At 70.7% G+C, this 57,671-nt stretch carries 47 protein-coding genes and 2 pseudogenes (2 of these 49 cut by a window edge); 20 read left to right on the top strand and 29 right to left on the bottom strand.

What is annotated here, in order from left to right; genetic code table 11:
- On the top strand, positions 1-353 hold the 3' end of the coding sequence (locus NMN56_RS16930) for an ATP-binding protein (protein WP_274045374.1). Its footprint begins 2,518 nt before the window's first position; the window shows 353 of its 2,871 coding nt (coding positions 2,519-2,871); the start codon falls outside the window, past its left edge; the stop codon is at positions 351-353.
- A 440-nt stretch (positions 354-793) separates the two neighbouring features.
- Complete coding sequence (locus NMN56_RS16935) at positions 794-1,354, top strand: hypothetical protein (protein WP_280842854.1); 561 nt, start codon at positions 794-796, stop codon at positions 1,352-1,354.
- Positions 1,355-1,518: 164 nt separating this feature from the next.
- On the opposite strand, the gene NMN56_RS16940 is transcribed toward NMN56_RS16935, so the two are convergent.
- From NMN56_RS16940 to ngcE, 7 genes are all read right to left on the bottom strand, one after another.
- Positions 1,519-2,931, bottom strand: coding sequence for an MFS transporter (locus NMN56_RS16940; RefSeq protein ID WP_274045371.1), 1,413 nt, complete (start codon positions 2,929-2,931; stop codon positions 1,519-1,521).
- The gene (locus tag NMN56_RS16945; RefSeq protein ID WP_274045370.1) at positions 2,921-3,676 is read right to left on the bottom strand and encodes an HAD family hydrolase; all 756 of its coding nucleotides are present in this window, start codon (positions 3,674-3,676) and stop codon (positions 2,921-2,923) included. Before NMN56_RS16945 ends, NMN56_RS16940 begins: the two co-directional genes overlap by 11 nt.
- The gene (locus NMN56_RS16950) at positions 3,673-4,230 is read right to left on the bottom strand and encodes an NUDIX domain-containing protein (protein WP_274045369.1); all 558 of its coding nucleotides are present in this window, start codon (positions 4,228-4,230) and stop codon (positions 3,673-3,675) included. The genes NMN56_RS16945 and NMN56_RS16950 overlap by 4 nt, the downstream gene beginning before the upstream one ends.
- Positions 4,223-4,999, bottom strand: coding sequence for a class II aldolase/adducin family protein (locus NMN56_RS16955; protein WP_274045368.1), 777 nt, complete (start codon positions 4,997-4,999; stop codon positions 4,223-4,225). The genes NMN56_RS16950 and NMN56_RS16955 overlap by 8 nt, the downstream gene beginning before the upstream one ends.
- Positions 5,000-5,121: 122 nt before the next feature.
- On the bottom strand, positions 5,122-6,054 hold the full coding sequence (locus NMN56_RS16960; RefSeq protein WP_274045367.1) for a carbohydrate ABC transporter permease: 933 nt from the start codon (positions 6,052-6,054) through the stop codon (positions 5,122-5,124).
- 19 nt (positions 6,055-6,073) lie between these two features.
- On the bottom strand, positions 6,074-7,021 hold the full coding sequence (locus NMN56_RS16965; protein WP_274045467.1) for a carbohydrate ABC transporter permease: 948 nt from the start codon (positions 7,019-7,021) through the stop codon (positions 6,074-6,076).
- 198 nt (positions 7,022-7,219) lie between these two features.
- A complete protein-coding gene (ngcE, locus tag NMN56_RS16970) occupies positions 7,220-8,647 on the bottom strand; it encodes an N-acetylglucosamine/diacetylchitobiose ABC transporter substrate-binding protein (RefSeq protein WP_274045366.1) in 1,428 nt (475 codons plus the stop codon).
- 461 nt (positions 8,648-9,108) lie between these two features.
- Here ngcE and NMN56_RS16975 point away from each other — a divergent pair, with 461 nt between their 5' ends.
- Positions 9,109-12,552, top strand: a complete 3,444-nt coding sequence (locus NMN56_RS16975; protein WP_274045466.1) for a GH92 family glycosyl hydrolase — start codon at positions 9,109-9,111, stop codon at positions 12,550-12,552.
- 145 nt (positions 12,553-12,697) lie between these two features.
- On the opposite strand, the gene NMN56_RS16980 is transcribed toward NMN56_RS16975, so the two are convergent.
- Together NMN56_RS16980 and NMN56_RS16985 are read right to left on the bottom strand one after the other, a co-directional pair.
- The gene (locus NMN56_RS16980) at positions 12,698-13,258 is read right to left on the bottom strand and encodes a GNAT family N-acetyltransferase (protein ID WP_274045365.1); all 561 of its coding nucleotides are present in this window, start codon (positions 13,256-13,258) and stop codon (positions 12,698-12,700) included.
- On the bottom strand, positions 13,255-13,587 hold the full coding sequence (locus NMN56_RS16985) for a hypothetical protein (protein ID WP_274045364.1): 333 nt from the start codon (positions 13,585-13,587) through the stop codon (positions 13,255-13,257). Before NMN56_RS16985 ends, NMN56_RS16980 begins: the two co-directional genes overlap by 4 nt.
- 355 nt (positions 13,588-13,942) lie before the next feature.
- Here NMN56_RS16985 and NMN56_RS16990 point away from each other — a divergent pair, with 355 nt between their 5' ends.
- The 7 genes and pseudogenes from NMN56_RS16990 to NMN56_RS17020 all read left to right on the top strand — a co-directional run bounded on the left by NMN56_RS16990 (position 13,943) and on the right by NMN56_RS17020 (position 23,065).
- Complete coding sequence (locus tag NMN56_RS16990) at positions 13,943-14,377, top strand: hypothetical protein (protein WP_280842853.1); 435 nt, start codon at positions 13,943-13,945, stop codon at positions 14,375-14,377.
- A gap of 255 nt (positions 14,378-14,632) precedes the next feature.
- Positions 14,633-17,428, top strand: coding sequence for a sensor histidine kinase (locus tag NMN56_RS16995; RefSeq protein WP_274045362.1), 2,796 nt, complete (start codon positions 14,633-14,635; stop codon positions 17,426-17,428).
- Complete coding sequence (locus NMN56_RS17000; RefSeq protein ID WP_274045361.1) at positions 17,425-17,835, top strand: roadblock/LC7 domain-containing protein; 411 nt, start codon at positions 17,425-17,427, stop codon at positions 17,833-17,835. Before NMN56_RS16995 ends, NMN56_RS17000 begins: the two co-directional genes overlap by 4 nt.
- 167 nt (positions 17,836-18,002) lie before the next feature.
- Positions 18,003-19,148 (top strand): ABC transporter substrate-binding protein, encoded by a 1,146-nt coding sequence (locus tag NMN56_RS17005; RefSeq protein ID WP_274045464.1) that lies wholly within the window; start codon positions 18,003-18,005, stop codon positions 19,146-19,148.
- A gap of 1 nt (position 19,149) precedes the next feature.
- Complete coding sequence (locus tag NMN56_RS17010; RefSeq protein WP_274045360.1) at positions 19,150-21,312, top strand: branched-chain amino acid ABC transporter permease; 2,163 nt, start codon at positions 19,150-19,152, stop codon at positions 21,310-21,312.
- A pseudogene (locus NMN56_RS17015) lies at positions 21,309-22,112 on the top strand (ABC transporter ATP-binding protein); the annotation flags it as partial. The gene NMN56_RS17010 and the pseudogene NMN56_RS17015, both read left to right, overlap by 4 nt.
- Before the next feature lie 233 nt (positions 22,113-22,345).
- Entirely contained in the window at positions 22,346-23,065 is a 720-nt protein-coding gene (locus NMN56_RS17020; protein ID WP_274045359.1) for an ABC transporter ATP-binding protein, read from the top strand.
- A 230-nt stretch (positions 23,066-23,295) separates the two neighbouring features.
- Here the strand turns inward: NMN56_RS17020 and NMN56_RS17025 are convergent, their stop codons facing one another.
- On the bottom strand, positions 23,296-24,630 hold the full coding sequence (locus NMN56_RS17025; RefSeq protein ID WP_274045358.1) for an FAD-dependent monooxygenase: 1,335 nt from the start codon (positions 24,628-24,630) through the stop codon (positions 23,296-23,298).
- 98 nt (positions 24,631-24,728) lie between these two features.
- The gene (locus tag NMN56_RS17030) at positions 24,729-25,352 is read right to left on the bottom strand and encodes a TetR/AcrR family transcriptional regulator (protein ID WP_274045357.1); all 624 of its coding nucleotides are present in this window, start codon (positions 25,350-25,352) and stop codon (positions 24,729-24,731) included.
- A 94-nt stretch (positions 25,353-25,446) separates the two neighbouring features.
- On the opposite strand from NMN56_RS17030, the gene NMN56_RS17035 reads away from it, so the two are divergent.
- Positions 25,447-27,105, top strand: a complete 1,659-nt coding sequence (locus NMN56_RS17035; protein WP_274045356.1) for an FAD-dependent oxidoreductase — start codon at positions 25,447-25,449, stop codon at positions 27,103-27,105.
- A gap of 200 nt (positions 27,106-27,305) precedes the next feature.
- Here the strand turns inward: NMN56_RS17035 and acnA are convergent, their stop codons facing one another.
- The 3 genes from acnA to NMN56_RS17050 all read right to left on the bottom strand — a co-directional run bounded on the left by acnA (position 27,306) and on the right by NMN56_RS17050 (position 31,831).
- The gene (gene acnA, locus NMN56_RS17040; RefSeq protein ID WP_274045355.1) at positions 27,306-30,026 is read right to left on the bottom strand and encodes an aconitate hydratase AcnA; all 2,721 of its coding nucleotides are present in this window, start codon (positions 30,024-30,026) and stop codon (positions 27,306-27,308) included.
- A gap of 370 nt (positions 30,027-30,396) precedes the next feature.
- Positions 30,397-31,065 carry a class I SAM-dependent methyltransferase gene (locus NMN56_RS17045; RefSeq protein ID WP_430542609.1) on the bottom strand — a complete coding sequence of 223 codons (669 nt, stop codon included), beginning with the start codon at positions 31,063-31,065 and terminating at the stop codon, positions 30,397-30,399.
- A gap of 310 nt (positions 31,066-31,375) precedes the next feature.
- Complete coding sequence (locus NMN56_RS17050; protein ID WP_274045353.1) at positions 31,376-31,831, bottom strand: carboxymuconolactone decarboxylase family protein; 456 nt, start codon at positions 31,829-31,831, stop codon at positions 31,376-31,378.
- Between the two features lie 82 nt (positions 31,832-31,913).
- Here NMN56_RS17050 and NMN56_RS17055 point away from each other — a divergent pair.
- A pseudogene (locus NMN56_RS17055) lies at positions 31,914-32,806 on the top strand (sigma-70 family RNA polymerase sigma factor).
- Between the two features lie 31 nt (positions 32,807-32,837).
- On the opposite strand, the gene NMN56_RS17060 reads toward NMN56_RS17055, so the two are convergent.
- Genes NMN56_RS17060 through NMN56_RS17070 form a run of 3 tightly spaced genes read right to left on the bottom strand, consistent with a single transcriptional unit; the run spans position 32,838 to position 34,292 of the window.
- Positions 32,838-33,305: a hypothetical protein gene (locus NMN56_RS17060; RefSeq protein WP_274045352.1), complete on the bottom strand. Its 468-nt coding sequence runs from the start codon at positions 33,303-33,305 to the stop codon at positions 32,838-32,840.
- Positions 33,302-33,811: an RNA polymerase sigma factor gene (locus NMN56_RS17065; RefSeq protein ID WP_274045351.1), complete on the bottom strand. Its 510-nt coding sequence runs from the start codon at positions 33,809-33,811 to the stop codon at positions 33,302-33,304. The genes NMN56_RS17060 and NMN56_RS17065 overlap by 4 nt, the downstream gene beginning before the upstream one ends.
- Positions 33,801-34,292, bottom strand: coding sequence for a DUF3995 domain-containing protein (locus NMN56_RS17070; protein ID WP_274045350.1), 492 nt, complete (start codon positions 34,290-34,292; stop codon positions 33,801-33,803). The genes NMN56_RS17065 and NMN56_RS17070 overlap by 11 nt, the downstream gene beginning before the upstream one ends.
- Before the next feature lie 359 nt (positions 34,293-34,651).
- On the opposite strand from NMN56_RS17070, the gene NMN56_RS17075 reads away from it, so the two are divergent.
- Positions 34,652-35,941 (top strand): APC family permease, encoded by a 1,290-nt coding sequence (locus NMN56_RS17075; RefSeq protein WP_274045462.1) that lies wholly within the window; start codon positions 34,652-34,654, stop codon positions 35,939-35,941.
- 168 nt (positions 35,942-36,109) lie between these two features.
- Here NMN56_RS17075 and NMN56_RS17080 read toward each other — a convergent pair whose 3' ends face one another.
- Complete coding sequence (locus NMN56_RS17080) at positions 36,110-36,589, bottom strand: DNA-binding protein (protein WP_274045349.1); 480 nt, start codon at positions 36,587-36,589, stop codon at positions 36,110-36,112.
- 254 nt (positions 36,590-36,843) lie between these two features.
- Between NMN56_RS17080 and NMN56_RS17085 the strand changes: the two genes are divergently transcribed.
- The 3 genes from NMN56_RS17085 to NMN56_RS17095 all read left to right on the top strand — a co-directional run bounded on the left by NMN56_RS17085 (position 36,844) and on the right by NMN56_RS17095 (position 40,461).
- Positions 36,844-38,373 (top strand): helix-turn-helix domain-containing protein, encoded by a 1,530-nt coding sequence (locus NMN56_RS17085; RefSeq protein ID WP_274045348.1) that lies wholly within the window; start codon positions 36,844-36,846, stop codon positions 38,371-38,373.
- A 213-nt stretch (positions 38,374-38,586) separates the two neighbouring features.
- Complete coding sequence (locus NMN56_RS17090) at positions 38,587-39,030, top strand: Rrf2 family transcriptional regulator (protein WP_280842852.1); 444 nt, start codon at positions 38,587-38,589, stop codon at positions 39,028-39,030.
- Between the two features lie 189 nt (positions 39,031-39,219).
- Positions 39,220-40,461, top strand: coding sequence for an amidohydrolase family protein (locus NMN56_RS17095; protein ID WP_274045345.1), 1,242 nt, complete (start codon positions 39,220-39,222; stop codon positions 40,459-40,461).
- A gap of 134 nt (positions 40,462-40,595) precedes the next feature.
- On the opposite strand, the gene NMN56_RS17100 is transcribed toward NMN56_RS17095, so the two are convergent.
- From NMN56_RS17100 to NMN56_RS17110, 3 genes are all read right to left on the bottom strand, one after another.
- On the bottom strand, positions 40,596-40,865 hold the full coding sequence (locus tag NMN56_RS17100; RefSeq protein WP_283742491.1) for an SDR family oxidoreductase: 270 nt from the start codon (positions 40,863-40,865) through the stop codon (positions 40,596-40,598).
- Positions 40,866-40,893: 28 nt separating this feature from the next.
- A complete protein-coding gene (locus tag NMN56_RS17105; RefSeq protein WP_347178604.1) occupies positions 40,894-41,268 on the bottom strand; it encodes a 2-oxo acid dehydrogenase subunit E2 in 375 nt (124 codons plus the stop codon).
- 300 nt (positions 41,269-41,568) lie between these two features.
- Positions 41,569-41,907: an ArsR/SmtB family transcription factor gene (locus tag NMN56_RS17110; protein WP_274045344.1), complete on the bottom strand. Its 339-nt coding sequence runs from the start codon at positions 41,905-41,907 to the stop codon at positions 41,569-41,571.
- Between the two features lie 87 nt (positions 41,908-41,994).
- Here NMN56_RS17110 and NMN56_RS17115 point away from each other — a divergent pair, with 87 nt between their 5' ends.
- Positions 41,995-43,359, top strand: coding sequence for an MFS transporter (locus NMN56_RS17115; RefSeq protein WP_274045343.1), 1,365 nt, complete (start codon positions 41,995-41,997; stop codon positions 43,357-43,359).
- An 11-nt stretch (positions 43,360-43,370) separates the two neighbouring features.
- Entirely contained in the window at positions 43,371-44,390 is a 1,020-nt protein-coding gene (locus NMN56_RS17120; RefSeq protein WP_274045341.1) for an LLM class flavin-dependent oxidoreductase, read from the top strand.
- Position 44,391: 1 nt separating this feature from the next.
- Here the strand turns inward: NMN56_RS17120 and NMN56_RS17125 are convergent, their stop codons facing one another.
- A complete protein-coding gene (locus tag NMN56_RS17125; RefSeq protein WP_280842851.1) occupies positions 44,392-45,114 on the bottom strand; it encodes a transposase family protein in 723 nt (240 codons plus the stop codon).
- Between the two features lie 275 nt (positions 45,115-45,389).
- On the opposite strand from NMN56_RS17125, the gene NMN56_RS17130 reads away from it, so the two are divergent.
- Positions 45,390-46,055 carry a nitroreductase gene (locus NMN56_RS17130; protein ID WP_274045339.1) on the top strand — a complete coding sequence of 222 codons (666 nt, stop codon included), beginning with the start codon at positions 45,390-45,392 and terminating at the stop codon, positions 46,053-46,055.
- 551 nt (positions 46,056-46,606) lie between these two features.
- On the opposite strand, the gene fabF is transcribed toward NMN56_RS17130, so the two are convergent.
- From fabF to NMN56_RS17150, 4 genes are read right to left on the bottom strand one after another with little or no spacing between them, the layout of a single operon-like run.
- The gene (gene fabF, locus NMN56_RS17135; RefSeq protein WP_274045338.1) at positions 46,607-47,848 is read right to left on the bottom strand and encodes a beta-ketoacyl-ACP synthase II; all 1,242 of its coding nucleotides are present in this window, start codon (positions 47,846-47,848) and stop codon (positions 46,607-46,609) included.
- The gene (acpP, locus tag NMN56_RS17140; protein WP_274045336.1) at positions 47,845-48,114 is read right to left on the bottom strand and encodes an acyl carrier protein; all 270 of its coding nucleotides are present in this window, start codon (positions 48,112-48,114) and stop codon (positions 47,845-47,847) included. Before acpP ends, fabF begins: the two co-directional genes overlap by 4 nt.
- 34 nt (positions 48,115-48,148) lie before the next feature.
- Entirely contained in the window at positions 48,149-50,647 is a 2,499-nt protein-coding gene (pigE, locus tag NMN56_RS17145; RefSeq protein WP_274045335.1) for a prodigiosin MAP biosynthesis aminotransferase PigE, read from the bottom strand.
- Complete coding sequence (locus NMN56_RS17150; RefSeq protein WP_274045334.1) at positions 50,644-53,223, bottom strand: hypothetical protein; 2,580 nt, start codon at positions 53,221-53,223, stop codon at positions 50,644-50,646. Before NMN56_RS17150 ends, pigE begins: the two co-directional genes overlap by 4 nt.
- A gap of 253 nt (positions 53,224-53,476) precedes the next feature.
- Between NMN56_RS17150 and NMN56_RS17155 the strand changes: the two genes are divergently transcribed.
- Positions 53,477-54,673, top strand: coding sequence for an MFS transporter (locus NMN56_RS17155; RefSeq protein ID WP_274045333.1), 1,197 nt, complete (start codon positions 53,477-53,479; stop codon positions 54,671-54,673).
- Between the two features lie 50 nt (positions 54,674-54,723).
- Here NMN56_RS17155 and NMN56_RS17160 read toward each other — a convergent pair whose 3' ends face one another.
- The 3 genes in view from NMN56_RS17160 to NMN56_RS17170 are tightly spaced (at most 21 nt apart) and all read right to left on the bottom strand, a layout consistent with a single transcriptional unit that may run on beyond the window.
- Positions 54,724-55,254 carry a flavin reductase family protein gene (locus NMN56_RS17160; RefSeq protein ID WP_274045332.1) on the bottom strand — a complete coding sequence of 177 codons (531 nt, stop codon included), beginning with the start codon at positions 55,252-55,254 and terminating at the stop codon, positions 54,724-54,726.
- A 21-nt stretch (positions 55,255-55,275) separates the two neighbouring features.
- The gene (locus NMN56_RS17165) at positions 55,276-56,076 is read right to left on the bottom strand and encodes a thioesterase II family protein (RefSeq protein ID WP_274045331.1); all 801 of its coding nucleotides are present in this window, start codon (positions 56,074-56,076) and stop codon (positions 55,276-55,278) included.
- Positions 56,073-57,671 carry the 3' portion of a beta-ketoacyl synthase N-terminal-like domain-containing protein gene (locus NMN56_RS17170; RefSeq protein ID WP_274045330.1) on the bottom strand. 840 nt of this gene lie beyond the right edge of the window, so 1,599 of the gene's 2,439 nt are visible here — the last part of the coding sequence; the start codon falls outside the window, past its right edge; the stop codon is at positions 56,073-56,075. Before NMN56_RS17170 ends, NMN56_RS17165 begins: the two co-directional genes overlap by 4 nt.

The raw sequence follows: 57,671 nt of genomic DNA on the forward strand, positions 1-57,671 counted from the left end.
CGGACGAGGCGGCTGCGCGCTGCCGCCTCACGGTGGGTGACAGCGGCGCCGCGGCCCAACTCGCCGCGGCGGCCGAGCGGTTCGCCGAGTTGGGCGCCACCCGCGACGCCGCCCGCTGCCGCCGCGTGCTGCGCGGCAACAACGCCCCGCTGCCGTCCCGGCGCGGTCGCCGGGGCTACGGCGACCAGCTCTCGCCCCGGGAGCGCGAGGTCGCCCGGCTGGTCGCGCTCGGGCGCACCAACCGGGAGATCGCCGGCGTGCTGTTCCTCTCGCCGCGTACCGTCGAACACCATGTCGCCAGGGTGCTGCGCAAGCTCAAGGCCGGTGCACGGGCCGAGGTCGCCCGGCTGTGACCGCAGTTCCCGCCCGGCGACGCGCCCGCCCGACGGCGCTCCCGCGCGCGTCCCCAGAACACCGCCGCGCCGCTCGTGAGGGCCAGTTCGTGAAGGCCAGTTCGTGCGGACGAACACGTGCGGACGAACGCGTGCGGACAGCCCCGTGCGAACGAACCCGTGGGCACAAAGGGGGCGGTGGTCGGCCGGTGAAGCCAGGGCGACAGGTCCGCGTCGGGCAACGGGAGCCCGCGCCTCCGGTGCGCGGCCCCTCCGGAATTTTATGCGTACCCCTACCTAACGAATCCCGGATTGTTTTCCCCTCGCACCTCTGCGAACTGTGAGACGGGAGAGCGCCGTTGGCCCGTACCAGCGACGCACCTGCCGGCGAATCCTCGCCGGAACACCCGCACCACAGGAGGAGAAGTATGCGAGGCAAGTTACTCCTGAGATCTGTTCTCGTGGCAGTGGTGACGGTGGCCGCCGGGCTGCTGGGAACCGGAGCCCAAGCCGCGCCCCTCCCCTCGGACGGGCCTGTCGCGGCGACCAGTGTCGAGGCCCAGGGCGAGGGCATCACGGCGGAAGAGCTCGAAGCAGCGGCGGCGAATCCGCGGGCCATGGAGCCTCCTCCGGGCGGCTGGAGCGTCCCCAGCGACCGCGCCTACCACCTCTTGTCCTCCTGCCAGCCGTACGCAGGGCAGATCGCCCAGGGCGCGGCTGCCTGGGCCGGCCTCAACCAGACCACGAACAGCGACACCCCCGTCGAGTGCCGGAACACCTACATCAGCGACTGCGGCGGAGGCGGCAGGATCGTCGGCTGCAACTGGGGCCGGGGCCAGCGCATCGCCCTGTTCATGGGCGGCGTCAGCGACCAAAGGCTGCTGGCGGCCCACGAGTTCGGCCATGACTGGTACGGCCACTCCAGCTATCAGTGCGCCGGCTGGACCAGCCCCTCGCACGTGATGGCGCCGTCACTGTGCGGCTTGCGAGCCGGTATCGACGGCCCCGTGCGCATCGACTGACCACACCATCGGCCGGGCGGACTCCTCTTTCCGCGAGGGCGTACGGCCCGTCTCTCCGCGAGGGCGTACGGCCCGTCTCTCCGCGAGGGCGTACGGCCCGCGCGCCTCACAGCGGCCACTGAAGGGGCCGGTGGTGCATGCCGCCGCCGGCCCCTTCACCAGGGTCAGGGCGCGGTGCGCGGGCGGTCGGCGGGTGGCGGGGGTGTACGGGGCGCCGCCTCCTTCGCCGCGCCGGCCGCGCGTTCGGCGGCCACCGGGATGAGGAAGGCGGCCAGCAGCGGTCCGACCGCGATGAGCGCGAAGCCCGTGGCGTAGCCGCCGACTCCGATGGCGCCGCCGAGCACGGCGGGTGCGACCACGCCCGTACCGTTCTGAAGGGTGTTCTGGACGCCCAGCGCCCTGCCTCTGCGCTCGCCCTTGGCGAACTCGGCGACGGTGGTGGCGATGAGCCCCGAGCCCGTGATCAGCGAGGTCACGGCGAGCAGCACCACGGCGGAGCCGAGGCGCGTTCCCACGGCGGCGCAGACGATCAGTGCCGCCATCACTGCCACGTTGACGACGGCGATGCCCCGCATCAGGCCCAGCCTGCGGCCGATACGGTCCGACCTGTGTCCGACGATCGGCCGTGTCACGACGGTGAGGAGCAGGGCGACGCTCATCGCCTGGCCCGCGCTGGAGGTCGACCAGCCCTGCGCGTCGACGAGATAGCTGACGGTGAACGTCATGAGGGTGATCTGCGGCAGGAACAGCAGCACGCTCACCCCGTACATCCGGCGCAGCGCTGACCGTTGGCGCGTTTCCGCCGACAGCTTCGCGGTCCTGTCGGTCCCGTCCGACCCGTCGGTAGCGGCCGTCTCGGTGGCCTCCTCGTCGCGCGGCGGAGCGCCGCGGACGAACAGCGCGACCAGTAGGGCGACGACCAGACAGCAGCCCCCCATGATCACGAACGCGGCGCGGAAGCCGTGCGTGTCGGCGAAGCCCGGCAGCAGCGCGGCGGCGAGAGCGGCGCTGAGCGGCGTGGACGTCTGCGTGATGCTCATGGCGAGCCCGCGCTGGCGTGCGGGGAACCAGCCCATCACCAGCCGTGCGCTGGGCGCGTACACCGATCCTGCGGTGAGCCCTACGAGGGCGAGGAAGAAGCCCAGCAGTATCAGGTTCCCGGCGAGCGAGGCGCCGACGACGGAGAGCCCGCACAGCAGCAGCCCCCAGGCCATGACGGCCCGCTCCCCGAAGCGGTCGGCCGCGATGCCCCAGCCCAACAGGCCGACGGCGAGGCCGCAGTTGGAGAGCCCGACCAGGAGGCCGCCGGTGCTGAGCGCGAGGTCCCGCTCGGACCGCAGGGCCGGCAGGAGCAGGGAGAGCTGGTAGATGGCGGTCGCCCCGACCGCCCAGGCAGAGAGCCCGAGCGCCATCATCACCCAGCGCGCCGGGCTCTCCCGCGCCGCGTCGCCGGGCCCGTCCCCGTGCTGTACGCCGTCCGGGCCTTCGCCCTGCCGCACGCCGCCGGGCCCGTCCCCGTGCCGCCCTTCGTCCGGGTTTTCGCGCTGCCGCCCGTCGTCCGGTGCTTCACCGCTCATGGTCGTGACGCACCCAGGCGACGAGGGCTTCCAGGCTGTCGAGGTGCCCGTGCCGGCCCGGCGGGTCGGGGCAGTCCCCGTACGGGTCGAGGTGCAGGGGCCGTACGCCGGCGGCGTGTGCGCCGTCGACATCGATACGGGCCGTGTCCCCGACGTAGACGGCCTGTTCGGCCGCGATGCCCAGCCGGTCGAGGGCCAGCGCGAAGATGCCGGGGTCCGGTTTGGCGACGCCGACCAGCGCCGAGTCGATGATGAACGCGACCGGCAGCCCTGGCCCGGGCCCCTTCTGGCACACCTTCGCCTCCCGCAACTGCTCGGCGACCAGGCCGATCGAGTTGGAGACGACCGCGTGGGTCACCGGCAGCGCGCCCATGGCGCCCAGTACGGCGGGGGTCGCCAGCGGTGAGGGTATGGCGAAGTTGTGGCCGTCGAAGACCTCACCCAGTTCGGCCGCAGCCGCCTCGACCCGCGCCCCCGGGACGCCGCATGCCCGTACGTACGTCCGCATGTACCGCATACGGTCGCGCTCCGGAAAGGCATCCGTCGCGGCCGTCGCGAGGAAGTGCGCACGGTGCAGGAGGCCGGCTGCGGGATCGGCGCCGTACCGGTTCAGCACCGGCAGGGAGCGCGCCGGAGCGGGCATGATCAGCACTCCCCCGGCGTCCAGCAGCACGGCCTCGACGGGGCGCACGCGCGCGGCCGGTGACCCGGCGGCCGGTGATCCAGCGGTCCGTCCAGCAGTCATCTGGTCTCCACACGCGTGGGGGCGGCATCGGGTGTGCCGTACCACCCGGGCTTCTCGTGTTCCTCGTAGTACACCGTCTCGCCGTTCCTGAGCCCGGCCGCACAGGTGGTGACCTTGCGGACGGTGAGCCGTTCCATCGGCGGCAGCTGGTCGTCGGGGCCGAAGAAGCCGTAGTCGGCGATCTCTTCGGGACGCATCCGGATTCCCGCGGCCTCCTCGGCCGAGATCCGGCCGCCGAAGACAAATACGTTCGACGGAGCGCGCGGTGGCCACGGCGGGATCCAGATCACCCCGATGAGCCGGTCGAGTACGGGTGTGAGGGCCAGCTCTTCCGCCACCTCGCGCAGACAGGTCTCCCGGGGCGACTCACCCGCGTCGATCACCCCGCCCGGCAGGTCCCACACCGGCTTGTAGCTGGGCTTGGCCAGCAGCACCCGGTCGTGCGCGTCCAGGAGGAGCGCGCCCGCCGAGCCGCGGCTGCGGGCGAGGCTCGCGTAATAGGCCGACTCCGCCGGTGGCGCTCCTGACGACTTTCCTGACGGAGCGTCAGGCATCGGCCGCCAGCTTACGGTTGGCGCTCCACTCCTGGCCCTCGGGCTCGAAGAGAAGGTTCTCGGCGATACCGGCGGCGCCGCCCCGCAGGATGCCCTGGAAGATCGCCGTACGGGCGCTCATCTCGATCCGCGCGAGGTTCTCCACCGCCTCGTGCAACCCGCGCGCGACGGTGAAGGCGCCGTGGCGGTACAGCAGGAAGCCGATGCCGTGCTGCTTGATCTCCTCGGCGCGGGGGACCAGCTTCTCCTCCAGCTGCGGGATCAGCTGCATGTCCTTGGCGGCGATGTCGGGGCGCTGCGAGAGCCCTTCGGGGACCGTGACCTGCGGCGCGTCCTCGGAACCCGCCAGGACCTTGCGCTTGATCGCGGTGTCGTCCGCGATGAGGCACGGCACCTCGCCGAGCGTGTCGAGCTGGTTGACACAGGAGGGGACGCCGATGCCCAGCGAGGCGAACGCCAGGGAGTAGGTGGCGTGCGCGTGCACGATGGCCCCGGCGTCGGGGAACCTGTCGTAGATCTCCATGTGCAGCAGGGCGCTGGTCGGCCCGGGCCTGCTGGTCTGCTCGACGACCTCGCCCGTCGAGGAGATCACCATCATGTCGCGCGCGGTGACCTTCCACCGGCTGAACGCCGAGCCGGTGGCCGTGATGATGATGTCGCCGCTGTCGGCCCGGACGCTCAGGGCGCCGCCCGTGGGGTCGAGCAGCCCCAGCCGCATCATGTCGTTGATGGTGTCGACCAGGAGTTCGCGTTCTGCTGCATAACGCATGGGATCACCTCTGCTGGGATACGGCCGAGTGGTGATCGCCACGTTACGAGGACGGCCTACACGCCCCCCATAAAGCCTCCACAACGGCCGGAGCCCGCACCCCAACCCCCTTCATCCGGGCCCTACTTGAGCGCACCCGCCGTCAGGCCCGCCTGCACCTGCCGCTGGAAGACCGCGTAGACGACCAGTACCGGCAGCATGGCGATCGTCAGGCCAGCGAACAGGGCGCCCCAGTCGCCCCGGTACCCCTGGGAGACGGCGAGGGAGGCGAGGCCCTGCGGGAGCACGTAGTTGTTCTCGTTCTCGTTGTTCAGCAGCAGCGGCAGCAGGTACTGGTTCCACTGGCCCAGGAAGTTGAAGATCCCGATGCTCACCAGCCCCGGCTTGGCCATGGGCATCATGATCTGGAAGAACGTGCGGGTGTGCGAGGCGCCGTCGACCATCGCCGCCTCCTGCACGCCGGAGGGGAGCGTACGGAAGAACGAGGTCAGGAAGAACGTGGTGAACGGCAGCGAGTAGGCGATGTACGCGACCATCAGCCCCGGTCTGGTGTCCAGCAGGCTCAGGTTGTCCATGATCGTGAACAGCGGTACCAGCGCCAGGATCACGGGGAACATCATTCCCCCGGCGAAGAGCAGGAAGACGAACCTGTTGCCGGGGAAGGTGAAGCGGGCGATCACGTAGGCGGCCATCGAGCCGAGCAGCATGGTGCCGGTGAGCGAACCCGCCAGGATCACCAGGGAGTTGAGCGCGTAACGGCCGATCTTCGCCTCGGTCCAGGCCGTGGTGAAGTTCTCCCAGTGCGCCGCGATCGGCAGGCCCATCGGGTCGTTGAGGATCTCGCCCGAGGAGCGGAAGGCCGTCATGGCCACCCAGATCAGCGGCCCCGCCGCCATCACCACCCACAGCACGAGGAACGCGTGGGAGAAGACGTTCAGCGTGACGCCCTCGACGCTCTGACTGCCCTGCTTCCGTGGCCTGCGCTGCCTTCGCCGTCCCGGGTACGCGCCGGCGGGTGTGTCCTCGGCGGGTGCCGGGGTCGGAACTGTGGTCATGATGCTGTGGCTCCCGCTCTCAGTATTCGATCCGGTCGCGGTTCCCGATCCTCATGATGAGCAGCGAGAACACCACGCTGAGGACGAGAAGGACGACACCGATGGACGTGGCATAGCCGAACTGGCCCTCCCTGAAGCGCTCGTAGAGGAAGACGGGGGTCACCTTCAGCGCGTGCTTGGGGACCATGACCAGCACGATCGCGAAGGAGTCCAGCGCCTGGATGCCCATGTAGATCCAGCCGGTGCGCACGGTGTCCCAGATCAGCGGCAGGGTCACCTTGAAGAAGGTCTTGCCGCGGCCGGCGCCGTCCAGCAGCGCCGCCTCGTAGATGTCCTTGGGAATGGCGCCCATCGCGGCGGAGAACAGCACCACGTAGAAGCCGACGAAGCTCCAGCAGAGCACGGTGAGCGTGGCGATCAGCGCGAGGCTGTACTCGCCGCCCAGCCACGCCTGTTCGAAGTCGCCGAGCCCCACGGCTTCGAGCCCGCCGTTGAGCAGGCCGCTGCGGGTGCTGAAGACGCGCTGCCAGACCACCGCGATGATCGCGATGGAGAGCACCTGCGGGAAGAAGTAGACGACCTTGTAGACCGAGGAGCCGGCCACACCGGAGATGGCCTGCCCCTTACGGTGCCGCCCGCCCGAGGTGATCATGAAGGCGAAGAAGATGCCCAGGACGAGGGTGATGAGCGGCGCGACGAACAGCAGCAGGAGGCTGGTCGTCGTGGAGTCCCAGAACCTCTCGTCGTTCCACATCTTCTCGTAGTTGCCGAACCCGATGAAGTTCGCCGTCGCGCCGCCCGACCAGTCCGTGAAGGAGTACCAGATCGCCTGGAAGAAGGGCGAGATGACGAATATGGCGTAGAAGAGCAGCGGGAGGGCCAGGAATCCCAGAATGAAACGGTATTTGTCCAGCGTGCGATACCTGCGGTCATAACGCACCCGCGCCGGAGTGAACCGGGGCGGCATGAAGACCGCCGCGATGAACAACAGCTTGCTGCCCAGGCCGAGTTCACGCCAGGGTACAAAGCTCTTCGTGATGGGCGCAGGGGTACGCGCCTGTTCCTCGGTCTTCACGCCGCTCCGTGCTCCGCTCTCGGTTCCGCCGCGCTCAGGACGCCGCTGCCGACTCCGCCGCTTTCGGCTTCGCTTACGGTTCAGCCGCGCTCAGGACTTCTTGATCTTGTCGATGTCGGGGTCCTTGGCGATCCGGTCGCATGCCTTCTGCATGGTGTCCATCGCCTGCTTCACCGTCATGTCGCCGAGCATGAACTTGCCCATGACGCCGTTGAAGTCCTGCTCGAACAGCTCCGTGTACCACTCCTTGAAGAAGGGGATCACGATGTTGTCACCGGCCGCCTTGATGGCCTTCTGCGAACTGTCGACGCCCGGCGGCAGATCCATTCCGTCGATCGCGCCCTTGACCGCGGGGATCGAGGAGACCTCCTTGAAGAAGTTACGGGCGGCCTCCTTGCTGTACATCATGCGCAGCCATTCCATGCCGCCCCTGAGATTCTGCGCGTCGGCGGGGAGCATGAAGGGTTCGCCGGGCGGCGCGTAGAGCGTGCCGAACGGCATGACGTCGCTCTTGTCGAGCGAGGGCGTGGCGCCCACGGTCATCCGGAAGTCCTTCGGCGTGGTGTCCTTCGCCTCGTTCTCCACCCATGAACCGTCGGGGATGAAGACGGCGCTGCCCTTGGTCCAGGCGGTCTGGGCCTCGATATGGGCCTCCTTGCCGTCGAATCCGCCGAGGACGTACTTCTTCGCCACCAGCTCTTCGAACGCCTCGAAGACGGACTTGATCGCATCGTGTTTCCAGGCGTTGGGCTCCAGATAGTCCATGGCCTCCAGCACCTTGCGCCCGCCGACCTGGGCGAACATCGCGTACATGCTGAAGAGCATGTAGCGGGGGTGGCCACCTGGATAGGTCCAGCCGTGAATTCCCTTGGACTTCGCCTTCTTGCAGACGGCGATCATGTCGTCCCAGGTCTTCGGGTACTCGACCTCCAGCGTCTCGTCGAGCATCTTCTGCGAGTACCAGTTCCCGTACACGGTCATCGCGATGTTGAGCTGATAGCAGCCCTTGGTGCCGAAGGTACCCATTTCCACCGTGCCGGGCACCAGAACGTCGCGTACCTTCACCTTCGGGTCGTCCCACGACGGTGCGTCGAGAAGCGCTTCGTAGTCGGCGGCCTGCTTGTTCTTGACCAGCTTCCCGATATTCATGACGTCTTCGCCCGAGTTGTTGACCATGTCGGGCGGGTCGCCCTTCACCAGACGCGGCTGCACCTGGGTGGCGATCTTCTCCGTTGCTTTCTGGTCGACCTTCGCATCGGGGTAGCGCTTCTTGTACATGTCGGTGACGAACTGCGCGTACTTGTCGTCATATCCGCCGTTGAAGATATAGACCTGAAGCGCCGCGTCCTCCTTCACACCGAGGGGGTTCTTGGCCGACTTCTTGCCCTCTTCGGACTTCTTGTCGTCGCCACCCCCGGTCGCACAGGAGGAGAGCGCGCCCACGGCGGGTACCGCGAGAAGGCCGGCCGCTGTGGCCCGCTTCATCACATCACGACGGTTGACGCTGGTTGATCCCATGCTCAAGTCCTCGCCTTCTCCAGGACTCAGGCGGTGTACCGGTCTCCCGTCAACTCGCCACAGGCGAAGGGCCCGACACCGCGGGTCAGTTGAAGCTGGGGTCGTACAGGTCGTACGGATGGTGCACCAGAGAAACGGAGCCCGCGCGCGGTTACCGTTCGAGGTGGGATAGGTATAGTCCACTCTTCGCCAACTGGGCAAGATCGAGAGCGTTTCCACCCGCCATCTTTCCCGAGTTGAGACCTGTGCGTGTTCCCCGACTTCCCCGGTCTCTTCCGCCCCCTTGACACCAAAGAGCGCAGGTACATTACTTGGCTCTGAAATTCACAACCTGACAACGTTGTCGGCCCCGTTGAGAGGTCCGCGTGCGACAGAGACAGCTGCCCCGACTTCTGACCGGACAGCGGGCGGAGCACCCCACCGCCCCGCGCAGGCGGGGCGTACGGCGCCCTGCCGTCCTGGTGGTACTCGCCCTGCTCGCCACCACGACCGCACAGGCCACGGCCACCGCGGCACCCGACCCGGGCTCCGCGCCACGCGGCACCGGATTCGCCTCCTCCTTCGAGGCCGACGATCCGCCGCCCACCTGGCTCGACACCGTCGAGACCGGCCCCGACGGCAGGCCGCGCGCCGACGGCGTCTCGCCCGAGGGCGCCCCCGGCACCGACGGTCTGACCACGGCTCCGGGCCAGGGCCCGGAGTCCTCGCCGACGGCCAAGCCCAAGGCCGGCTTCACCGGAAAGCGCGCACTGCGCTACGCCGGCACCCACCAGGCGCAGGGCCGCGGATACGCGTACAACAAGGTCTTCGACACGGACGTGACCGTCACCCGCGACACCGTGCTCTCCTACCGGCTCTTCCCCGAGATGACCGGCGAGGACCGCTCCTACTCCGCCACCAATGTCGCCGTCGACCTCGCCTTCACCGACGGTACGTACCTGAGCGACCTGCGCGCCGACGACCAGCACGGCGTGCGCCTCAGCCCGCGCGCCCAGGGCGCCTCCAAGACGCTGCTCGTCAACCAGTGGAACAGCAAGGAGGCCCGGATCGGCCGCGCGGCCGAGGGCAAGACCGTCGACCGCGTCCTGGTCGGCTACGACGCGCCCAAGGGCGGCGGCCCCTTCGCCGGCTGGATCGACGACGTACGCCTCGCACCGGAGGCGCCGGCCAAGCCCAAGGCGCACCCGTCCGACCATGTGGCCACCAACCGGGGCACCAACGCCAGCGGCGACTTCTCGCGCGGCAACAACTTCCCCGCCACCGCCGTGCCCCACGGTTTCAACTTCTGGACCCCGGTGACCAACGCCGGTGCCAAGGACTGGCTGTACGAGTACGCGCGCAAGAACAACGAGGACAACCTCCCCACCCTCCAGGCGTTCAGCGCCAGCCATGAGCCGAGCCCCTGGATGGGCGACCGGCAGACCTTCCAGGTCATGCCGTCCACGGCACAGGGCACCCCCGACGCCTCACGCAAGGCGCGCGCGCTGCCCTTCCGGCACGCCAAGGAGACGGCCAAGCCGCACCACTACGGCGTCACCTTCGAGAACGGGCTGCGCACCGACATCGCACCCACCGACCACGCCGCGATGATGCGCTTCGCCTTCCCGGAGCCGTCGGACGCCAAGGCGTCGAACGGCAAGGCGTCGAACGGCAAGGCGTCGAACGGCAAGGCACAGGGCGGCAAGGCACAGGGCGGCAAGGCACAGGGCGGCGCGAACCTGATCTTCGACAACATCGACGACAACGCCGGCCTCACCCTGGACCGCGAGAAGGGCACCGTCAGCGGGTACTCCGACGTCAAGAGCGGCTCCTCGACCGGCGCTACCCGGATGTTCGTCCACGCCGAGTTCGACGCACCCGTCACCGGCGGGGGCAAGCTGCAGGGCGGCGGAAGCAAGGACGCCACCGGCTACCTGCGCTTCGACCCGGGCGCCGACCGTACGGTCTCGATGCGCATCGCCACGTCCCTCATCAGCGTCGACCAGGCCAAGGACAATCTGCGCCAGGAAATACCGGCCTCCGCGACCTTCGAGAGCGTCAAGGACAGGGCGCAGAAGCAGTGGGACAAGCTGCTGGGCGTCATCGAGGTCGAGGGCGCCACGCCGGACCAGCTCACCACGCTCTACTCCAACCTCTACCGGCTGTACCTCTACCCCAACTCCGGCCATGAGAGGGCCGGTTCACGGACGCGCTACGCCAGCCCCTTCTCGCCGGCCGAGAAGCCCGACACCCCCACCGAGACCGGCTCGAAGATCGTTGACGGCGAGGTCTACGTCAACAACGGCTTCTGGGACACCTATCGCACCACCTGGCCCGCCTACTCCTTCCTCAGCCCCAAGCGGGCGGGGAAGCTGGTCGACGGCTTCGTGCAGCACTACAAGGACGGCGGCTGGACGTCCCGTTGGTCCTCACCCGGCTACGCCGACCTGATGACCGGCACCTCCTCCGACGTGGCCTTCGCCGACGCGTACGCCAAGGGAGTCGACTTCGACACAAAGGCCGCCTACGAGGCCGCGCTCAAGAACGCCACCGTCGCGCCGCCCGACCCCGGGGTCGGCCGCAAGGGCATGAACACCTCGCCCTTCCTCGGCTACACGAGCACGGACACCAAGGAGGGCATGTCCTGGGCCCTTGAGGGCTACCTCAACGACGCCGGCATCGCCCGGATGGGCAAGGACCTCTACAAGAAGACCGGCGAGAAGCGCTACAAGGAGGAGTCCGCGTACTTCCTCCAGCGGGCCCAGAACTACGTCCACCTCTTCGACAAGAAGGTCGGCTTCTTCCAGGGCCGCAACCCCAACGGGAGCTGGCGCCTCTCGCCCGAGTCCTACGACCCGCGCGTGTGGGGCCACGACTACACCGAGACCAACGGCTGGAACTTCGCCTTCACCGCGCCCCAGGACACCCGCGGTCTCGCCAACCTGTACGGCGGCAGGTCCGGCCTCGCCAAGAAGCTGGACACCTACTTCGCCACCCCGGAGACGGGGGAGGAGAAGTACGCGGGCAGCTACGGCCGCGTCATCCACGAGATGACCGAGGCCCGCGACGTGCGCATGGGCATGTACGGCCACAGCAACCAGCCCGCGCACCACATCGCCTACACCTACGACGCGGCGGGCCAGCCGTGGAAGACGCAGGAGAAGGTCCGCGAGGTGCTCTCGCGGCTCTACACCGGCAGCGAGATCGGCCAGGGCTACCCCGGTGACGAGGACAACGGCGAGATGTCCGCCTGGTACGTCTTCAGCGCCCTCGGCTTCTATCCCCTCGTGATGGGCTCGCCCGAATACGCCGTCGGCTCCCCCCTGTTCACCAAGGCGACCGTCCACCTGGAGGGCGGCAAGGACCTCGTGATCAAGGCGCCCAGGAACAGCGCCAAGAACGTCTACGTCCAGGGCCTCAAGGTCAACGGCAAGAAGTGGACCTCGACAGCCCTCCCCCACAAGCTCCTCGCCAAGGGCGGCACCCTGGAGTTCGACATGGGCCCGAAGCCGTCCAAGTGGGGCACGGGCAAGAAGGCCGGCCCCACCTCGATCACCAAGGGCGACAAGGTGCCCTCGCCGCAGCGCGATGTGACGGTACCCGACGCCGGCAACGCCCTGACCGACAACACCTCGGACACCGGCGCCACCGTCACCGACACCCCGGTGAAGGTGGAGAAGGGCCCGCGCGTCACCTCGTACACCCTCACCTCTGACGCCAAGGAAAAGGCTCCGGACGGGTGGGTACTGGAGGGCTCACGGGACGGCAAGAAGTGGAAGGCGGTCGACCGGCGTAAGGGCGAGACGTTCCGCTGGGACAAGCAGACCCGGGTCTTCGACGTGGCGAAACCCGGCCACTACGACCGCTACCGCCTCGTACCACGGCGGGACGGCTCGCGCCTGGCCGAGTGGGAGTTGCTGGGCTAGCCCTTCCGGCACCTCCCGGCGCTTCGACGGCAGCACGCGGGGCACGGCCACACGGCCGTGCCCCGCGTGCTGTTGTGCGGGCCGCCGCGTTCCTGCGCATCATGTCCGGCCCGGTTGAGGCGGGGCCCGGCTCTTCTCTCGCAGGTCAAGCAGGAGGACGGTCCAGCAGGAGGACATCGTGCAGGTCCGCACCGTGCCACGGGCGGGCCTCACCGATTCTGCGGTAGCCCCACGATCGGTAGGCCGCCTGTGCGGCCTCGCTCGACGGGTGGACGTTGAGCAGTGACCGCTCCTCCTGGCCGCCGGTGAGCAGCGCCTCATGGAGCCGCCGCGCCACGCCGTGACGCCGCCACGGGATGCGTACGGCCATCTCCATGAGGCCGAACGTCCGGTGCCCGTCCTCGCTCCGCATCTCCTCGGACACCGGGCCGACCAGCCGCCCCCACCATTCCGTGCCGGCGCCGAGCGGGTAGCCGAACGCCATCCCTACGGGCTCGCCCTCCGCCGTGTGCGCAAGAGCACCCCGGAAGGTGGGTTTACGCGCCTGGGCGCGAAAGCGCCGGAACGCGTCGGCCACGTCGTCGTCCGTCTCGTGGTAAGGCGGCTCGGCGAAGACTTCGGCATACACAGTGCTGAAGTCCTCTTCGGCCTGCGCGGCGCCCTCGCCGTCGAGGGCCTCCACCGTGATCGTGTCCGGTGGGTTCATGCGGTGTCCCCCAGCGTGTCGCGGATGCGTGCGGCGCAGTCCTGGGCCTTCGCCGTGTCGTAGACGGATGCCCGCCTGCGGAAGGCTTCCATACGGCGCATCAGGCGCGGCGAGGAGATGCTGGCCTGGGTGTCGAGGACGACGTGCATCTCGGCACATGCTTCCTCGACCTCTTCGGCCTGCAGGAGTACGCCGGCGAGCTTGGCGCGATACCAGGCACTGTTCCGCGTGTATCCGCTCTCCAGCCCGCCGACCGCCGACCGCCGACCGCCGACCGCCGACCGGAGGAAGGGAAGGGCCCGGCGTGGTTGTTCCGTGCGCAGGTACATGCTCGCGGTGGCGTAGTCGACCTCCCCGGAACCGGCGAACCGGGCCCATGGCGGGATGTCCGTATCGGAGTCCGTGCGGCCTCCGCCGCGAATGCCCGCACCATGGCCGCTTGTGTGTACCCGGCCTGCTCCCGCGACTGCGCCAATACGTAGCCGTGTTCTCCCGGCATGCCTGTCCTCCTCCGTGCACAAGCCGTCGCCCACCGTAGCGGCCCACCGCGTACGCGGCGGAGAACGTCCGCCTGAACGTCCGCCCGCGAGTGTCCGGTCGAGCCCACGCAGGCAGTGCACTGGTTGCCGAAGTCATTCCCTGCCTGAGAGGCATCTTGTGAACGGCACCCAACTGGACACCTCAATGACCTTGCGAGAAGCGGTGGCAAAGGCTCCCCTGATCGACAACGTGCGAGGGGTGCACCTGCTGGAACTGGGAAGCGGCTGGGACGCGCTCCGTGTGCCCGCCGCTCTCGGGGCACCGGCTCTGACACGGCTCAGGCAAGCGGGCGAGCAACTCGGCCCGGTACTGCACGATGCGCCCGGTCAGCGGTTCTACTTCACCGTTCCGCTGGGCAGCGGGCCGCACTGGCACCACGTGCCCGTACGGCTGTTGTCCACCGGCTCATGGCTGGTCGCCCCCGACCCGTCGTGCGCTTCGGAGTGGTTCGGCCGATGGTGCGAGCTGCCCGACGACGGAACGCTGACCGCCCCCGGCCCCCTCCTCTCCGCCCTCACCGCAGGGGCCGGAACGCCGAGCGATCGCGGCGGAGCCACATGTGGTGTCTTGCGCCCTTGACGGGCGACTTCTTCAACTCGTTGTGTTTTCAAGTTGGTTGGTGAAAGTTCGGTGGTGGGAAACGTCGCGCGGTGAGGCGTGAACCGCTTAGCATCGGGGGCTGCGTCACAGGCGGAACATGCATCACTCCTGCACCATGCCGCCGTACTGCCGCATCGTGCTGCCTTGACGGCTGCCACGTCCGCTCCGCCGACTAGCACCAGGTGTTTCCGTGTCGCAGACATTCCTGCCCCGACCGAGCAGGAGGACTCCACGGTGAGGATCACCCCTCGCCTCGTCCTGCTGGCCGCGTTACCGCTCGTCGTCGCAGTGGCCTTCGCCGCACGGGCGCTCGCTCCGGCCACCAGCCAGGCACTTGAGGCCAACCGGTTGACGAGTATGGCCGAACTCGCGAGCACAGCGGGCGACTTGACGCACGCGCTGCAACGCGAGCGGATGGCCGCCGCCTCCGTCGTCGCCTCGCAGGGCGGCAGCATCACGCGGTTCCAGAGCCGCGTCGAGGCCACGGACCGCAGTACGCACAGCTACCGTGACCAGCGCGCCGAGCTGTCGGACGGGCCGGAGGGCACCGCGGTGGCGCTGCGGCGGGTCGACCGCTCGCTGGACGGGCTCTCCTCGCTGCGCGCGCAGGTACGTTCCGGCAGCGGATCGCTGTCCTCGCTCGCGTTCGGGTACCGGATCGCCGTCGCCGACCTGATCGCCTACCGCGACAGCATCGCGCAGGCCGACGGCATCGACTCCGCCGTCGCCGACCGCATCCGGGCCGCGGCGGCGCTCTCCAAGGCGGCGGAACAGCTCGGTCAGCAGCAGGTGACGGTCGCCAGGGCCTTCGCGGGCGGTGGACTCACCCCCGCGTCCCGGCAGTCGTTCGATGCCACCCGCCTCGCCTACGCCGAGGCGACCGCCGACGTGTACGCGCTTGGCCCGCCGGAGTGGCGCTCCTGGCTGGAACGTTCACTCTCGGGACCGAAGGCGCTGCGGGCACAGCGGCTTGAGGACGGGATCGGCCGCGCGGGACTCGGCCACCAGCTCTCCGGCAGCCCGCGCGAGTGGTACGCGGCCTCCTCGGCACGGCTGGACCTGCTGCGCAGCGTGGAGCGCCGTACCGACTCCGCCGTACTGGACACCGTGACCGAGAAGCGCACCAGCCTCCTGTGGTGGGCCGCCGGTGAGCTGCTCGTCGTCGTACTGACACTGGTCGTCGCGGTCTTCGTCACCCTCAGGCTCGGCCGCGCCATGATCGGCCGGCTGCGGCATCTGCGCAACGCCGCGCACGACGTGGCGCAGCGGCGGCTGCCGGAGATCATGAAGGAGCTGTCCCAGCCCCGCGCCCTGGGCCGTGCCACACCCGAGGAGATCGCCGCGCGCTCCGGCAGCCCGCTGGAGACGGTGGGCCGTGACGAGATCGGTGAGGTCGGCCAGGCGTTCAACGCCGTGCACTACGAAGCGGTCCGGCTGGCGGCCCAACAGACGGTTGTGCACGAGCAGTTCGCCGAGAGCCTGGTCGGCGTCGCGCGCCGGGGCGCCGAGCTGACCGGCGTCATGGCAGCGCAACTGGACGCCGTACAGCGCGACGAGCTGGACCCCGAGCGGATGAAGACGCTCTTCGCGCTGGACCACCTCGCCATCCGCATGGACCGCAACACCAACAACCTGCTGGTGCTCGGCGGCCATGGACACGGCAGGGTCCGCAGGTCCGATGCCTCGTGCACCTCTGTGATCTACGCGGCGGCCCAGCAGATCGAACGGTACGGCCGGGTGAGCCTCGGGCACATCGAGCCGACCATCGGCATCGCGGCCCGCGCCGTCGACGACATCGCCCATCTGCTGGCCGAACTGCTCGACAACGCCACCCGCTTCTCTCCGCCCGACACCGAGGTGGGTGTGGCCGCCTGGCATCTGTGGGACCGGACGGTGGTGCAGATCGTCGACGAGGGCGTGGGAGTGGCTCCCGCACGCCGGGCCGAGCTGAACGCCCGGCTCGCTGAGCCGCAGGCCGATGTCGGCGCCGCCGTACGGACCATGGGCCTGCATGTCGTGGCCAGGCTCGCCGCCCGGCACGGTGTGACCGTGGAACTGCGCGCCTCCTCGGGCGCCGGCACGATAGCCGAGGTCTCCCTCCCCCAGTCGGCGCTCGCGAGACCGCCAGCGCCCGACGAGGCGCAGCCGGATCCCTCGCAGGGTGTACGGGGGACGGAGCGGGGCGGCGTGGAGTTCGCGGAGTTGCTGGAGTCCCGCGCGTTCGTCCAGTCCCCGACGCCTGCCGGGTCGGGCGACTTCGCCCAGTCAGCCCGTTCCGGTGCGTCCACCGGCACGTCCACCGGCGCATCAGCGGAAGCCGTCCGGTCCGGCATGTCCGCCGAGTCCGCCCGGTCCGGCATGTTCGTGCAGCCCGGTCATCCCGGTCAGCCCGGTCAGCCCGGTCAGCCCGCCGAGGAATCCGACCACCGGCGCGCCCCGGACACGACAGCGGCACGGGACACACGACCGGGCGAGGACGAAACGGCGGACCGGGGCGGACCCAGGGCAGGGGCCGCGGCAAGGACCGGGGCCCAAGGCCAGGACCGTGGCCAGGCACCCCAGCGACCGGCCGTCCCCGCACCGCACGACCGGCAGCCGACCGGCACGCCGGACACGCGGACCCCGGCCGCAGCGGCGCGGGCTCCCGCACGCGGTGCTGCGGACGCGGCGTCGGCTCAGTCGGTCCAACCAGCTCAATCGCCCCAACCGGCGGACCGCGTGGCCGGAGTCAGCTCGTCCGGGCTGCCGATGCGCCGCCCGCTGCCGCCGCAGGAGCGACCGGCTCCGGTGCGGAGGCCCGGGGCGTCCGGTGGTCCCGGGGGCTCCGGTGGTCCCGGGGCCGCGCGTGCGGAGGCGGGGGCCGCGGGTCCTCCCCGGCGGCGCGACTCGCGCCAGGTGTCCGATGTCCTGGCGGCCTACGCACAGGGAATCAGCCGCAGTACCCGCAACAGGAGCGCGCGGGGCGGGACTTCGCCGTCCCCCGTGCGCCCGTCCGACGACGAAGACGACACGCAACGGAGCACGTCATGACCACCGAATCCCCCCGCGACCTGAGCTGGTTGCTGAGCGACTTCGCCCGGCGTGTCCCGGAGGTGACCCACGCCATCGCCGTCTCCGTCGACGGCCTGGCGGTGGCCTACGCCGGTCTGGAACAGGATGACGCCGACCGCCTCGCGGCCATCGCCTCGGGCATCGTCAACCTGCTCTCCGGAGCTGCGCAGCTGCTGCAGACCGATCCCGTCGAGCACAGCCTGACGGCCATGGACGGCGGCTACCTCTTCTCGATGGCCGTCTCCTCCGGTGCCTCGCTCCTGGTGACCACCACCCGGGAGGCGGACATCGGCGAAGTGAGCTACATGATGTCCGAGCTGATCAACCAGGTCGGCGACGCGCTGTCCCCCACGGTCCTCACGGCGGGCCAACAGCCCACCCCCTGACCGTCGTTGGCTTCCCCCTCCCTCCAGCCCCCACGTGCCCCACTCCCCCTCCGCCCCCGTTCCCTCCCCGTCATCGGACAGGAGCCACCGTGACAGCGAACATACGCAGAGCGCGCCGTGCCACAGGCAGCAGGAGACTGACCGGCACGGCCCTGGGCCTCGCCCTGATGATGACGGCCGCCGCCGGGTGCGGCGGCGGCAGCGGGGGCGGGTCGGGGGACGCCAAGGTGAAGATCGGCCTGCTGGCCTCGCTTTCGGGTACGTACAAGGCCGTGGGTACGGACATGCGGGCGGGGTTCGAGCTGTACCTGGACACGCACGGGGACAAGCTCGGCGGGCGCGAGGTCGACCTGTCGGTCGCCGACGAGGGTGACGGCCCGCCGACCGCCGTACCGGCGGCCACCAAGCTGATCAAGAAGGACCGGGTGGACGTGCTCACCGGCATCGTCGGCGGCGGTTCGTACAACGCGGTGCTGCCCATGACCAAGCAGCGGCAGATCCCGCTGGTGGGGTCCAACGGCAGGCCCGAGGTCAAGGACGTGAGCAACGTCTGGCACACCAGCTATCTGTCGGACGAGCCCGGCGAGGCCATCGCCGAGTACGTCAAGAAGAAGGCCGACGGGCCCGTGTACGCGATCGGCCCCGACTACCAGGGCGGCCACGACGAACTGCGCGGCTTCACCACGGCGTTCAAGAAGGCGGGCGGCGAGCTGGCCAATCCGGACGGCAAGACGCGCTGGACGCCGTTCCCCAAGACCACCAACTTCACGCCGTACTTCTCCGACATCAAGAAGTCGGGGGCCAAGGCCGTGTACTGCTTCTACGCGGGCAAGGCGGCGATCGACTTCGTCAAGCAGTACGCCCAGTCCGATGTGGCCGATCTTCCGCTGTACTCCGCCGGGTTCCTCACCGAGGGCAGCACCCTGGACGCACAGGGCAAGGCGGCCAAGGACATCTACTCGGTGCTCAACTACGCGGCCGACCTGGACAACGGGCCGAATCGCAAGTTCGCAGCCGACTGGACGGCGAAGCACGGCACCCCGCCCACCACCTACGCGATGGCCTCCTACGACGCCGCGGCCGTGCTCGACAAGGCCGTGGCGGCTGCGGGCAAGGACGGCGGTGACGTGACCTCCAAGACCATCAACGAGGCCATCGGCAAGCTCGGCCAGATCGAAAGCCCGCGCGGGGTCTGGGAGTTCGGCGACCGCACCCACGCACCCGTACAGAAGTGGTACCTGCGCCAGGTGCGCCCTGACGGCAAGAAGCTCGCCAACGTCATGGTGCAGGACCTGGCCACGCTCGGCGACTGAGGTGGGTGTCCTCGACGCGCAGCTCGTTCCGGCGGTCGACGGGGTGGCCTACGGGCTGCTGCTGTTCGTCGTCGCCTCAGGACTGAGCCTCGCCTTCGGTACCGCCGGTGTGCTCAACCTGGCACACGGCACGCTCTACGCGATCGGTGCCTACACCGGCGCCGAACTGAGCGACGGCACCTGGGGCGGCCTCGCCCTCGGCCTGGCCGCCGGAACCTCGGCCGCCTGCGCGGCGGGGGCGCTGCTCTCGCTGGCGACGGCCCCGCTGTCGCGGCGCGGGCACCTCGCGCAGGCGCTGCTGACGTTCGGCCTGGCGCTGATGGGCGGCAACCTGCTCGTCGAACTGTTCGGCGCCGACGAGTTGCCCGTACGGATACCGGAGGCGCTGGACGCCTCGGTCTCCCTGCTCGGCCACCGCTACCCCGCCTACCGGCTGGTGTTCATCGCCATGGCGGTGCTGCTCGCCGGAGCCGGCACCTGGGTGCTGACCCGTACCCGCGCCGGCGCCGCCGTCCGCGCCGCAGCCGACGACCCGCAGATGCTCGCCACCACCGGGACCGACCCCAGGGCCGTGCACACCGGAGTGCTCGCGGCGGCGGGAGCGCTGGCGGGCGCGGCGGGAGTGCTCGGGGCACCCATCGTCGGGCCAGGCCCTGGTACGGCCGAGAGCGTCCTGATGCTGTCGCTGGTGGTGGTCGTACTGGGCGGGCTGCGCTCCCTGTGGGGCACGCTGCTCGCGGCGGTCGCCGTCGGCGAAGTGCAGACGCTGGGCGTCTCGTTGGTGCCCGACTGGGCGCCCTACCTGCTGTTCGCCGCCATGGCCGCCGTCCTCACCGTACGGGCCAGACGCTCGGCACTCCCCGAGCCCGGCGGCGGCGCGGGTACGGCGCGGGCAGGTACGGCTGGCGCGGGTACGGCGGGTGCGACTGCGACCGCGATCAAGGCGGCTCGGGCCTTCACGGCTGCCGCAGCGCCCGTACGGCGGTGGCGGCGGCCCGCACGGACAGGAGGGCGGTACGCCGGGAGAGCGCGCGGCGCGGGAGGGGCCACCGGACGGGCGCGCGGCGCGGGGCCGTTCATCGCGCTGTGCTGCCTGCTGGCCGCGGTCCCCTGGGTGTTCGACGCCTACAGCATCACGCTGGCCGGCTACGCGCTCTCCCTCGGCCTGGTCGCCGTCGGCGCCGGGATCATGACCGGTTACGCGGGACTGCCGACGCTCGGCCAGACGGCGCCCTTCGCCGTGGGCGCCTACACCACGGCGCTGCTGGCGCAGGCCGGCTGGACCGTGGGGCCCGTACAACTCGCCGTCTCCTGCGGGGCCGCTGCGCTGTTCTCCGCGGTGACGGGACCGGCGGTGATACGGGCACGCGGCACCACCGTCCTCATGATCACCCTCGCCATCGGTGAGCTGGCCGGTACCGCCATCGGCGAGATGAAGTCCGTTACCGGTGGCACCGACGGCATCGGCGGCTTCCCACCGGCCCAACCCCTATGGGGCGCGGGCGCGTTGGAGGGCGAGAGCGCCGTCTACGGCTACGTAGTGGTGGTCACGGCCGCCGTGCTGGCCGTCACCCTGGTCGTGCTGCGCTCCCCCGCGGGGAAGCTGCTGACCGGCACCCGTACCGCAGAGGAACGGATGCGCGCCTCGGGCCATCCCGTCGGCCGCTACCTCCTGCTGGCCCATATCGGCGCGGGCACGCTCGCCGGCGTGGGAGGCTCCTTGATGATCAACGTTCAGCAGTATGTGTCCCCGGCTGACGTCGGCTTCGAGATCGCCGCACTCGCGCTGCTCGCCGCCGTCATCGGGGGCGCGACCTCCGTGGTCGGTGCCGTGCTCGGTGCCGGACTGATCGTCTTCACCCGCGACTGGCTGTCGGCGAGCTGGCCGGGGCACGGACCGCTGCTGCTCGGCGCCCTGTTCGTGATCGCCGTCTACGCACTCCCGCGCGGCCTCGCCGGAATCCGCTTCCCCACCCGGCGAGACGGCCCACGAGGAACGCCCGCCACCACCCCGGGAAACGGCTCCCCCGACACCCCTCCCAGCGCCGCGCCCTCCGCGCCCTGCTCCGATTCCTCCTCCCCCTCGTCCCCCGGTTCTTCTTCCTCCGATCCCTCCTCCGATTCCTCCTCCGACGAGTCCCCCGCGCGGAAGGCGCCGTCGTGACACCCGAAGCCGGTACGCAGCCGTCGCCTTCCGGCCTGCGCCTCACCTCCCTCACCCGCCGCTACGGCAGCCTGACCGCCGTCGACAACGTGAGCCTTCATCTGCCGCCTGGCGCCCGGCACGCCGTCATAGGCCCCAACGGAGCGGGCAAGTCCACCCTGCTCGGCCTCATCGCCGGAACCCAGCGCCCGCACCACGGCACCATCGCGCTCGACGGGCGCGACCTCACCCGTACGGGCCCCGCGCGCCGGGGGCGGCTCGGTATCGGCCGCAGCTTTCAACAGGCCACCGTCATCCCCGACTTGACGGTGCTCGACAACATCGTGCTGGCAGGGTGGCGGCACCACCCGAAGCGGCGCGCAGCCTGGCGCAGCCCTGCCCGTTACCGGCTGTGCGCCGAAGAGGCAGCGCGCCTCCTGGAGTCCGTCGGCCTCCAGGACCTCGCGGAGACGCCCGCCGGGGCTCTCTCGCACGGCCGGCGCAGCCTGCTCGACGTCACCGCAGCGCTGGCGGCCCGGCCACGCGTACTGCTGCTCGACGAGCCGGCGGCCGGGCTGACGGACCAGGACATCGAACGCCTCCTGCGGCTCCTGGGCGGCAGCCCGGGAGACGGCGGGCCACTCGGAGACGACGTGGCGGTGCTGCTGGTCGAGCACCACACGGGTGTCGTCGCCCAGGCAGCCGACACCGTCACCGTGCTGGTCGAAGGGCGCGCGCTGCTCACGGCCCCCACCGCCGAAGCGCTCGCCCACCCGGCCGTACGCGACGCGTACCTCGGCACAGCGCCGCAACCGGACACTCCTGAACCCGGCACACCGGACCAGGAAACGGACACGACCGGCCCGGGAACGACGGCCCAGGACACGGACACGACGGACGCGGACACAACGGGCCCTGACACAACGGACGCGGACACAACGGGCCCTGACACAACGGACGCGGACACAACGGGCCCTGACACAACGGACGCGGACACGACGGACGCGGACGCCCCGAGGCCCGTCAAGGGCCGCCCACCGCAGGGGAGTTCGTAATGCTGGCACTCAGCGGACTGACCGCCGGCTACCACGGGGGCACGGCCCTGCACGGCCTGGACCTCGACGTACCGGCGGGCACGGTCCACGCGGTCGTCGGTCACAACGGGGCGGGCAAGAGCACCCTCGTGCACGCCGTCGCCGGACTGGTGGTCCCCGCCTCGGGCACGGTGCGCGTGGCCGGTACGGATGTGACGGGGCGTGCGGCGCACCGCATCGCACGTGCGGGGGTCGGCCTCGTCCCGCAGGGCCGACGCGTGTTCGCGGGCCTCACCGTGGCCGAGCACCTGAAGGTCTCCCACCGCCCGCACCGCAGCCCAGGCGCCGGGTCCAGCGCCTGGACCCCCGACCGGGTGCTCGGCCTGCTGCCGGGGCTTGCCGCCCGTACGGCTCACCGGGGCGGCCAACTCTCCGGCGGGGAACAGCAGATGCTCGCCCTCGCCCGCGCGCTGCTGGGCAGCCCTCGCGTGCTGCTGCTCGACGAGCCGACCGAGGGCCTGGCACCGCTCGTCGTCCAGCAGATCCGCGAGCTGATCGCCACCCTCGCGGCGGAGGGCATCGCCGTACTCCTGGTCTCCCCCAGCCCGGCACTCGCAACGGACTGCGCCGACGCCGTCACCGTCCTCACCTCAGGCCGCGTCACCGCACACATGACCGGCAACACGGCCCGCGCACACCCGGAGAAGCTACGCGAGGCCCTGTCCCTGGCCACTCCCTGAAACCGAGGGGGAGCGGCCACTCCCTGAGTCGGGGGCGGCCGGCCACTCGCCGAGTCCGGGGCGAGCGGACTGCCGCAGGAGCGCAAGAGTGGGTCCGTTCCAAGTCGGCCTCAACGCACCGCTGACCGGATTCCGCACCCTGATCCATCCAGAACCAGAGCGCGGACATCACACGCGACTGGCGCCGCAGTGTGCTCCCCGCCCCGGTTGGGCACCCCTGCGGAACGCACCTAACGGCTGACCGCGTGCCCTCCGAACCCACTGGTGCGGTCCGAGCCCCGGTGCTGTTCCTGCCACCATGCCTCCAGGTCGGCCTCCCGCATCGCCGACCAGTCCGGTGTCTCCTCCACCTGGGCCCTGCCCAGCCTGCGGCCGAGACCGACGAGCGTGGCGCCGACAGCGGTACGGTCCGCGTCGTAGGCGTCCAGCACCTCCCGCCAGTCACCGCCGGCCCGCCAGGCGGTCTCCAGCGACCACGCGTCCTGCAGCGCCTTGACGCTCCCGCCCCCGATGTGCGGCCTGGCGACGGTGGCCGCGTCCCCCGCCAACAGCAGCCTGCCGGCGGCGTAGTGGGGGACCTCCAGGTCGTAGATGGGCTGGATGAGGGTGCTCTCCACCGGGGTACGCAGCACGCACTCGGCCCAGTACGGCGGGAAGTTCCGTGCCACGAGGTCCCGCAGATAGCCCGTCAGCTCCGGCGCGAGCGCGCCCGGTGGCAGCGACACAGGCGTACGCAGATCCTGCTGGGGGCCCGGCAATTGCGGCGGCACCGTGTAAAGCACCCAGTTGAGCGGGTCGCCGTGCCCGGCACCGGGAATGCGGTACATCACGCAGTGGCCGCCGGGAAAGACCACGGTGCGGGCATCCATGACGTCCACGGCGCCACCGGCAGCCGCCACGTCCGCCGCGCCCGCGACATCCATGGCATCCATGACATCCGTGACACCCGTGACCGACGCGCTCTCGGCCGCCGTACCGTCGCGCCCCGCGCCCCGTGGCCCCCGCCCCCAGGGCGCGGGAGAACTCCCGCGCCAGCCCAGATAGCCGGAGTACTCCGGCAGCAGGCCGGGGAACATCGTCTCCCGCACCACGGACCGGTAGCCGTCGGCGCCGACCACCGCGTCGAACCGTTCACGCTCACCGCCCGCCAGCTGAACGGTCACCCCGTCCGCGTCCGGCTCCAGGGCGCAGACCGCCGCATCCGGCCGGTACACCACGGACTCGGGCACCCGGCGGCGCAGTTCACGCCAGAGCGAGCCCCAGGCGTACGCGCGGAAAGGAAAGGGCTGGGCCGCGATCGCCCGCCCGAGCGGCGCTTCCCCGTCCCGTACGGTCCACACCCGACGCCTCAACTCGCCCCAGGGCATGGCCGCGTCCACATAACCGGCCGCTTCCAGCTCGCCGTACCGGCTGCTGTGAAGCGTCACACCCGTGCCCCGCTTCTGCAGCGCACCGGCAGCCCGCTCGAACACGGTGACCCGCTCGGCCCCGCCCCGCGCCACCGCCAGAGCCACCGCACACCCCGCGATACTCCCACCCACCACGGCGACACTGCCCCCACCCACCACGTAACTCCCCCTCAGTCCCCCGCGACTTGACCACTCCGAGAACTCACGGTTCCCCGCCGGGCCCCCGCAGTCAACCGGTTCCGGAAGACGCGTGATCAGCCGGCGCCCGTGCGCGCTGCGATGCCGTGCTCGACGGTGTCGAACGCCTGGGCAAGGCGGCGGCGGTGCGTCGTGGCGATCTCGGCCAAGTCGCCTCCGGCGAGGCGGCGTTGGGCTGTGCCCACGGCCACCGTGCGGTATGCGGCGATGAGCAGCGCCGCGACCAGTGCGTGGTCGCCCGAGAAGCGCGCGTCGTTCTCCAGGTCCGTGGCCAGCGCCTGCTCGATCTCGTGCTCGAAGGCGCGGAGCCGGGCGATGAGCGCGGGGGACTCCGCGATGGTGCGGAGGAAAGGCTCGACGCCCTCGCTCAGCCCGGACAGCGCGTGCCCCTGGTCCACGAGTGCGAGGGCGACCCGGCGGATCGCCTCGACGGGGCCGACACCCTCCTCGCGCTCGCGGATCGCGGTCCGCACGGTCTCGACGGCGCCGGGAAGGCGGTCGAGCAGGAGGTCTTCCTTCCGCTCGAAGTGCGAGAACACCGTCACCTTCGAGACACCCGCGGCAGCGGCGACCTCCGCGATCGTGACGTTCTCGAAGCCGCGCTCAAGGAACAGCTCGGTCGCGGTCGCGGCGATGTGCGCCCGCGTCTTCGAGCCACCGCGGTCTCCCCGTTTCGGCATGTGACAACGTTCCCTTCCCGCGTTACATTTACTAGGTAAGCTTACTCAGTAAACCTACCGAGTAAACCCTTGAACGAAGTGTAAGGGGCACGCCATGCAGCGGACTGATGTGATCGTTGTCGGAGCCGGACCCACCGGCCTGTTGCTCGCCGGTGAGCTGGCGCTCCAGGGGGTGCGGGTGACCGTTCTGGAGCGACTGCGGGAGCCGGACCCGACCATCAAGTCCGGCTCGGTCAACGTCGCCAGCGCCGAGATCCTCGACCGTCGCGGCCTGCTGCCCGCCGCCGAGGAGGTGCACAGGCGTCGGGTCGCGGCGGCCGGCGCGCTCGCGACCGGCCGCGCGAACGCCACCGCGACCGGGCTGCTGAAGGGGATCAAGCAGACCTCCCGCCGCTTCCCCGTCATGGGCCACTTCGCCGGAATCATGTTCCGGAACGATCTGGTCGACCAGGAGGACCCCGCCCTGGCCGCGCACACGGCCGTGGCGAACGGTGTCGCCGTACCGCAGTACGAGCTGGAACTGCTGCTCGCCGAGCACTGCACCCGGCTCGGCGCGGAGATCCGCCGCGGCGTCGCCGTACACGGAATACGCGAAACGGGCGCAGACCTCACCGACGGTGCGGGCGTCACCGTCGAGACCGGAGCGGGCGCGTTCACGGCCGGCTGGGTCGTCGCGGCCGACGGCGGACGGAGCGTGATCCGTAAACAGCTCGGCATCGACTTCCCCGGTACCGACCCCGCGATGGTCGGGTATCAGGCGATCGCCGACTTCGACGACCCGAGCGGACTCCACCGCGGCTGGACGTGGACACCGCGCGGCGTCTACGCGTACGGACCGGTCCCGGGACGCATCCTCGTCGCCAGGTTCGGCCGGCAACCGGAGAACCCGGAGAACAGGGACGCTCCCGTCACCCGCGAAGAGCTGCAGGAGATGGTGCGCGACGTCACCGGCGTCCACGTGACCATCGAGGGTGTCCAGGGCCGCGTGACCCGGTGGTCGGACAACGCGCGTCAGGCGGCGGCGTACCGCGCAGGCCGCGTGCTCCTCGCGGGCGACGCCGCGCACGTGCACTCGCCGTTCAGCGCCCAGGGCCTGAACCTCGGCCTCGGTGACGCGGTGAACCTCGGCTGGAAGCTCGCCGCGACCGTCCAGGGCTGGGCACCGGAAGGTCTGCTGGACACCTACGAGAGCGAACGTCACCCGATAGCGGCCTGGGTGCTGGACTGGACGCGGGCACAGGTCGCCCTGCTGCGCGGCGACGAGCGCACCGCGCGGCTGCGGAAGGTCGTCGGCGACGAACTGTTCACCGTGCCGGGCGCGATGAACCGGATGGTCGCGCTGTCCTCGGGCATCCAGCAGCACTACGCCGTCGCTGACGGAGCCGACGATGCCGAAGGGCCGGTGGGCTCGCTCGTCGGGGACGCCTGGCTGACCTCCGGAGGCCGGCTCGCCGACCACGCGCACGACGGCCGTTTCCTCCTCCTCGACCGCTCGCACGACGGCCGTTTCGCCGAAGCGGTACGGCAACTGGGCCACCGGATCGCCTACCTCACCGACCCGGACGGCGACCCGGACGCCGACGCCGGCCGCGCCCCCGCCCCCGGCCCCACCTCCGACACCTCACCGCCGAGCCTGCTCGTACGCCCGGACGGCGTCGTCATCTGGTCCACGGCGCACGGCGAAGAACCGGCCGACGACACCGCCCGTAAGCGGCTGGACAGCGCCATCTCCCGCTGGGCAGGCGCACGTTGAGCACGCTCTGAGGCCGCAGGTCACCGCCCGGGGACACAGGTCATCGCCCCGGGGCGGCAGCGGACAGGCCGATGGGGCCGTATCCCGCGTGTGCGGGATACGGCCCCATCGGGGTGTGCCGGGTGTGCCTGGTGCACGGGGTGGGCGGATGCCCGGACCGGTCGGTGACCAGGGATCAGCCGGTGATCAGGGACCAGGGATCAGTCGGTGATCAGGGAGCGGAGGACGTACTGGAGGATGCCGCCGTTGCGGTAGTAGTCCGCCTCTCCGGGGGTGTCGATGCGGACCTTGGCCTCGAACTCGACGCCACCGTCCGTCGTCACGTGCACCGTCTCCGGGATGCCGCCGTCGTTGAGCGCGGTGACGCCGGAGATGGAGAAGGCTTCCTCACCCGTGAAGCCGAGGGACTCGGCCGAGGTGCCCTCGGGGAACTGGAGCGGGAGTACGCCCATGCCGATGAGGTTCGAGCGGTGGATGCGCTCGTACGACTCGGCGATGACGGCCCGCACACCCAGCAGCGCGGTGCCCTTGGCCGCCCAGTCGCGGGACGAGCCGGAGCCGTACTCCTTGCCCGCGAGGATGACCAGCGGGGTGCCCTGCGCCTGGTAGTTCTGCGAGGCGTCGTAGATGAAGGTGACCGGGCCGCCTTCCTGCGTGAAGTCACGCGTGAAGCCGCCCTCGGTGCCCGGCGCGATCTGGTTGCGCAGGCGGATGTTGGCGAACGTGCCGCGGATCATGACCTCGTGGTTGCCGCGGCGCGAGCCGTAGGAGTTGAAGTCGCGGCGCTCGACACCGTGCGAGGTCAGGTACTTGCCCGCCGGGGTGTCGGCCTTGATCGCACCGGCCGGGGAGATGTGGTCGGTGGTGACCGAGTCGCCCAGCTTGGCCAGTACACGCGCACCGGAGATGTCGGTGACCGGGGCCGGCTCCATGGCCATGCCCTCGAAGTACGGGGGCTTGCGCACGTAGGTGGAGTCGGCGTCCCACTCGAAGGTGTTGCCCGTCGGGATCGGCAGTGCCTGCCACTGGGCGTCACCGGCGAAGACGTCGGCGTAGTCCTTGGTGAACATCTCCTGGCCGATGGCCGAGGCGACGACCTCCTCGATCTCCTGCTCGGAGGGCCACAGGTCCTCCAGGTAGACCGGGTTGCCCTCCTGGTCCGTGCCGAGCGCCTCGGTGGTGATGTCCACCTTCATGGAGCCGGCGATGGCGTAGGCGACGACGAGCGGCGGGGACGCCAGGTAGTTCATCTTGACGTCGGGGTTGATCCGGCCCTCGAAGTTGCGGTTGCCGGACAGTACGGCCGCGACGGCGAGGTCGTGCTCGTTGACGGCCTGCGAGACCTCCTCGGGCAGCGGGCCCGAGTTGCCGATGCAGGTCGTGCAGCCGTAGCCGACGAGGTTGAAGCCGAGCTTGTCGAGGTACGGCGTGAGGCCCGCGCGGTCGTAGTAGTCCATGACGACCTGGGAGCCGGGGGCCAGCGTGGTCTTGACCCAGGGCTTGCGGGTGAGGCCCTTCTCCACCGCCTTCTTGGCGACGAGCGCCGCGCCGACCATGACGTACGGGTTCGAGGTGTTGGTGCAGGAGGTGATCGCCGCGACGGCGACGGCGCCGTGGTCCAGCTCGTACGTCTTGCCGTCGGGGCCCGTGACCTGGACCGGCTTGGTCGGCACGCCGTTGGAGACGGCCGGCGCGTCGGATGCGGGGAAGGACTCCTTGCCCGCCTCGTCCATGTCGGCCTCGGTGACGTAGTTGACGACGTCCTGGCCGAACTTCTGCTTCGCGTCGGCCAGCGCGATGCGGTCCTGCGGACGCTTCGGGCCCGCGATGGACGGAACGACGGTACCGAGGTCCAGCTCCATGTACTCGCTGAACTCGGGCTCGTCGGAGGGGTCGTGCCACATGCCCTGCGCCTTGGCGTACGCCTCGACCAGCGCGAGCTGGGCCTCGGGACGCCCGGTCAGGCGCAGGTAGTTGATGGTCTCCTGGTCGATCGGGAACATCGCGGCCGTGGAGCCGAACTCCGGCGACATGTTGCCGATCGTGGCGCGGTTGGCGAGCGGCACGGCGCCGACGCCGTCGCCGTAGAACTCCACGAACTTGCCGACGACACCGTGCTTGCGCAGCATCTCGGTGATGGTGAGCACGAGGTCGGTCGCCGTGGTGCCGGTGGGCAGCCGGCCGGTGAGCTTGAAGCCGACGACGCGCGGGATGAGCATCGAGACGGGCTGGCCGAGCATCGCGGCCTCGGCCTCGATGCCGCCGACGCCCCAGCCGAGCACGCCGAGACCGTTGACCATGGTGGTGTGCGAGTCGGTGCCGACGAGGGTGTCGGGGTACGCCTGGCCGTTGCGCACCATGACGGTGCGGGCCAGGTGCTCGATGTTCACCTGGTGGACGATGCCGGTGCCGGGCGGGACGACCTTGAACTCGTCGAACGCGGTCTGGCCCCAGCGCAGGAACTGGTAGCGCTCGCGGTTGCGCCCGTACTCCAGCTCGACGTTCTGCGCGAAGGCGTTGGGCGTGCCGAACTTGTCGGCGATGACGGAGTGGTCGATGACCAGCTCGGCCGGCGCCAGCGGGTTGATGCGGTCGGCGTCGCCGCCCAGCTCCTTGACGGCCTCGCGCATGGTGGCGAGGTCCACGACGCAGGGGACACCGGTGAAGTCCTGCATGATCACGCGGGCCGGGGTGAACTGGATCTCCCGGTTCGGCTGGGCGTGGGGATCCCATCCGCCCAGCGCCCGGATGTGGTCGGCCGTGATGTTCGCGCCGTCCTCGGTACGGAGCAGGTTCTCCAGCAGGACCTTCAAGCTGTACGGGAGCCGCGCGGAACCCTCGACTTTGTCCAGCTTGAAGATTTCGTAGGACTCGTCGCCCACCTGCAACGTGCTGCGGGCGTCGAAGCTGTTCGCCGACACGACAGTCTCCTTCAGTGCCTTGAGTGCATCGGCCGCCGGTGCGCTATGGTGAGCAAGACATGAAGTTAGGTAACCCTTACTTACCTCTTCCTGCCCTTACTTGCCCTGCGACAGCGACCGCGACGTATGCCGTCGCCAGTTATCTCGATGTCGAGATAACTCTAGTACACGTCCGCCGGACGGTCATGCGCTGCCCCCTCCTGTCCCGCCCCCGTCTCGTCTCCTGTCCCGTCTCCCGTCCTGTTTCGCTGAAGGTCGGCCGGTCTCACCGAACCGTGGACTGGGCTGGGCTGGGCTGCGCTGGGCGTGCCGCGTTCGTCAGGGCCGTGCGGTGGGGCGCTGGGTCAGCTGGGGCGCTGGGTCAGCCGGGTCATCGCAGCCGGCGCGCGCGCAGCACCACGTCGTTGGCGTGGTGTGCGCCGGCACCGCCTTCGGGTGCCACGCGTGGCCGCTCCTCGTCCACCTCCACCTCCCAGTCGTCGTCGAGCAACTCGGCGACCATCGAGGGCCAGACGTAGTCGGCGGGGTCGAAGTCGCCCTCCTGCGCCTGCTGGGTGTCCATCCCCGCGTGGTGCACGAGCAGCAGCACACCGCCGGGCGCGACGGCCGCGAGCAGCGCCCGCTCGGCCGCGGCGTCGGGGGTGCGCAGCAGCGCCGGGTACTGCGCGGAGACCAGGTCGAAGGAGGCCGGCGGGAGCGCCGCCTCGGTGAGCGCGGCGTGCACCCAGTGAACGGTGAGGCCGGCGTCCCGCGCGTGCCCGGCAGCGCGCTCCAGCGCCACTCCCGAGACCTCAAGCGCGGTCACGTCCCAGCCGCCGCGCGCGAGCCAGACGGCGTCAGCGCCCTCGCCGCAGCCGACGTCGAGCACCCGCCCGGGTGCGAGCCCGGCGACCTCGGCCACGAGCGCGCCGTTGGGCAGGCCGCTCCACAACTGTTGTCTGTCGGCGTAACGGTTGTCCCACTCGGCCCGCACCGCGGGGTCTCCGACGTATCCGTCGGCGGGTGAGGAGGTGTCGGAAGCGGGCGATCCTGCTGTCATGTCGTTGGTCACGGGCCCACCGTCACTCCCCGCGCCTTGGTCACGCCACTCCTGTTGCCGCTCCGGCAAAACGGCGTTCACAGGGGCCCAAGCTGGTCCGGGTCAGAGAACCGATCCCCCAGCCTCAGCCGACCCGGACGCCGGCCTCGGCCCCGGCCCGTCGCAGCAGGGCCAGGACCGAGAACACGTACGTCCTCGGCTGTCGTCACGCTCCTCACGCGACGCAGGCCAGAGGTGATCTCCGTGGACGGCGAGCGCATCCCTCACGGATGGGCGGCGGGCCCGGGGGGCGCGTACGACGCCGGCCGGCTCACCAGGTCTTGCCGGCCTGTTCGCGGTTGGTGCGGTTGATCCGGTTGAAGAAGTTGGTCATCGCGATCTCCAAGGTGATCGCGGACAACTGCTCCTCGCTGAAGTGGCCTGCGGCGGCGTCCCAGATCTCGTCCGTGACACCCGCCGCGCCGTCCTGGAGCCGGGTGGCGGCCTCGGTCAGCGCGAGCGCCGAGCGCTCCTCGTCAGTGAAGAACGGCGTATCGCGCCACGTGCCCACGCTGTGCAGCCGCTCGTCGGTCTCTCCGTGCTTCTTCGCCGCCGCGACACTGCTGAAGACGCAGGGGCTGCAGCCGTTGATCTGGCTGGCGCGCAGGTGGACCAGGGCCAGCAGGCGCGGGTCGACGCCCCCGGCCCCGACCGCCTTCAACAGGTGCTGGATCCCGGTGCTCACACCGGGGTTCGCCGGGCTCTGGCTCTTCATACGTGCTTCCATCGGTACTGCTCCTTCATCGGTTACCTGTGCCCTTCCGGGCCCGTCATCCCCACGACGGAGCGGAGCCGAGGAAGGTAACAACATGTCCGACACCAGCCAGAAGGACCCGGCGGCCGAGGCGTTCGAGGCGCAGCGCGACCGGCTGCGCGCGGTCGCCCACCGCATGCTCGGCTCGTACGCCGACGCCGAGGACGTGGTCCAGGAAGCCTGGCTGCGGCTCTCCCGCCAGGACACGGCGACCATCCACAACCTCGCGGGCTGGCTGACCACGGTGGTCGGCCGGCTCAGCCTCGATGTCCTGCGCTCGCGCAGGACACGCGCCGAGGCGTCCTACGAGGACGGGCTGCCCGAGCTGCTGGTGACGGCCGACGACGGGCCCGCGCCCGAGGACGATGCGGCGCTCGCCGACTCGGTCGGGGTCGCGCTCCTCGTCGTCCTCGAAGCGCTCGGCCCGAGCGAGCGGCTGGCGTTCGTGCTGCACGACCTGTTCGGGGTGCCGTTCGACGAGATCGGCCACATCCTCGGCAAGTCGACGGGCGCCGCCAAGATGCTCGCCAGCCGCGCCCGCGGAAAGGTGCGCGCGACCGAGCGCCCGGCGGTCGCCGGACAGGAGCAGCGCGAGGTGGTCCGTGCCTTTCTGGACGCGGCCCGCCTCGGCGACTTCGAGGGGCTGCTACGCGTGCTCGACCCCGGGGTGCGGCTGACCGTCGACACCCCCGGCGGCGTGGTCGTCACCCTGGGCGCCACCGAAGTGGCCGCCGGCGCGCGGCTGTCCGCCGGTGCGGCGGCGCGGGGGCGCGGGGGCGGGCCGTACTCGTCAACGGCCTGCCAGGGGTGGTGTCCTGGAACGAGGACGGCACGCCGGTCTCCGTCATCGCGTTCACCGTCGTCGACGGCCGGATCACCGCCATCGCCGCCGTCGCCGACCCGGCCAGGCTCGCGTCCGTGGACCTGCCCCTGCCGCATCCGGAGTGAATCCGCCGCGACGGGCCCGGTACGCGCGTGGTCACAGCAGGTCCCGCAGGCGGTGCAGGCTGCGTTCTCCCTCGCGGCGTACGCCCAGCGGGACCAGCGCGGCGTGCCCCGGCACGCGTACACCGCCGGTGAAGGCCACCCGGGTGCCGTCACCTTCCGGCGCCGCGGCGAAGCCGAGCAGCAGGAACCGGCTCTGCAGCCAGCACCAGCCGGGCCGCTGCTCCCCGCGCAACCGGGCGCGCATCCCGTACTTGCTGCGGGCCAGCGCCTCGACGCGCACACCGTCGCGCCGTACGACCCGCAGGCCCCGCATGTCGGGTGCGACGCGGCCGAAGTCGCCCTCCAGGTCGCCCAGTAGAGGCCCTACCCGGTCGTACGGCGCCGCCACGAAGCCCTCGGTGACCCACGCGCCCCGGATACCGGCCGTCAGCGCGCGCAGCCGCCGCACCGGGTCCAGCTCGGCGGTGGGCCACCCGCCTGCCGTCTCTCGTCCGCTCATGAGGTCCACGCCTTCCTGAAGGTGTCGCGCGCCCGGTGCAGCCGGGACTTGACGGTGCCGACGCGGATGTCGAGCAGTTCGGCCGCGGCGCGCTCGTCCAGGCCCTCCACGTCGCGCAGGACGAGCACGGCCCGGTGCTCGGGCGACAGGCGGTCCAGTACGTCGTGGATGTCGGCGGCGAGCTGGGGGTCGCCGCGCGAGGGCAGGGCGCTGAGGTCGGCGGGCACCGTACGGGAGGCACGCCGGGCCAGCCGGACCGCCTCGCGCACCGCGATCGCGCGGACCCAGCCGCGCAGTGCGGCCGGGTCCTTGAGGGAACGCAGCGAACGGAACACCGCCACAAGGGCCTCCTGTGCGGCGTCCTGCCCCTGGTCCAGCGCGATGGGCCCGCAGATCCGGCCTACGTAGGGGGCGAGTTCGTCCAGCAGCTCGGCCATGGCGAGCGTGTCGCCGCGCTGCGCCGCGCGCACTCGGCGGGCCGTTCCCCCGTCTTCCTCATCGGACACGTACGGCATCTTCCCAACGGGCGGTGCCGACAGGACCGTCGTAGCGGGTGTGACGGTCGGGGCGGGTGGCACGCGCGACCTTGAGCGCCGCCATGCACAGCACGGCGCACACGGGGGTGTAGAGAGCGAGGTTGAGCCAGTAGAAGGCGGCACCCGTGTCCTGGGTGAAGAGCCAGTGGACGCCGGCCAGCGTCCGCAGGGCCAGCCCGCATGCCACCGCCAGGGTGCCGAGGCGGAGCAGCCGGTGCGGGCGCAGCGGCTGGGCGACGACGACGGCGCTCGCCGTCAGCAGCAGTGCGGCGAGCGGCAGGACGACGGGCGGGGTGAACGGGGCCTCGGCTCCGAGCACCGCGTACGACAGGCTCTTCTCGTCGGCGGCCGGCCAGGTGGAACCTGTCGCCCAGTACAGGTGGAACAGGGCGTCCACGGTGAGCACCGAGGCGAGGAGTACGGCGGCTCGCAGCGCCGTGCGGTCGGGCATGGGGCCTCCTGCGGTAGGTCGGCGCACGCGCGCCGACACCCACCAGAGGAGGCGTCCACGGCATTCGTTCCCCCGGAGTTCCCCGGATGTGCCGGAACCTTCCGGAGCGCGGCGCCGCGTGCCGACGGGCGTCCCGCATGTGGCGGGTCGGGTGAACGGCACCGCCCCGTACGCCGTACACGGGGCGTTCCCCGCGCGCCGTGCGCATCCCCGGCGGCCCGGGGGGAAGACGCTGGGGGTCGCTGTCTCCGTCCGGTTTGCGAGGGGTCACCGTGTCCAGTGCCGGTCCGCGGATCACCGCGTCGAAGGAAACTCCGGAAGAGCCGCCGCTCAAGCGGGCGATCGGGCCCAAGCTGCTGATGCTCTTCGTGATCGGCGACATCCTGGGCACCGGGATCTACGCGACCACGGGGAAGGTCGCGGGCAAGGTGGGCGGCGCGCTGTGGCTGCCGTTCCTCATCGGGTTCGTGGTCGCGATACTGACGGCGGCCTCGTACGTGGAACTGGTCGGCAAGTACCCGAAGGCCGCGGGTGCCGCGCTCTACACCCAGCGCGCGTTCAAGATCCCCTTCTTCACGTTCATCGTCGCCTTCATGGTGATGTGCTCGGGCCTGTCCTCGGCGAGCGCGGCTGCGCGTGCCTTCAGCGGCGACTATCTGAGCGAGCTGACGCACGGGGCCGTCCCGGCGACGCTCGTGGCGATCCTGTTCGTGCTGGCGCTGGCGGCGCTGAACCTGCGCGGCGTCTCGGAGTCCGTGAAGACCAATGTGGTGCTGACCCTGGTCGAGGTGGCCGGACTCGTGATCATCATCGGCATCGGCGTCTACGCGGTGGTCACCGGCGGCGGGGAACCGTCGCGGCTCGGCCAGCTGGAGACGGGCGGCACCGGCTACGCCCTGGTGTCCGGCGTCCTGGGCGCGACGGCGCTCGGCTTCTTCGCGTTCGTCGGCTTCGAGGACTCGGTGAACATGGCCGAGGAGACCGTCGATCCGCAGCGCACCTTCCCGCGCGGCATCTTCGTCGGGGTCGCGGTGACGGGCACGTTCTACGTCCTGGTCGCGCTGGTCTCCTCGCTGCTGGTCGACACCGGCACGCTGGAGGGGTCGAGCGGCCCGCTGCTGGAGGTCGTGAAGGCGGGCGGTGTCCACTTCCCGCACGAACTGTTCGCCGCCATCGCGCTGTTCGCCGTCACCAACTCGGCGCTGATCAACATCATGATGGCCTCCCGCCTGTGCTACGGGATGGCGAACGAGCGCATCCTGCCCCGCGCCATGGCCAGGGTGCTGCCCCGCCGCCGTACGCCCGTGGTCGGCATCGTCTTCGTGACGCTGCTGGCTGTGGGGCTGGTCTCCACCGGCGAGATCGCCGGGCTCGGCGACACCACGTCGTTCCTGCTGCTGTGCGTCTTCGTCGTGGTCAACGTCGCCGTGCTGGTGCTGCGCCGCGATCCGGTGGAGCACCAGCACTTCCGCGTGCCGACGGCGCTGCCGGTACTCGGCGCCCTCACCGCCCTCATCCTCGCGAGCCCGCTGGCCGACCGCCCGGCCGAGGTCTACGTACGCGCGGGCGTGCTCCTGCTGATCGGCGTCGGGCTGTGGGTCGTCACCGCCGGGAGCAGGGCCGTGCTCAAGGCGCGGGGCGAGGAGTGAGCCCCACCGCGCCCGGCCGGGCAACCACGCAGGGGCGGCGGCCAGACACGTACGGAAGCCACGTACAGACAGCCACGTACAGACGGCGGCGGCCAGCCACGTACAGACGGCGGCGCACGGGCGGCCACGTACGGGTGGCGGCGGGCAGTGCGGCCCGCCGCCGGAGGCTCAGTCCGGGGGCGCTTCCGCATCCGAGGCCGGGCCCGCCGGCTCAGCGCTGATGCGGCCGACGAGGCGCTCGTAGCGCTGGCGTGCCGCCTGCGGGGTGCCGAGGCCGAGGCCGAAGGCGATGTCGGGCCAGGTCATGCCGCGTCCGCGCGCCATCTGGAGGAGTCCTGCCTCCAGCTCGTCCATCTCGCCGCGCGCCCTCGGGACGAGGCTGAGCGCTGCGGTGATGTCGGCCTTGTCCACCGGCGGCTCGCCCCTCTGCGGCTTCGCCGTCCCGCTGAGCAGGAACGCGACGAGCCGCACCGCCTCGTGCGGTCCGATCACCGTCGGATGTGCCTGGCGTCTGCGCTGCGCGTCGTTGGCAGCGTGCCGCTCGGCGATACGGAACAGGGAGGCGTGCACGCGATGCTGCCGTGCCTCGTCGGGGCGCTGGGGCGTGAAGGGGTCGGCGGGCTCGGCCCGCTCGGGAGTGGGTGGCATACGGGAAGCATGCGGCATCGCACAGGAAGGCGTCAACGCTGCGTTGTGAACAATCCGTTTGCCCTCCCTCGGCTGCCGTACAGCCACCCGCGCCCCGCGGGCCCGCACCGCAGGGGAGCCACGCGGGCCCGCACCCCGCGGGCCGAAGCGGGCCCCGCAAGCCGTCGTACGGCATTCGGGGGTTACCCGCCGGTCCCGCGTGGCCCCCGTACCCCCGTCGCGCCTCTATCTCACATCTGAGATAAGCTCCTGTCATGACCGACGACTACCTCGCCCGCATCGGCCAGTTGATCCGCGACGCACGCCAGCACAGGGGCTGGACCCAGTCCCAGCTCGCGGAGGCGCTCGGCACAAGTCAGAGTGCCGTCAACAGGATTGAACGCGGGAACCAGAACATCAGCCTTGAGATGATCGCCCGTATCTCCGAAGCGCTCGACAGTGAAATCGTCTCGCTCGGGTACTCAGGCCCGATGCATCTGCGAGTCGTCGGAGGGCGGCGCCTGTCCGGCAGTATCGACGTCAAGACGAGCAAGAACGCGTGCGTGGGGCTGTTGTGCGCCTCGCTTCTCAACTCCGGGCGTACGGTGCTGCGTCGGGTAGCCCGTATCGAGGAGGTCTACCGGATCCTGGAGGTGCTCTCCTCGATCGGGGTGCGCACCCGCTGGATCAACGGCGGTGCCGACCTGGAGATCGTGCCTCCCGCCGAACTGAACCTGGAGGCCATCGACCAGGAAGCGGCGCGGCGCACGCGCAGCATCATCATGTTCCTGGGCCCCCTGCTGCACCGTATGGACCACTTCCGCATCCCGTACGCGGGCGGCTGCGACCTCGGCACGCGCACCGTCGAGCCGCACATGAGCGCGCTGCGGCACTTCGGACTCGAAGTGACGGCGACCGAGGGCATCTACCACGCGGAGGTCGAGGCCGGCGTCGCGCCCAAGCGGCCGATCGTGCTGACCGAGCGCGGGGACACCGTCACGGAGAACGCGCTGCTGGCCGCCGCGCGGCACGACGGTGTCACGGTGATCCGTAATGCCTCGTCCAACTACATGGTCCAGGACCTGTGCTTCTTCCTGGAGTTGCTCGGCGTGCGGGTGGAGGGCATCGGCTCCACGACGCTGACCGTGCACGGCGTCCCGGTCATCGACACGGACGTGGACTACTCGCCCTCCGAGGACCCGGTCGAGGCCATGAGCCTGGTCGCCGCCGCGATCGTCACCGAGTCCGAGCTGACGGTGTGCCGGGTGCCGGTGGAGTTCATGGAGATCGAGCTGGCCGTACTGGAGGAGATGGGACTCGACTTCGACCGCAGCGCCGAGTACCCGGCGGACAACGGGCGCACCCGGCTGACGGACCTGACAGTGCGGCCCTCCAAGCTGGAGGCGCCGATCGACAAGATCCACCCGATGCCGTTCCCCGGCCTGAACATCGACAACGTCCCCTTCTTCGCGGCCATCGCGGCCGTCGCCCAGGGCAAGACGCTCATCCACGACTGGGTCTACGACAACCGCGCGATCTACCTCACGGACCTCAACAGGCTCGGCGGCAGGCTCCAGTTGCTCGACCCCCACCGCGTACTGGTCGAGGGCCCCACCCGCTGGCGTGCCGCCGAAATGATGTGCCCGCCCGCGCTGCGCCCCGCCGTGGTCGTCCTCCTGGCGATGATGGCGGCCGAGGGCACCTCGGTACTGCGCAACGTGTACGTGATCAACCGCGGCTACGAGGACCTGGCGGAACGCCTGAACGAGGTCGGCGCGCAGATCGAGACGTTCCGGGACATCTGACAGCCTTCAGAATCAATGCCGTTACCCCCCTCCCGAGCTGCGTACATGCGAGCGGGAGGGGGGTCGGCTTCACCTGTGGGACTTCTCAGGGACTGTGTGCCAGGACCCGGAGACCGTCGATCTCAACCGAGGTTCAGGGCAGCTTGGTTGCCTGTCAACTTAACTGCAACTAGTCTGGTGGCAGCTAATTGGTGGCGGCGGCAGGAGCAGGGGATGGCGGGGCTCAGCAGCAGGAGCGCGGTCGCGATCCACGCGCTCACGATGCTGGCGCACCGGCGCGGGGGCTCGTTGACGTCCGCGGAGATCGCGGACAGCCTCGAAAGCAATCCGGTCCTCGTGCGGCGCGTCCTCGGCCGCCTGCGGGACGCCGACCTGGTGCGGTCCACCGAGGGCCGCGGGGGCGGCTGGTCCCTTGCCCGCACCCCACGGGACATCACGCTCCATGACGCTTACGCCGCCGTCGAGGAGGGGCAGATCTTCTCGCGGCACACCCATCCACCCAGCACGTCGTGTGAAGTCGGGCGCTCCATCGGCGACCTGCTCGACGCCGAGTTCCAGCGCGCCGAACGAGCCCTGGAGGAACGGCTCGGCAGGACGACCATCGCCGGCCTGCTGCAGCAGATCCTGGCCTCCGGCAACGGGTCGAGGGATCACTGACCCAGCGGTGACGCACGCGGACCCCGCGCCATGACGCACACCCAAACTGTAACCGCCTACGTGGCAGTTTATTTCGGAAGTGGGCGCCCCGGGCCCTTCCGGTATCAGCGGCCACACGATCCGTCCGGGAGCGCCATGGCCCCGGACACGGCCCGAACACCCGCTCAGGACGCACCAGGAGTGAGAGCGATGCCCCAGGAATCCGAAGCACTCGCGAGCACCGAGGCCCGCGGCCGTTCGGTCTTCGACCTCGTGATCAGCCGCGCACATGTCTTCGACGGCCGCCGGTCGCTCGCCGGCCTGTACGACGTCGCCATCGACGGCGGGGAGATCGCTTCCGTCTCGGCCGAGCCGCTCAGGGGCAGACAGGAGGTGGAGGCGGCCGGAGGATGGGTCGTGCCGGGCCTGATCGACACACATATCCACTTCTACGACGTGCGCGCCGTCTCCGGCCCGCAGTCGATGCGGGTCTTCGAGGAGGACGAGCTTCCCGGAAGGCTCGGGCTGTTTCTCGACCACGGGATCACCACCATCAAGTCGGTGGGCGATCCGACGGACGGAATCCTGAACACGCGGGCCGCGATCGCGGCGGGCGTGCTGCGGGGCCCGCGACTGCTGGCGACCGGTTGCGGTATCACCGGACGCGACGGGCATCCCGCCACCACTGTCTTCAGCGGCAACCCCTGGGCGCGCGAGCGCTTCACAGGAGAAGTCGACAACGTGCAGCAGATGCGCGACCTGGTGCACCACCTCGCCGACCGCAAGGTGGACGCGATCAAACTCCTGTCGGAAGGCGCGTGCGCACACTCCGGCGGGCCGGCATACCTCTGGCGGAATCCCGCCTTTCCGGATGGTGTCGAACTGGAACGGCTTCCCCTCGCTCTTCTACGGGCGGGAATCGAGACCGGACACGAGCGGGGCCTCCGGGTCACCGTCCACACCACCCAGCAAGCCGCGGCACGCGAGGCGATCGAGGCCGGGGCGGACGGCCTGGAGCACGGTGTCACCGTCGAGCCCCTCACCGACCACTCGCTCATCGAGCTGATGGTCGAACACGGCACCACCTACACACCCACGCTCTGGATCGACGATGCCCACCCCGACGCCCGTGGCAATCTCAAGAAGGCCGCCGAGGCCGGTGTGCACGTCGTGCTGGGCAGCGACACCTTCAGCGGCCGGGGCCTCTTCGGAGCCAACACCCTCGAAGAGGCCGAACTCATGGCGGCGGCAGGGATGACGCCCACCCAGGTGCTGACCGCGGCCACCAGCGGCGCCGCGCGGCAGTGCGTCCGACCCGACCTCGGCACGGTGGCCCCCGGCAAGCGCGCCGACCTGCTTGTGCTGAACGCTGACCCCACCGCGGACATCGGCAACCTGCGCGACCTCAGCGTGGTGATCCTCAACGGCCGCCTCGTCACCGACACACGCTAGTGCCGCATCAGGCAGCGTTCGCCCTGTCGTGACGTGCCGTCCGGTGGAGGGCGCGTACACCCCGACCCAACAGTTCCTGGCGCGGCCGGCGCCAGGCCGTCACCCCGGAGCAGCCCACCGACGTCGCGGGAACATCACCAGTAGGCGAGCTGCCCGATGCCTCCGTCGACCCGCAGTACGGTGCCTGCGGTGTAGGCGGATTCGTCCGAGGCGAGGTAGACCGCTGCCTTCGCCAGTTCGGTGGCGGTTCCCAGGCGGTGGAGGGGCACGGTCTCGCGGAGTTCCTCGTAGAGGGCGGCCCGGCGCTCGGGGCCGAGGGGCGCGAACGCGTTGGTGATCGTCGGACCGGGACTCAGAGGGCGGTATGAGACCTGATGTTCGGTTTTTCGTTTCGTGTGGGACAGGCGGGCAGGTCGTGGTGATCTCGGTCGACTACGGTCGAGGCTGGGTGAACAAGCCTGGCTCGGTCTCGGCCAGGATCCCGCGGCCGGCCAGCCGCTTGAGCTTGAGGCGGACGTTGTCGATGTTGTTGGGCGCGACCGCCACGTCCATCGCCTCGCACACCTGCCGCGCACGCAGCGGATGATCGGCCTCGGTGAACACCGCCATGACCCGCTGGTAGGTGATCGTGCCGCCCTGCTGGTCGGACACCGACGTCTTTCCCTCGCGAGCCGTCATCGCCAGCTGTGTGATCGCGGCGGCGAGTTCGCGGGCGGAAAGGTCCTGCGCCTTCTTGATGTTGGGCACGATGAGACCTCGCGGCGTCGCGACGGCGGTTCCGAGGTTCACGTCACGATGGATGCGGATGAACGCGCCGTTCGGTTCATCCCCATGCGGCTTTCGCGGCCGGAGTCCGGCGGATCGCGCGCAGGACTGCCAGCGAGACGACGAGCAGCGGAGACACCTTCACACCCTCGAAGGTGCCCGCGGAGCGAAGGCGAGGAGATGGTCCATCGCCTGTGTCACGTCGACCTCGGTCCACACGCTCGCCTGCGGGGCTTCGCGCACCGAGGCCACCGTCGCCGCAGTCGTCGCCTTCCGCACCCGCGGGCGGGGACGAGTTCGACCTGCGAGTCTTGCTGCGCAAAGCGTGCCGTGGCGGCGCTGCTACCCATGTGCGTGTTCCGGCTTGCGCGCCTCCGCTGCGAGGATCCCGAGCAGACCAGGGAAACGTACGTCGATGTCCGACCGGCGCAGCCGGATGCCCTTCCGGTTCCCGTAGTCAATCTCGCAGATCAGTCCGACCTCCCGGAGCGCACGGAAGTGGTGCGTCTGAGTCTGCTTAGAGATCGGCAGATCGAACGAGTTACATGTGCGCTCGCGATCCTCCTCGTCTGCGGCGAGCTCGACCATCACCGCACGACGGTGCTCATCGGAGAGCGCTCGGAGGACGGTGCCGAGCTCCATCTCCGCAGCCGCCGGCCCCGAAAGTGTTTCCTTCACCATTCGCTTCCACCTCTCAGGTCTGATTTGCATCGTACCTTACGTGCATGCTTCCATCAGGTACGACACGCATCGTACCTAGGAGGAATCTTGTCGCCCACTCACGCCATCCCCGAGCGTCCATCGCCATCGCCGTTGCTGCTGCCCGTCGTGCTGCTGGGCATCTTCGTGATGCCGATCAGCATCACTGGCGCCGCGATCGCGCTTCCCGACATCTCGCGGGACCTCGGCAGCGACCCAACCATGCTGCAGGGCGTCGTCAACGGCTTCAACATCGCCCTGACGATCTCCACGCTGCTATGGGGGCAGATCGGCAACCGGATCGGGCTGCGACGGACGTTCGTCATCGGCCTCGCCACGGTCCTGCTCGGAGCGGTCGGAAGCGCCCTCGCCGGAAACTTGATCCTCCTCGACCTCGCACGGATCATCACCGGCGTCGGCGCGGCTGCCATCGCGACCGGCGGTACCTCGATCATCTCCCACGCCTACGACGGCAAGCGACGCGCACATGCCTTCGCTCTCCTGGGCACGATCGTGGGCATCGGCCTGGCGGCCGGCCCCACGCTCAGCGGCCTGCTTGTCACGGCGCTCGGATGGCGTGGTGTCTTCGGCGTGGTCGCCGGGGTCGCCGCGCTCGTGCTGGCGGCTGCAGCGTTCAGAGTCCTGCCGGCACCGTCCGCCATGTCGAAGGGCGATGCGCCCCGCCGAGGCTTCCTCGATCTGTCGCCGCTGCGCAGCCCTCGCTTCCTTGCAGTCGCGCTGGTCCCCGTCGCCGCGTCGTTCGCCTACGTCTCAGTCCTCACCTACGCACCCATCGCGCTGAGCGCCGTCCACGGTCAGGACTCGGCGACCGCGGGGCTGTTCATGCTCCCGCTGACGCTCCCCGTCCTCGTCGGCCCGCTGCTCGCCGGCGCGCTGATCACCCGCGCCCGCGTCTCGCCGCACACGATCATCAACACCGCCATCGTCCTGCTCATCACCGGCGACGTGCTGTTCCTGCTGTTCGACCCGAGCCTGTCCCCGGTGCTGCTCGTTGTCCCGATGATCCTGCTGGGCTTCGGATGGGGGCTCCCCCTCGGGCTCGTCGACGGCGAAGCACTCGCCTCCGTCCCCGCACACAGCAGCGCCGCCGCAGCCGGCGTACTCAACTTCCTCCGGCTCGGCAGTGAAGCGCTCGCCGTCGCCGTCTTCGGCGCTGCCCTCGCCGCGATCATCGGCGCCCAGCTCGGCAACCCAACTCTCGGCGCCGAGGTCGCAGCCGGGGCCACCGGCCATGCAGCCGTCTACGCCACCGTGTTCCGCACGATGATGATCGCCTGCGCCGTCGTCACCACGGTCATCGGCGCCGCCGTCATCCTCCTGCGCCGAGCCGGCGGCACGCCCAGCCCCAACTCCACCGAGGACGAGCTGCCCACTGCGGCGGAGTCGCCCACCGCTTCCATCCCGGTCCTGTGAAAGGAGCCACGATGACGAAGAATCTGGGGTTCCTCTCCTTCGGCCACTACCAGCCCCGCCACCACCTGTCCGCAGCCGACTCGCTGACGCAGGGGATCGAGATCGCCATCGGCGCGGAAGAACTCGGCTTCGACGGCGCCTGGATGCGCGTGCACCACTATCAGCACCAGTTCGCCAGCCCCTGGTCCTTCCTGGGAGCCATGGCCGCGAGAACTCAGCGACTCGAGCTCGGCACTGCCGTGATCGACATGCGTTACGAGAACCCACTCATCATGGCCGAGCTCTCCGCCGCAGCCGATCTCATCAGCGGCGGACGTCTCCAGCTCGGCATCAGCCGAGGATCACAGGAACCCGCACTGCGCGGATGGGAGAGCTTCGGCTTCCATCCGTCCGCCGACAGCAACGCCGCAGACATGGCACGCGAGCACACCGACCGCTTCCGCGCCGCCATCGCCGGGACCCCGATGGCGATCAGCGACCCCGCCGAGGCCGGCGTGCAGGTGCCGTTGCCGATCCAACCGCAGTCAGAGACCCTTCCGCAGCGCATCTGGTGGGGATCGGCCACGCGACAGAGCGCACAGTGGGCCGGCGAACAGGGTATGCACCTGCTCAGTAGCACCTTGCTCTCTGAGGACACGGGTGTTCCGTTCTCCGAGCTCCAGGCCGAACAGGTCAGGGTCTTCCGCGCCGCCTGGGATCGCGCGGGCCATCGAGGTACGCCCCGCGTCGCCGTCGTGCGCAGCATCCTGCCGATCGTCTCCGACCGTGACCGATCCTTGTTCGGCCCCGCGGCGCTCCAAGCACAAGAAAACGTCGGCGTCCTTGGAGGTGCCCTCTCCCGTTTCGGGAAGAGCTTCATCGGAGAGCCGGAGGCCATCATCAGGGAGATTCAGCAAGATCACGCAGTGAAGGAGGCGGACACCCTGCTTGTCACGATCCCCAACACGCTCGGCGTGCAGGAGAACCTGCGCATCCTCGGCAATATCGCAGAGCACCTCGCGCCAACTATTCACTCCCTGAGAGCGGGTTGACTCAAGGGAGCTGTGCAAGCCAACGGAGGGGGCGGTGACCCGAATCTGTTCCCGGCGGGGAGCTGACCCTCGGCGCGGTGCTGGTACGGCTGGAGGAGCGCGAACACGAGATCACCGCGCAGGTCGAGACGACGCGGGAACAGATCACGCAGCTGACCGCCCAGCTCGACGAACTCGGCCGGGCCGCCGAAGAAGTCCGGATCACCCGCAAGACACTGCTGGCACTGCCCGACCAGCAACCGCCCGCGCCGCCGGCACCGAAACTGCCCCTGCGCAGCAAGGTCATCCGTGCGACGCGGAAGCCCAGTTGGGCGGACAGCCGGGCGCCTGCTCGGCCAGCGAGCGCGAGCCCGACGCGCTCCAGGACGTGGCCGAGGCGCGTGGTGAAGCGTGCGTACGGAACGGTCAACTGCGCGAAAGGTTCGGCGAACGTGCGGCGCGGGCAGGTGCCCGCGCCGCAGATGAAGCGCCGGACCGTCAGACGGAGCACGACTCTCTGCCCAGCGAGTGGCAGATCCTTCAGTCTGCGCTGGTAGGAGCCGTGCACGCGGTTGGAGAACCAGCCGCAGTCCGGACATGCCGCACCGGATGCCCGGCCTCTGGCCGTGACGTCAACCGTGCCGAAGACGGCGGTCACCGATTCGACGTCCACGTCGTCGATGCCGTCGATGCCGTCGATGCCGTCGAACACGAGCGAGTCCCAGAACGTTGTGTCGGCCTGCATGACCAGCACAATCACCGGTCACCGGCGCCTCTTGACGGGCCGGAGGCGGAGCTGACGGAGCGTCATTCCCGGCCGCAAGGCAGGGCGGTGTACGCGGGCTCACTCAGAGATGACCTCTCGCAACGGAACACCGCAGTGACGCTCCGCGACCGCTCCCCAAGATCGGTGCCAGAACCCAGTTTTGGCAGCGCCAAAGCTCCGCCCGGTCCGCTCGCCTGGTGCGATGATCATCCTCGTGTCTTCGCTGCCGCTATGGAGTGAGAGGACGAGAAGACGTGGATGTGTATGAAGCCGTGGACAGTCGCAGGGCGGTGCGGGTGTTCAGTGATGAGCCGATACCCAGAGAGGCACTCGAACGAGTGCTGGCTGCAGCGACGCGGGCTCCGTCGAGCGGAAACCTCCAGCCGTGGCATGTGTATGTCGTGGGCGGCGAGCAGTTGGCCGAGCTGAAGAGACGCGCGACGGCCAGGGCACTGGCGGGCGACCCGGGTGATGAGCGGGAGTATCCGATGTACCCGGCCGGCCTGACCTCGCCGTATCTGGACCGTTTTTCCGCCGCGGCTGCCCAGCGGTACAAAGCGCTGGGCATCGAGCGCGACGACCCCGACAGGCCCATGAAGATCGCCGCCTTGAACTCGGAGGCGTTCGGGGCGCCGGTCGTGCTGTTCTGCTACCTCGACCGGACGATGGGGCCCGGGCAGTGGGCGGACGCGGGGATGTATGTGCAGACGGTCATGCTGTTGCTGAGGGCGGAAGGGTTGCACAGCTGCCCCCAGGTGATGTGGACGATGTATCGCAAGACCGTCAGCCAGATGGTCGGAGCCGATGACGGGCTCGTACTGTTCTGCGGTGTCTCCGTGGGATTCGAGAAGGAAGGCGTGCCACGGCTGCGCACCGGGCGGGCGGACATGGCAGAAACAGTGAGCTTCCTCGGAGTGTGACGCCCTGACCTGTGGTCCTCGCAACAGTCGGGTTGTCAGTCCGTGCCGCTGCGCTCATCGCGGGCCCGGGTCTGGGCGAGGCGGAAGGCGAGCCGGCGAGGATGACCGAGGACTGCTGCGAGAAGAGCGGCAGCAGGTCCCTGACGAGGAAGAACGGGGACTTGAGATTGGTCGCGAGGAGCCTGTCGAACGCCTCCTCGGTCCATGCCTCGATCGGGAGGTGGCCGACGCCTTCCCCCGGGGCGAGCTGCGGGTGAGGACCGAGCCGTCGCTGCCGTACCGCTACGGGGTCGAGCTGCCCGATGGCGACCTGGAGCCGCTGCCCGGCTTCCCCCCACGCCGAGGAACCGGCCGAAGAGTGGGAGACGGCGTGCCGCTGCCTCGGCCTCCGGGGCCCCTTGCACATAGGCGGGTACGCCGACGAGGAGATGGTTCATCTCGACCCGCCGGCGGGTGTACAGGGCTGGAGTGCGGGTCGCCCCGTCGCGCACGCGGGCGGTGCCGCACATGCTCGTCCGCCTCGGCCCGCCCACCCCCGCTTCGGTGGCGGCTCAGGGTGTCGCGGCGCTGAAGGCGAGCACGACGTTGTGGCCGCCGAAGGCGAAGGAGTTGGACAGCGCGTTGCCGAGCGGGGCCTCGCGTGGTTCCGGGCCCACGAGGTCCAGGTCGATGTCCGGATCGACGGTGTCCAGGTTGAGGGTGGGCGGGACGGTGGCGTGCAGGAGTGCCTGCACGCAGGCCACGGCCTCGATCGCACCGGCAGCGCCGAGGCTGTGACCGGTCATGGACTTGGTCGAGGAGACGGGGGTCCGCGTGGCCGCCGTCTCCAGAGCTGTGCGGATCGCGCGCGCCTCGGCGGTGTCGTTGAGCGGCGTGCCTGTGCCGTGCGCGTTGACGTAGGAGACGTCCGACGGCGACCAGCGCGCCGAGCGGAGCGCGGCGCGCATCGCGCGGGCAGCGCCCGCTCCCTCCGGGTGCGGGCTGGCGACATGGTGGGCGTCGGACGAGCGCCCGTAGCCGCTCAGCGTGGCCAGGACCTCGGCGCCACGGGCCCGGGCGTGCTCGGCCGATTCGAGGACCAGGACCGCCGCGCCTTCGGCGAGCACGAACCCGTCGCGGTCCCTGTGGAAGGGACGGCTGGCGCCCTCGGGATCGTCGTTGCGCGTGGAGAGCGCCCTCGCTCTGGCGAAGCCGCTCACCATCAGCGGGGTGACCGGGGCCTCAGCGCCGCCTGCCAGCACCACGTCGGCCTCTCCTGAGACGATCATCTGGTGTGCGGCGATCAGCGCCTCGGCGCCAGAGGCACAGGCCGTCACCACCGAGGTGCTGGGGCCTGTGATGCCGTGTGCGAGGGCGACGTGGGCTGCGGCGCTGTTGGCCATCGCCATGACGACCGACCGCGCTCCGACCTTGCCGGGCCCCGCGGCGCTCAGGCGGTGCGCGCTGGTCTCCCAGCTCTCGGCCCCGCCCGCCGCCGTGCCGATGACCACGCCCACGCGTTCCACGTCCCCGGCGTTCAGGTCCAGTCCGCTGTGCTCCAGGGCCAAGTCCGCCGCGACGAGGGCGAGTTGGGCGCAGCGGTCGGTGGAGACAACCTCGCGCCGGCTCGGGGCGAGCGCTTCCGGCAGGTCCACCTCACCGGCGACGCGTACGGGGAAACCGGACGCGTCGAAGCGGGTGATCGGGCGGACGCCGCTGACCCCCTTGAGCTGGGCCTGCCAGAAGTCGTGCGGGCCGACCGCGAGAGGAGTCACCGGGCCGAGTCCCGTGACGACCGTCCGGCGACCGGTCATGTGGCGTCGCCGCCGCCGTGTGCGGCGAGGTAGTCGATGACGTCGCCGACGGTTGCCATCGAGGGAGCCGTACCGTCATCGACGTCCTGTCCGGTCTCGGTCTCCACGAGGGTGAGCAGTTCCACCATGTCGAGGGAGTCGAGGCCGAGGTCCTCCTTGAACTTCGCGTCGCGGGTGACCTCTTCGGGAAGCAGGCCGAGCCGCTCCTCCAGCAGGGCTGTCACCCGTTCGTGGATTCCGCCGGTGTGCGTGGTTTCTGTGGTCACAGTGATCGCCCTTCGTCGAGTGCCGGTGGCCGGCTCATGGCGTGCCGAGGACATCCGCGTGCAGGGACAGGTCGCGGCAGACGGAGCCGACCGCCGCCACGAACCGGTCGATCTGCGCGGTCGTCAGGGTCAGAGGCGGTTGGATGCGCAGCACCCTGTTGTGGTTCGCGGTGACGAACGTGAGGATCCGGTGGTCCCGGCCGAGTTGCGCGGCGAAGCGCAGGCACAACAGGTCGCCGAGCGAGGACTCCAGCGCGTCGCCGGCCCTTGCGAGCGTCGTCCGTACATCGCCGGGCAGCCAGTCGGCGAGCGTGTGCAGGTCCCCGGGCAGTCGCGTGAGAAGTTCCTCGGCGAGGGCCTGCGCGGCGCCGGAGAAGTCGCTGTCGAACTCCAGGGCGTTCATCAGGCCCACGCCGCGCACCTCGCGGACGAAGCTGTAGGGCTCACACACAGCCCTCAGCTCGGTACGCAGGTAAGCCCCCCTGTCGCGGGCCAGTTCGGGCAGCTTCTCCGCCTGCAGAACGTCCAGCGTGGCGAGGGCAGCGGCGGCGGCGAGGTTGCCGCCGCCGAAGGTGGAGGAGTGGAGCAGCGCGCGGTCGGTGCTGCCGTAGGCCGCGTCCCACAGCCCGGCCCTGACCAGGGTCGCCCCGATCGGGACGAGACCGCCGGAGAGCGACTTGGCCAGGCACACCACGTCGGGGCGCAGTCCTTCGTGCTCGGCCGCGAACATCGCGCCGGTGCGGCCCAGTCCCGTCTGGACCTCGTCGAGGACGAAGACCGCTCCGGCCGCGCGGCACAGGCGCTGCGCCTCCAGCAGGTAGCCGGGCGGGGGCAGGACGACGCCGCCCTCGCCCTGCACCGGTTCGACAATGAAGGCCGCGGCGCCTTCGATGACGGCCGCGAGGGCTTCCGTGTCGCCGTAGGGAACGCCGTTGACGTCGGACAGCAGAGGCGCGAAGGCGGCGCGGTGGGTTTCTCGGCCGGTGACGGAGAGGGCGCCGAGTGTCTTGCCGTGGTAGCTGTTGTCCGCGTGCACCAGCCGCGTCCTGCCGGTGGCGGCGCGGGCGACCTTCAGCGCGGCCTCGACGGCCTCGGTGCCGGAGTTGCTGAAGAAGACCCGTTCGAGTCCGCCGGGGGACAGCGCGCTCAGCCGTTCGGCGAGTTCGGCCGTCTGGACGGGCATCGAAATGTACTGCGCGAAAGTGGGGGCGCCCAGGTCCAGGAAGCCGCGCAGGCTCCTGACCACGTCCGGGTGGTTGTGGCCGAGGTTGAGCGCGCCGTATCCGGCGACGAGGTCCAGATACTCCACGCCGTCGGCTGTGGTGAGCACACAGCCCTCGGCGCGGGTGAAGACCCGGTCCATCCCGTGGGCGGCGAACAGCCGCGCCATCGGGGGGTTGACGTGCTCGGAGAAGCGCCGCCGGGTCAGTGCGGAGAGGTCAGGTGACGCTGCGGAGCGGGAGCGTGGGCGGTGGTGCGCGCCCAGCCTGGCGATGTCGTCGTCCGGCAGCGCGCGTCCGAAGGTGGCGAGCGGCCTGGGCAGGAAGCCGTGGTGTGCCGCGAGGGCGCCGATCCGGCGGATTCCCGTCACATCGAGTTCGCGGCCGAGCGACCAGGACACGGCCCGTCCTTCCAGCGCGAGCACCAGCGTCTCCGCGAGGCAGCCGTTGAGCTGCTGGGTGGGGCCTGGCAGGCTTCCGTCGCCGGTCGTGACGCCCTCCACGGCGCTGACGAGCCCTCCGTCGAGCAGCAGCACATCCCGGTGTCCCGGCGCCCGGGGCGCGTCCCGGGGCAGCGCGACATCGACGACCAGCGAGCCGGGGCACAGCCGTTCGGCGTCGATGACGCCGCCGGACGAGGAGGCGGCCACGTAGAGGCGGGGCACCGGGTAGCGCTCGGACACGTCGTCGAGCAGGGTCACGCGCGTACGGTCGGCCGGGTCCAAGTAGCTGAGCAGGGCCGAGGCGGACCGTCGGCTGGGCCGGGTGACGAGTTCCAGCCGGAACCCCTCGGCCAGCAGCAGCCGGGAGAGGGCCAGGGCGATGGACCCGGGGTAGCCGACCACCACGACCGGGGTGTCTTCGGACGGCATTCCGAGCAGCCGTACGCAGGAGAGCAGCGCCTCGTGAGCGGCGTACGTGGTGAGTGAGTTGCCGCTGGTGACGGGCACGCCGGTGCGCGAGGCCGTCCACCGGCCCCGGTCTCCGACGATCGAGGTGGCGCCGCCCAGGCCGACGAGGTCGGCCCCCGCCTCGTGGAGCGCGGTGACCTCGGCGGCGACCAGTTCCCTCGCGGTGGTGGGGCGTCGGAGGATCTGTTCGGCGGTGTGCGCGAGGGTGCGTACCTCACCCTCGCACCGTGCGCCGGTGAGCGAGGTGACGGAGGCCAGCATCGGGAGCGTGACGGACGAACGGGGGCCGGGTGCGCGCACGGTGCCGCGGTGGTCGTCCAGGAGCCGGCCGAGAAGGTCGAGTCCGCGCACCTGGTTGCGGTGGGCCGGGGTGGTGGCGTGGGCCAGGAAACCGAACTTCACCGGCGCTCTCCTTCGTGCGGGCGGGTGGCCGCTTCGACGCCGGTGTCCCCGTCCGGACGCGTGCCCGGGAGCGGGAAGCCTGTGCGCGCGGGGCCCGGACGGCGGGCCATACCGAAGGTCAGCTCGGGGAGGCGGTCCCGCTGCCAGCCGAGGGAGGAGAGCAGACTGAGTCCGTCTCCCTCGTTGTTGTGGGCCATCGGTACGGAGTAGAAGTCGATGGAGGAGGGGCGGCGCAGCCGGTCTGCCAGTTCGCCCGGCCGCACGTCGGTGAGGTGGCGGTGGCTGACCTTCACGCCTTCGACGGTCCGCTCCCATTCGCCGTCCAGCAGATGCAGGACCTGCGTCTGACGGTCCGCCTCCCCGGCCTGCCGGCCCTCGCGGTAGGTGCGGATCACCGAGTGGCCCCCGTCGATGAGCTGGAAGACGCTCACGTTTCCCGTGAGGCGGTGGGCGTTGACGCTGATCTCCTGCACCAGTGTGGGCAGGATTCCGGGCACCAGTGCGGTGGCTCCGTCGCCCACGAAGGCGAGCACGTTCCCTTTCCGGGTGAGGGCCACGGCGGGCACGGCCTGGAGTGCGTCCCCCATCAGGGCTCGCCCGTACCAGCCGGAGAAGCCGGGTCCGGTACGTGGCAGGTTGCGGATGGCGGAGAGCCCGCCGCGTCCCACGTCGAAGATCCCGGTGTAGGTGTATCCGTGCGTGGTGATGAGGGTGTCGAGGACCTGACCGAGGCGGCTGAAGAAGTAGTTGGGGCTCATCGGTGCCAGGGGCAGCTCGTGCACGACGTCGGAAGCGCTGTCGCGGCTCTCCGCGAGAGCCCTGCGCCTGCGGGCCCTGAGGGGTTCGGGGACACAGAGCCGCCGGGCCGCCTCGCGCAGGAAGTCCCGCCCTTCGCATCGCAGCCGGTGGTCGGTGAACGGCGCCATGTGCGCCTCTTCGCGGGTGACCTGGACGATGTGGAGCGAGCGGTCGAGCGCGCGGCGGGAGAAGGGTGTCGCCGCCTCGGGGATCCGGCTCTTGAGGAAGAACAGGCACTGTTCGCCGCGTGCTCGCAGCCGTCCCTCGCGGTGCAGGAAGTCGTGAACCCGGTCCGAGTAGCCGTAGACGCCGAGCGTGCCGAGGTACTCCGGTACGACCTCGCCGTCCTGATAGCGGGAAACCGAGCCCGGCCGGGTCAGCGAGTCGGCCAGGCCGATGCCGGCACGGGCCGCGATGTCCTGGACCAGGCGGCGTTCCTCGGCGTCGAGCCTGCCGCACTGCCACAGCACGCGGTCGGGTCCGTTGTTGATGAGGTGCATGACGGGCGCGAACGCGTCCTCGCTGACGGCGGCCCGGGTGCGCGAAGCACGCGGTGCAGGGGGCGTTTCGCGGACGGGTTCTGACGGTGTCCGCAGCACCTCGGGCGTGGCCAGCAGTACGACGGGCCCGCGCTCGGCGTCGTACAGGGTGAACGCTTCGCGCAACTGGCGGGCCGCGCGGTCGGGGTCGTCGAGATAGCGGAACGGGATGCCCCGCGCGCGCAGCACCTCCCGGGAGTCCTCAGCGCCGTGCACGGTGCCCTGGAAGGGGAACCACGTGTCCTTGGGTGAGTCGGCGCAGACGAGGAAGCCCCGGGCCCCGGCGTCGCGCAGGTTGGCGAGGGTGCCGCGGAACTCGTCGATCATCCCGCTGGTCACGACGATGAGGAACGGCGCGGCGTCGAGCTGCCAGCGGGCCAGTGCCCCGGCGGCCAGGCTGTGTTCGCTCGGGCCGCGCAGTACGGGGTTGCCCGTGCGCGCGGCCCGTGCCTCCAGGTCGGCTATCAGCCCGGCGACCACGGAGCCGGTGTAGTAGTGCAGGCCCCACGCGGTTCCCGCGCGTTGGTCCAGGAAGTCCGCCAGTTCCCCGGCGAGCAGCGTGGGTGCGCCGGAGACGGTGCCGCGCAGCGCCGATCCGGCGTAACGGAGCTGTACGTAGTCGGTGAAGGCGCAGACGATGTCGGCGGCGAGCACCCAGGGCAGCGCGGGGAGTTGACGCCGGGTGAAGGGGTGCGCCACGAGCGCCGGGCCCAGCGCCGCGTCGTCGTAGACGAAGACCGTGTAGGCGCTCAACTCGCAGTGGACCCGGTCGGCCAGCGCGGCGCGCAACCGGCCGAGGCCCGTCCGGACGCCGTCGGCGGTGGAGGGGATCGCGGCGTGTGAGGCGTCCACCAGGACGAGGGCGAGTACGTCGTCGCCCTCGTGCCCGTCTCTCGTCAGCCGTCGCAGCCCGGACGCGGCGTCCCCGAACGTGTCGGCGCTGACCAGGCAGATCTCAGCGGCAGGTACGGCGCGGTCCAGGAACCTGCGGGCGCGGGCAAGGGCTCGGTCGTAGGTGTCCGGCCAGGCGTCCCGGGGGCCGGGGGGAAGGGTGACGCCGGCCACGAGTTCACGTGCGACCGTGCCGACCGGGTCCGTGGGGCCCGTCGCGCCATCGGTGTCCGCCGCGCCGGCCAGGTCCGACAGTGCGGCGACGACCGCGGAGAGGAACGGTGGCCTGCGCCCCACCGCGACGACGACGAACCTCGGTCGTTTCCGCACGTCGCTGTCACTGCGCACAGTCGCCCCACCCCGCTCGCCATGTGGCCTGCTACGCCTAGCAGTCTGCGGAGCGCGCGCTGAAGAGGATCTGCATAACGTCTGTAGAGACGGCGTCGTCGCGGGCAGGGCGTGTGCGGCGTTGTCCGTGGTCAGACGGGGACAGGAGCCGTTCTCCCGTGCGGAGGCCGGGCCGCCGGGGGCTCACCGCCTCTTGCTATAGCGTCGGTCTAGAGCTGGAATATGATTCCGCTGACGGACGAGGGGGACGCACGTGTCGGCCGATCCTGGCGAGAAACCGCTCCTTCGCGCGGCCCGTGTCCGCACTTCCCTGGTCGTCCTGCTCACGGGCGGCATGGGGCTCTCGATGTTCGTCCTCTACGCGATCGGCGCGCTCGGGCCCTTCCTGATCGAGGACCTGGGGATATCGCGCTCCCAACTGGGCCTGCTGACCTCGGTGACCTTCGCCTCCGCCACCCTGCTGTCCCTCTTGGCGGGGCACACGACCGACCTGTTGGGAGGCCGCCGCGCCTTCGTGCTGCTCCTGCTGCTCGTGGCTGCGGCCTTCGCCCTGCTGACCGCCACCACGACCTACGCGCTGCTGCTCGGTGCGCTCGTGCTCGGCGGAGCCGCCCAGTCGCTCGCCAACCCCGCGACGAACAAGCTCATCGCCGCGAACGTGCCCACCGAGCGGCGGGCGATGGTCGTGGGGATCAAGCAGTCGGGGGTCCCGCTCGCCGCGCTCACCGCCGGTCTGGTCCTGCCGGCACTGGCCGGAGCGACCTCCTGGCGGACCGCGCTCGCCGTGGTGGCCCCGGTGGCCCTCCTGGGCGCGCTGGCGGCCCTGCTCCTCCCCCGGGACCCGGCACGGGCCGCGGAGAGCCGGCTGACGCTCCCGGGCGCACCCGACACGCTCACGCGATGGCTGATGGCCGTCTCCCTGTGCGTCGGCTGCGGGCTCGCCGCGCTCAACACCTACCTGCCGCTCTACGCGCACCAGCGGCTGTCGATGGGTGAACAGACCGCCGGCGCGCTGATCTCCGCGATCGGTGTGTCCGGTATCGCCAGCCGCCTCCTGTGGTCGCGGTTCGGCGACCGGCTGGACATCGGCAGGTCGCTGCTGGCCCTGGCCGTGGCCTCGGTGGTCTTCGGGGCCGTCATTCCCGCCGCCACCGCCGCGCCCTGGCTCATCTGGGTCGGCGCGGTCGGGCTCGGCGGATCGGGCGCCGCGGCGAACGCCGTCTCCATGGTGGCCGTGATCAAGGGCAGTGGCTTCGGCAGGACGGGCCACGCTTCGGCGCTGGTCTCCATGGGCTTCTTCGCCGGATTCGTGGTGGGCCCCACCGCCTTCGGCCTGCTGGTCGACACGACCGGCGGCTTCGGCGCCGGCTGGCTGCTGGTGACGCTCGCCTTCGCCGGGGCGGCGGCCTGCTCCTGGGGCGGGCGCCACGCCCTGCGGAGCGGCGGATGAGAGGCACGGAACCAGTCCGTACCCCTCACCCGTGGCCCCGCCGGCTCCCGTCAGGACATGAAGTCGTAGTACAGGTGGCTGTCCTCGGCCGCGTCCGTCCAGGAGCCGTAGCGGCGCATCCCGTACAGCAGCGGGAGCTGCAACTGGAGCTGGGCGACGTCCACGGCCCTCCCCATGACCACGCAGTGGTCACCCACCGGCTGTACGTCCTCGACGGCGCAGTCCGCGACGGTGTGCGCCGCCTCGTACAGGTGCGGCCCGCCCACCGGCCCCTCGGTGCGCCAGGCGACCTTCTCGAACCTGTCCTTCGCGCCGGAGGCGAACAGCTCGGCGGTCGAACGGGCCTGGCTGTGCAGCAGGTTGACGGAGAAGGAACCGCTCTCCCGCACCGCGTCCAGGGTCGGACTCCCCTGGCGCAGGCAGACCAGCAGCGTGGGAGGGTCGAGGGCGACACTGCACAGCGACGTGCAGGTCATCCCCCAGGGCTCGCCACCGGGCGCGAGGGTGGTGATCACCGCGACTCCGGTGGGGAACCCGGCCATGAGCGGGCGGATGTCGGGCTGTTGGATTTCCGGCACCATGGTGAGGCTCCTTGTGGTCGGTCACATGGACGCGCGTGCGCGGGACACGGATGAGGGCGCTCCGCGGGAAGCGGCCAGGAGTGCGGTCCTGACCTCTGACGTGAGGTCGGCGGCGAACTGCGCGAAGGCGTCGCCCAGGAAGTGGAAGTGGCCGCCGGAGTAGACACGTTCCGCGAACCGCGCTCTGGTCTGCCGGGCCCAGGGCGCCATCGAGGCCCTCGGTGACCAGTCGTCGTCCGTGGCGCAGAACACCGTCAGCGGCGCGGCCAGCGGGGCGCGGTGCGGGTCGGGACGGTAGCCCGCGACGGCGCGCAGGTCGCCGCGGATCAGTCGGAGGAAGCGGTCACGGAAGGCCGGTACGGCGTCGAGCTGGTGCGGCATGCCGCCCATGCTCCGCAGCCGGTCCAGCAGCTCCGTGTCGGAGCCCTGGTGGTCGGGCAGCCGGGTCAGTGTCTCGTGACCTGGCGCCCCGCGCCCTGACACCCCGACCCAGTCGGGGCCGGCCCCCCGGTCCTCCAGCGCCCGCGCGGTCTCGAACGCGACGACGGCCCCGAGGCTGTGCCCGAACAGGGCCAGCGGCGTCCCGTCGGCCCACGGCATGACGTCCACGGTGACGGCCGCCACGATCTCGTCCATGTCCTCAAGACCCGGCTGCGCGTGGCGCTTGCCGCGGCCGGGGAGGTCGAGCAGCAGCACGTCCCAGTCGGCCGGCAGGTGCCGGGTCAACGGGAAGTAGGCGGCGGCCGATCCGCCCGCGTGGTGGAAGGCCACCAGGCGTACGGCGGGGTCGGCGAGGTCGCGTGGACGGACGAAATGGGTCACGCGCTCAGCTCCCCGTCCCCGGCGCCGGAGGCTTCCGCCTGACCGGCGATGTCGTCGGCCAGCCTGCCGAGCAGTTCGTCGAGCGGCAGGTCCAGCGGCAGTTCCTCCGCGGTCAAGGACAGGTGGTAGCTCTCCTCGATCCGGGTGATGAACAGGACCGACAGGAAGGAGTCGCCCCCGGCGTCCAGGAAGGTCGCGTCCGCTTCGGGTTCCCGCGAGGCGTGCAGCACCCCGGTCAGCTCAGCCATGAGGTAGGCGTACACGGCCTCCCGGTCCCGGGGCTCCGGGGCCTGCCGCACCGGAGCCGTCGCGCCGGCCTCCAGGGGGTCACGGACGGAGCCGGGACGCGGCTCCTCGATCCAGAAGCGGGCGCGCTGGAACGGGTACGTCGGCAGGTCGCCGAGCAGCCGGGTGCCCGGCGCGGCCAGGGCGTCGAGCCGGAGGTCGGCGCCGGCCGCGAACAGCGCGGCCAGGGCCTCGACGAGAAGCGTGCGCGAGGTGGCGCCGCCAGGACCTGCGACCAGTGGCGCCGAGCCGGGGCCTTCGGCCGTCTCCCACTCCAGCCGCGCGCATTCACCGCCGCCGCCCGTGTGTGCGGGGCGGACCCGTATCCCGAAGCGGCCGATCATCTGGGCCAGCGCCCCGCCCGGTCCACGCTCCCGCGTCGTCAGGCCGACGGCCGCACGCGGGAAGGCGTCCGTCACGGCGGCGAGGGCCTCAGCCAGGCGTTCCTCGTCACCGTTGAGGCGCAGTACGGCCGTGCGGAGCGTGGACTCCACGGGCGCGGAGCGGGGGCCTCCGCTCAACCAGGCGTCGAGCGCTTCGGCCAGCTCGGCCGCCGTACTGCCGGTGACGGCGATCCGGTGGGCGAGGGCCGCACGGCCGGCCCGCAACGTGTGGCAGACGGCCGGGAGTTGGGCGGCCTCTGTCTTCTTGAGGTGCCCGCTGACGGCCTCGGCCAGTTCGGCCAGGGCCGCCGGGTTCTTGGCGGACAGGGTGAGCAGTTCGGGCAGGCCGCCGGCCGGGGCGCTCCCGGCGGCCGGGGCGGGTTCGTACGCTTCGAGGACCACATGGGCGTTGGTGCCGCTCATGCCGAAGGAGTTGACGCCCGCGATCTTGCGAGGCAGCGGCCAGGGCCGGTTGCGGCGCGGCACGGTGACTCCCATCCGGTCCCAGGGGATGTGCGGGTTCAGCTCGGCGCCGTCGTCGGGCAGCGCGGCGGGTATCTCACCGTGCTGGAGCATGAGGACCGTCTTGATGACGGCCGCGATACCGGACGCCGCCTCCAGGTGACCGAGCCGGGCCTTGACGCTGCCGATCGGCAGCGGGGCGCCGCGTTCCCTCACGGCGTCACCGGCCACCGCGTCGAGGGCGCCGACCTCGATCGGGTCGCCGAGCGCGGTGCCCGTGCCGTGTGCCTCGACGTAGCCCAGCTCGCCGGGCCCGACACGGGCGTCGGCCAGCGCGGCGCGGAACACCTCCTGCTGCGCGGGGCCGTTGGGCGCCGTCAGCCCGGACGCCGCCCCGTCGTGGTTGACGGCCGTGCCCAGGACGGTGGCGAGCACGGGCCGCCCCTCGCTCTCCGCTTCGGCCTG

Source organism: Streptomyces iconiensis (genome assembly GCF_028657195.3).
Taxonomy (GTDB): domain Bacteria; phylum Actinomycetota; class Actinomycetes; order Streptomycetales; family Streptomycetaceae; genus Streptomyces; species Streptomyces iconiensis.

Bases quoted from the DNA above. Each gene is read 5' to 3' on its own strand.
- NMN56_RS16940 (WP_274045371.1), bottom strand. From the start codon at position 2,931: ATGAGCGGTGAAGCACCGGACGACGGGCGGCAGCGCGAAAACCCGGAC.
- NMN56_RS16945 (WP_274045370.1), bottom strand. From the start codon at position 3,676: ATGACTGCTGGACGGACCGCTGGATCACCGGCCGCCGGGTCACCGGCC.
- NMN56_RS16950 (WP_274045369.1), bottom strand. From the start codon at position 4,230: ATGCCTGACGCTCCGTCAGGAAAGTCGTCAGGAGCGCCACCGGCGGAG.
- NMN56_RS16955 (WP_274045368.1), bottom strand. From the start codon at position 4,999: ATGCGTTATGCAGCAGAACGCGAACTCCTGGTCGACACCATCAACGAC.
- NMN56_RS16960 (WP_274045367.1), bottom strand. From the start codon at position 6,054: ATGACCACAGTTCCGACCCCGGCACCCGCCGAGGACACACCCGCCGGC.
- NMN56_RS16965 (WP_274045467.1), bottom strand. From the start codon at position 7,021: ATGCCGCCCCGGTTCACTCCGGCGCGGGTGCGTTATGACCGCAGGTAT.
- ngcE (WP_274045366.1), bottom strand. From the start codon at position 8,647: ATGGGATCAACCAGCGTCAACCGTCGTGATGTGATGAAGCGGGCCACA.
- NMN56_RS16980 (WP_274045365.1), bottom strand. From the start codon at position 13,258: ATGAACCCACCGGACACGATCACGGTGGAGGCCCTCGACGGCGAGGGC.
- NMN56_RS16985 (WP_274045364.1), bottom strand. From the start codon at position 13,587: ATGTACCTGCGCACGGAACAACCACGCCGGGCCCTTCCCTTCCTCCGG.
- NMN56_RS16990 (WP_280842853.1), top strand. From the start codon at position 13,943: ATGACCTTGCGAGAAGCGGTGGCAAAGGCTCCCCTGATCGACAACGTG.
- NMN56_RS17000 (WP_274045361.1), top strand. From the start codon at position 17,425: ATGACCACCGAATCCCCCCGCGACCTGAGCTGGTTGCTGAGCGACTTC.
- NMN56_RS17005 (WP_274045464.1), top strand. From the start codon at position 18,003: ATGATGACGGCCGCCGCCGGGTGCGGCGGCGGCAGCGGGGGCGGGTCG.
- NMN56_RS17020 (WP_274045359.1), top strand. From the start codon at position 22,346: ATGCTGGCACTCAGCGGACTGACCGCCGGCTACCACGGGGGCACGGCC.
- NMN56_RS17030 (WP_274045357.1), bottom strand. From the start codon at position 25,352: ATGCCGAAACGGGGAGACCGCGGTGGCTCGAAGACGCGGGCGCACATC.
- NMN56_RS17035 (WP_274045356.1), top strand. From the start codon at position 25,447: ATGCAGCGGACTGATGTGATCGTTGTCGGAGCCGGACCCACCGGCCTG.
- NMN56_RS17045 (WP_430542609.1), bottom strand. From the start codon at position 31,065: ATGACAGCAGGATCGCCCGCTTCCGACACCTCCTCACCCGCCGACGGA.
- NMN56_RS17050 (WP_274045353.1), bottom strand. From the start codon at position 31,831: ATGGAAGCACGTATGAAGAGCCAGAGCCCGGCGAACCCCGGTGTGAGC.
- NMN56_RS17060 (WP_274045352.1), bottom strand. From the start codon at position 33,305: ATGAGCGGACGAGAGACGGCAGGCGGGTGGCCCACCGCCGAGCTGGAC.
- NMN56_RS17070 (WP_274045350.1), bottom strand. From the start codon at position 34,292: ATGCCCGACCGCACGGCGCTGCGAGCCGCCGTACTCCTCGCCTCGGTG.
- NMN56_RS17075 (WP_274045462.1), top strand. From the start codon at position 34,652: ATGCTCTTCGTGATCGGCGACATCCTGGGCACCGGGATCTACGCGACC.
- NMN56_RS17080 (WP_274045349.1), bottom strand. From the start codon at position 36,589: ATGCCACCCACTCCCGAGCGGGCCGAGCCCGCCGACCCCTTCACGCCC.
- NMN56_RS17085 (WP_274045348.1), top strand. From the start codon at position 36,844: ATGACCGACGACTACCTCGCCCGCATCGGCCAGTTGATCCGCGACGCA.
- NMN56_RS17090 (WP_280842852.1), top strand. From the start codon at position 38,587: ATGGCGGGGCTCAGCAGCAGGAGCGCGGTCGCGATCCACGCGCTCACG.
- NMN56_RS17095 (WP_274045345.1), top strand. From the start codon at position 39,220: ATGCCCCAGGAATCCGAAGCACTCGCGAGCACCGAGGCCCGCGGCCGT.
- NMN56_RS17110 (WP_274045344.1), bottom strand. From the start codon at position 41,907: ATGGTGAAGGAAACACTTTCGGGGCCGGCGGCTGCGGAGATGGAGCTC.
- NMN56_RS17120 (WP_274045341.1), top strand. From the start codon at position 43,371: ATGACGAAGAATCTGGGGTTCCTCTCCTTCGGCCACTACCAGCCCCGC.
- NMN56_RS17125 (WP_280842851.1), bottom strand. From the start codon at position 45,114: ATGCAGGCCGACACAACGTTCTGGGACTCGCTCGTGTTCGACGGCATC.
- fabF (WP_274045338.1), bottom strand. From the start codon at position 47,848: ATGACCGGTCGCCGGACGGTCGTCACGGGACTCGGCCCGGTGACTCCT.
- NMN56_RS17160 (WP_274045332.1), bottom strand. From the start codon at position 55,254: ATGGTGCCGGAAATCCAACAGCCCGACATCCGCCCGCTCATGGCCGGG.